The organism is Streptomyces ipomoeae 91-03 (assembly GCF_000317595.1).
GTDB lineage: Bacteria > Actinomycetota > Actinomycetes > Streptomycetales > Streptomycetaceae > Streptomyces > Streptomyces ipomoeae.
On record NZ_AEJC01000665.1, the window covers coordinates 57,672 to 115,342 of the forward strand.

Below are 57,671 nucleotides of genomic sequence, written 5' to 3' on the forward strand. Positions count from 1 at the left end.
TGCGTGGGGCCTTTGGCCGCAGGATGGTGATCAGTTGACGGCGTCCGGCCTTGCGGATTGCCTTGGGCGAGCCGAAGCGCTCGAGCAGCCAGAGCACGGCCGGGTGTTGGATGCGCGGGCCCGGGACCCGCTCCAGCGAGGGATGGATTTGGGTGAGCAGCCCCCGCAGCCGGTTGGCGACGCGGGTGACCTCGCCTGCGAGGTCGTCGTCGAAGCCCACGATCATGTGCAGTTCGGCGACGGTCTCGTCGTCCAGTTCGATGGAGCGGAGCGTGTGCGGCATGGTGCGGGCGGCGTCGGCGATGATCGCCGCGTCGCGGGTGTCGGTCTTGCCCTCGCCGGGGTAGAGGTCGGCGATTCGCCGCATCGTCAGGCCGGGCAGGTAGGCGACTTTGCGGCCCGCATCCCGGGCGACGGCGAGCGGCAGGGCGCCGATCGAGGCGGGCTGGTCGACGACGACGAGCACGGTGCCGTACTTCGCGGCGAGCTTGTCCAGCATGGCCCGCAGCTTCGGTTCACTGTTGGGCAGCGGCTTGTCGACTACGGTCTTGCCGTCCGGTCGCAGGCCGTGGGCGTGGTGTTCGCCCTTGCCGACGTCCAGCCCGAGGTAGACGCCGATGTCGCTGATGTCGATCACGTGCTTCCTCCAGGGAAGGTCTTGCCGCCCCGGCCTCGACGTGGCACCAGTTGCCGGCAACCACGTTACGCAGAGCCTTGCCGGACAGGCCGGCGCTCGTGCCCCTATCAGCGGTCGACCGGTGCCTCCCGGCCCGGTGACACCACCCCCCGGGTCATGGTCGACAGGGGGCAAAAGTCATGCCGGGCCCGGAGGCCGGGAGCCCCAGGCCCGGGGCCACGAAGAAGGTAACGGGGGAAACGGTTTTCAGTGCCGCTCACGGGATAATCGGTGCATCCTGGTCGCGTACCGAGCGCTCCAGCAGCGTCAGTTGGCGTTGCAGCAGGCCTTCGACGGTGTGCGCGTCGAACAGGTCGGCGGAGTACTCGACGCGGACCGTGAGGCCGGCGGCCTCTCCTCGGCGGTCGCGGTGTTCGTCCCAGTTGAACATCAGGTCGAAGCGCGCGGTGCCGAGGTCGGGAGGAGGGAAGCGGTCGATGGTGAGGGATTCAGCGGCGAAGGAGCCATCCGCGGGAGTGTCATGGACGACGAGCGCGGTCTGGTAGAGGGGGTGCCGGGCAGCGTGGCGCGGCGGGTTGAGGTGCGCCACGACCTGGTCGAAGGGGACGTCCTGGTGCGCGAAAGCGGCGAGGTCTACCGCACGGGTGCGGGCGAGGAGCTCACGGAAGGTGGGGTCGCCGGAGGTGTCCACGCGCAGGACGACGCTGTTCGCGAAGAGGCCTACAAGCTGGTCCAGCGCGGGATCGGCGCGCGCTGCGGCGGCGGTGCCGATCAGGATGTCTGTCCCGGCTCCCTCCTGCGTCATGAGCGCTGCGAGCGCGGCATGCAGGAGCATGAAGAGGGTGGCGCCGTTCTCGCGCGCGAGGTTGCGCAGTTCCTGGTGCAGGGCGGGCTCCAGCCGGGCGGTGACCACACCACCCCGGTGGCTGGTCACGGCGGGCCGGGGACGGGACGACGCTGTGCACTCGGCGGGGGCGCCGGACAGCGTCGTCCGCCAGAAGTCCAGCTGACGTCCGAACGCGGAGCCGATGTCGGTGGATTCGGCGGCGAGGCGGTTGTGCCAGTCGCTGTAGTCCCGGTAGTGGAGTTCCAGGGGGGCCCAGTCGGGGGTGTCGCCCTTGGCGCGGGCGCGGTAGGCGGTGGCGAGGTCGGCTGTGAGGGGAGTGAGGGACCAGCCGTCGACGGCGACGTGGTGCAGGAGCAGGAGCAGGGTGGCCTGGCCGGGGCCGTGGCAGAAAAGGATCGCGCGCAGCGGCGGGTCCGTGCGCAAATCGAACGGTCCGCTGGCGATTCGTGTCAACGCCTCTGTCACCTGGTCGACCGGGATGTCGATGATCTGCCAGTCCACCGGCGCGCTTGCCGCGTCCAGGACCCGCTGGCGGGGTCCGTCCATGCCGTCCGGCAGCAGGGTGCGCAGCGGTTCGTGCCGGTCCACGACGTCCTGGACGGCGGCATGCAGTGCGCCGGTATCCAGGGGTCCGGTGAGGCGCAGGCAGAACGGCACGTTGTAAAGCTGCGCGGACTTGCCCCCGATCCGGTTGATGATCCACATGCCGGACTGGCTGTGCGAGAGCGGCACGTCGGTGTGGTGTGCGGGTCGGCAGACCGGAGGGTTCTCCGGGTGCGCCTCCGGCACCGCGAGGGGAGCCAACGCGGCGACCGTCGGGTGCTCGAAGATCGCGGCGATTGGAACGGTGGCACTCAAGTGGCGGCGGATGCGGCCGACCAGGCGGGTCGCGAGCAGGGAGTTCCCGCCGAGCGCGAAGAAGTCGTCCTCGCGGGCCACCGCCGGGACGCCGAGGACGTCGGCCACCAGTCCGGCGAGGATCTCCTCCCGTGCGTCGCGCGCGTCGCGTGGCACAGGTCCGTCCGGCCGTGCGGCGGGGGCGGGAGCGGGCAGGGCCGCGCGGTCCAGCTTGCCGTTGGGGTTCAGCGGGAGCGCCGCGATCCTGACGAAGATGCTGGGCCGGAGGTAAGCGGGCAGACGCGCGGCCAGGTAGCCGGGGAGGCGGGCCAACAGGTCGTGTCCCTGGCGGTGCGCCTGCGGCTGGTTGGCGAGGTCTTGCGGACGGGCCGGGACGGTTTCGGCGGGGTCGGGCGGCAGGGTGGCGGCGGTGCGTTCTCCCTGGCCGCTGACGTAGACGTCCATGGCCGCGTGGTCGTCATGGCCGTGTGAGAAGACAACTCTGGCGGCACGGCCGGCGTCCGCCGCCAGTGCGTACAGCTGCTCGGCCGTCAGTCCGGGTGACGAGGGGGGTTCAGTGCCGTCCCGGAGGGAGCGGTAGGCGGAAACCTCGCGCTGGAGCGCGGAGTTGGGGACACCTCGGCACAAGAGCGCGTCGGGGTGGCGCTTGAGCAGTTCGATGAACTCGGTGTCGGGGCTCCAGGTGAACTCGGGCAACGGCTCCTGAACCGTTTCCAGCTGCCGGCCGAGGACAACGTCGTAGCGGTAACGATTGAGTTCGTTGTCGTATGCGCCGCGCTTCAACGAGGTGCGGGCCGTCCGGAGTTCGGGGATCCATTGGTGGAGGGAGGCGAAGAACTCTGGGTTCAGAAGGAGTTCAGTCTCGTCCGCGACGTCTTGCTCGATCCTCGAGAGAAGCCCTTCCTCCGGTGCGCCAAGGCGGATTCCTGTGCGCAGGACGGGAAGCAGACCGAGGTGGCGCACGTCTCCCAGGAAGATCTGGCCGGTCGGAGTGAGCAGGCGGACGGCACCGCGCAGGACGTCCAGGAGGTACTCGACGTCGGGGAAGTACTGCACGACGGAATTGAGGACGACGGTGTCGAAGTGTCCCTGCGGCAGTCCGGCGAAGTCGTGCGCGGGCTGGTGGCGCAGGGTGACGTGGCTTGCGGGCTGCTGTGAGGCGAGGCGGGTGATCACCTCGCCGGAGAAGTCCGTCGCCCAGTACTCCTCGCAGTCGGGTGCCAGGCGGGACATCAGCAGGCCCGAACCGACGCCGATCTCCAGCAGCCGGCGTGGACGCAGTTCCCTGATCGCCGTCACCGTCGCGTCGCGCCAGGCGCGCATCTGCGGGAGCGGGATGGGTGCGCCGTCGTAGCTGCTGTGCCAGCCGGCAAAATCCTCCCCCGGCGCCGCGCCATCGTCTCCTCGGCCGTACGTCTCGTCATACAGCCTGCGCCACTCCTCCACGTGCTCCGCCGTACTGGCCTTTGTACGGGGGACGACGTACCCCACCAGGCGAGGGTCGCCGTCGCGATCCGTGCGGACGACGACGGCGGCCGAGGCGATGTCCGGGTGCTCCCTGAGGACCGCCTCCACCTCTCCCGGCTCCACGCGGAAGCCGCGGAGTTTGACCTGGAAGTCGGCTCGGCCCGCGAACTCCAGGGAGCTGTCCTCCCTTACTCGGGCTAGGTCTCCCGTGCGGTACATGCGGGTGCCGGGTGGGCCGAAGGGGTTCGCCACGAACCGTTCCGCCGTGAGGGCGGGGCGGCCAAGGTAGCCGCGGGCTAGGCCCTCTCCCGCCAGATGGATCTCACCGGTGCCTCCTGGGGGGACCGGGGTCAGGTCATCATCCAGGACGTATACGCGGGTGCCTGTCAGGGGGGCGCCGAGGGGCGGGGTCCCCCTGCCGTCCAGGGGGGTGGTGATCGTCGCCGAGACCGTCGACTCTGTCGGGCCGTACGCGTTGAACATCGTTCGTCCCTGCGACCAGCGTCTCGCCGTTTCCGCGTCGCATGCCTCGCCGACGTTCACGATCGTCGCCGTCGGGGGGAGGGCGTCCGGATCGAGCGCCGCCAAGGTGGAAGCGGGGAGGGTGAAGTGGGTAATCCGCTCTTTTGCCGCCGTTGCGGTGAGGTCGGGGCCGGGGTGAAGGTTCTCCCCCGGGGCCACCACCAGGGTCGCGCCGGTCAGCAGCGCCATTGTCAGGTCCCAGAAGGCTCCGTCGAAGCTCGGGGAGGAGAACAGCAGGAGTCTGGAGTCTGGGGTTACCTTCAGCGCCCTCGTGTGGCTCTGGACGAGGGGGGCAATCCCTCTGTGCGTGACGACGACTCCCTTGGGGGTGCCTGTCGAGCCTGAGGTGTAGATGACGTAGGCCGGGTGCGTTGTCCGTAGAGGCGTCTGTCTGTCCTTGTCCCCCACGTCGTCCGGCCGTTGGCGGGTCAAGGCTGCCTGTACCGCCGGGTCGTCCAGCCTGATCACCCGGTGGGTTGTCGGGATCCAGTCGTCTTCCGCTTGGGTTGTTTCAGTTGTCAGGAGAAGGTCTGCTCGGGAGTCTTCGAGCATGAACTTCAGGCGCGTCGGGGGGTATGCGGGGTCCAGGGGGCAGTAGGCGGCCCCGGCTTTGAGGACTGCGGTCACGGCCACGACGAAATCGACGGACCTGGGGAGTGCCAGTGCCACAAGGCGTTCGGGGCCGGCTCCGCAGGCTATGAGGAGGCGGGCCAGGCGGTTGGCTCTGTGGTTGAGGTCGGCGTAAGAAAGGGTCTGGTGGGGAGAGTCGATAGCTGTGGAGTGGGGGGCTCGGTGGGCTTGGGCGGTGAAGAGGGCCGGCCAAGTGGCGGGAACTGGGGTGAGCGGTTGGTCGGGGGTGGTGGGACGCCCCGGCGTCGGGGTGGGCATGGCGGACCTCATTCGGGGTGGATGGGGCGTCGTTGTGGGTGCGCGGGTGGGGTCAGGGACGAGATGTCAGAGTTGACAGGGTTTCGTTGAACTGGGTTAGAAGGGCTGCTGCTTTGGGGGGCGTGATGGTGTCTGCGCGGTACTGGAGGCGGGCTCGGAGTGGCGCGTTGGGGTCTGTGGAGCGTTCGATCGTCCACTGGACCGGGAAGCGGCTCGTGGTTGCCGGCGGTGGGACGAGCGGGGTGAGGGTCAGGCAGTGGTCCACCTCTACGGGGGTGGGGGCGTCCCGGAAGATCAGCACTATTTCCGGCTCAAGGGGAGTCGTCAGTGCTCCCACCGGTAGGGCCTGGTGGGCGAAGGCATCAAGGTCTGTGGTTCGTACGCGGTGGAAGAGGCCTGTGACGTCGAGGGGGTCACAGAGGTCTGTGCGGAGGATGAGGGTGTCCGCGAAGAGGCCGACCAAGGAGTTGGTGTTGATGTCCGTCCGGCCGGCGACCGCCGTGCCGATGCTGATGTCGCCTCGGGCTCCCAGGGCGTGCAGCTGGGCCAGCAGCGCGGCGTGCAAGACCATGAAGGGGGTTACGCCGTGGGCCAGGGCCATCTCTGTGAGATGGGCGGAAGTCAGGGTCAGAGGATGTTCGAGGGAGTGGCCTGCGTAGTCGAGGTGCGTGGGTTTCGGGGGCGGCGGGCCGTCCCCAGCTGAGACCAGCAGAGGGAGGAGGGGGTCCGTGGGGTGGGACAGCTTTTGCTGCCAGTACGTTCGCAGGCGTGTCGCCTCCGAGGTCGCGAAGAGGCCGTGCTGAGAGCGAGCGAACTCCGCGTACGTCAGGGGGAGTTTCGTCCATTGGGGTTCGACACCCTGTCGGCGTGCCCGGAGGGCGTGGGCCAGGTCCGTGAGGAAGGGGCCCAAGGACCAGCCGTCCAGAGCCAGGTGGTGGAAGGTAAGGAGAAGGGTCGGCGAGCAGGACGAGACGTGGAAGTAGGTTGCTCGGAGCGGGATCTCACGGGTCAGGTCGAAGCTTTGGCGGGCTGCTGCGGCAAGGTCCGACGGGAGGCTGTCGGAGGTGGTGTGCCGGGTCGTCCAAGGGACATGGAGCGTGGATTCCACCGGGTGGGGGACAGCCCCGCGCAGGTGGATCAGGGTCCGCAGGGGGGTGTGGCGAAGGCAGACGTCTTCAAGGGAAGCGCGCACCGATTCGGGGTCCACGTGGCCGTCCAGGCGGATGACGAGCGGGATGACGAACAGGGCCGGCGGGGCTCCGCCTTGTACCTCGGACCACATGAGAGTCTGCTGTGCGGACAGTGGGGCGGCCGTCGGGGAAGCAGCGAACGTGGGCGTCCCTGCGATCGTCGTTGCGGGGGTTAGCCCCGCCTCCTCCAGTCTTTCTGCCAGTGCCTGCGGGGTCGGACCCTCGAAGAACCAACCCAGTGGCATCTCCACAGCCGTGCGGCGGCGGATCTCCGAGGCGATCCGGGTGGCCAGCAGGGAGTTGCCGCCGACGGCGAAGAAGTCGTCGTCCGCGGCGACGTGATGGAGGCCGAGAACATCGGCGAAGATACCGACGAGGGTTTCCTCCCAGGAAGTCTGTGGACGGCGTCCTTCCGTGGCGGACAGCAGGGGCGGCTCGGGGAGTGCCTCGCGGTCGAGTTTGCCGTGGACCGTGACCGGAAGCCGGTCGAGCGGGACGAACGTGGCGGGGACCATGTGCGCGGGGAGCCGATCGGTGGCGTACGCGCTCAACTCCGCCGGGAGGTTGCCCACGTCGGGGGCGTTGCGCGGTGTGTTGGTCAGGGGGGATGCCGGGGATGCGGAGGGCGGTGGCGGGAGGATCACCGGGTCACCCGGCGGGAAGTAGAAGAGGTCCGCGTGGGACGGGCCGCGGGACGAGTGCGTACTGACGAGTGTCCAGCCATGCTCGCCCGCCAGGGAGGTCAGGCTGCCGGGCGTCGGGGAGTCGTCCGTCGCGCGCAGGGAGAGGGCCTCCGATGTGGGTCGGCCTTCGAATAGCGCCTCCACGGCCATATGTTCAGGAGTCAAGCCCCGACGGGGCACCCCGGTGACCTTGATGGGCCGAGTTGAGCGTTCGCGGAGCAGCGCGGCGATGTCCTCCAAGGAGGTGGTGTTGTGCCACGTGACGTAGCGGGGGGTGGGGGGTTGTTGCGGGGTGGGGGATTTCGTGAGGACCACGTCGTAGCGATAAAGGCGCAGTTCGTCGTCGTACGTGTCCTGCTTGAAACGGCAGGAGTGGAGGGCGAGGGCGTCCAGGGTTGTGAACAGGGTTGGGTCCACGGCCAGCTCGGGCTCACCGGCGACTGCCTGGTCGATAGTGTCGCGCAGGCGCCGGGGGTCCGTCCCGGGGGCGGCCGTCGAGAGTTCCAGTGCTCCCCGGAACGTCCTCAGCAGGCGCAGATCGCGGACGTCACCGAGGAAGAGCCGGCCGCCGGGGGTGAGGAGGTCCGCGGCGGCGTTCAGGACTTGTACCAGGTAGTCGCGGGTGGGGAAGTACTGCGCGACGGAGTTGATGACGACGGTATCGAAGTGCTCGCGCGGCAGCCCCGTGATGTCGTGAGCGGGCTGGTGGCGCAGGGTGACGCGGTCTCCGAAGGCGGGACGGACGGCGATTTGTGTGCGGAGTCGTTCGATCACCTGGCCGGAGAGGTCGGTGGCCCAGTACTCATCGCAGGTGTCGGCCAAGCGTGAGAGGAGAAGGCCCGAGCCGCAGCCGATTTCCAGAAGGCGGGTGGGGCTCAGCTCCCTGATGGAACGCACCGTTTCGTCGCGCCAGACGCGGATGCCCTCGATGGGGCGACCGTCGCGAGTGCGGTTCCGGCCGACGAAGTCTTCGCCGAACGTGTCTTCGCGGATGGGGCGTTGACCGTAGAGGTCGTCGTAGAGGTTCTCCCAAGCGTTGATTTGTGCGTATTGATTGCCGGAGCGGCTGCTGGAGAGCGCGTCGACGTGCTTCTCCTGGTGGCTCTCGGCATAGTCGGCTGGGGAGCTCTCCGGGACGATATATGCGGTCAATACTGGATGGCTCGGTCGGTCCTCGCGAAGGAGGACGGCCGCTTGGCGGATCCGGGGGTGGCGGGTGAGGACAGCCTCGATCTCCCCCAACTCCACGCGCTGGCCTCGGATTTTTACCTGAGTGTCGACTCGCCCGCCGAACTCCAGCTCCCCTCGGTCATTCCAGTGGCCGAGGTCGCCGGTGCGGTACATGCGGCTGCCGGGTGGGCCGAAAGGGTCGGCGACGAAACGTTCGGCGGTGAGTGCGGGACGGCCGAGATAGCCGCGGGCTAGTCCCTCGCCCGCCAGGTGTATCTCGCCTGTGACGCCGGGCGGGACCGGCGTGAGGGTGTCGTCCAGGACGTAGACGCATGTGCCGGTGATCGCGCGGCCGATGGGGGGTGCGAGGTCGCCGCGGACGGGCTCGCTAATCGTCGCGCAGACCGTACTCTCGGTCGGGCCGTAGGCGTTCACCATGAGCCGTCCCGCACTCCAGCGGGCCGCGAGTGCCGACGTGCACGGTTCGCCGGCCGCGACCAGAGTGAGTCCTTGCGGGACATCGGCAGGCTCAAGCGCGCCGGCCACGGACGGTGGCAGCGTCGCGTGCGTGACGTCCCAGTCCGTCAGCAGGGCGGCGAGTTCGGCGTCCGGTAGGAGTCTGCCACGGCGGCCAACGACAAGTGCCGCGCCATGCAGCAGCGCCATGGACATCTCCCAGAAACTTGCGTCGAAGCTAGGGGAGGAGAAGGCGAGCACCCGCGAGTGCGGGGTAACCTTCAGGTGCGCGGCCTGTGCCTGGGCCATCGGCCCAATTCCCCGGTGTGTGAGCCCGACCCCCTTGGGGGTGCCGGTGGAACCGGACGTGTAGATGACGTAGGCCAGGTCACCGGCGCGCAGGGGGACTCGGCGGTCGGCGTCCGTTAGGTCGTCGTCCGGGAGCGCCTGCGGGACGCCATCGTCCAGGCGCAAGAGCGGAGCAAGGGTCTCGATCCCCTCAGGGATCCCCGCCTCCGCCTCCGCCTGCGCGTCCGTGACGATCACGACCGGGCGCGCGTCACCCGCCATCATGGCCAGACGCTTGGCGGGGTGGCTTGGGTCTAGCGGTAGGAAGGCCGCGCCGCTCTTCAGGACGGCGACGGCGGCTATGACGTAGTCCGCTGAGCGCGGCAGCAGCAGGCCGACTGGGCGGTCACGGCCTGCGCCATGGGCCAGCAGCAAGCGGGCCAGCCGGTTGGAACGGGCGTTCAACTGCGCGTAACTGAGTGCCTCGTCGGCGCCGATCAGTGCAGGAGCTTCGGGATTCCGGCGCACGTGATTCTCGAAATCGGAGACCCAAGTTGCCTCGGAAGCGTGCTCCGTGAGAGGTTCGGGAAAGGAGTGGGACATTGCGCATTTTCTCCTTTGGGCGGTCGCGCGGACTCATTCCTCCAGTGTGTCGGCGGGCCGAAAGAGTTCACGCTGATGAGACGGCCGGTGAGCATTCACCGCGCGGACAGGTCTCACCCCTGGACGGAACTGAGTTTGCCCCGTCGTTCGGTTGCCTCCCCGTCTTGCCTGTCTGTCGGGAAGCGGTTTGCGAACAGTTCTACAGGATGTGCCGGATTGGCATGAATTGGTGATCAATTCGCCCGGCTGTTCACCTGAGGGAAGCCGGCCTGAGGTCGCCCCATTCCCGCTCAATGTACGCAAGGCACTCCGTACGGACGGCAGGGCCGAAAGCGGCGCGCCACCCGTCAGGGACGGGAGTGAAGGCCGGCCAGAGGGACATCTGCTGTTCGTCGTTCAGGAGGACGAACATCGGGTGGGTCGTGGATTCGAAAGGGTTGGACATAAGCAACTCCGAGGGAGGAAGTGGAGCATGGATCGGTGACATTGAACAGGTTGCCTAGCGCTTCGTAGCGTTCCCTGCGCCTAGCGCTTGGTGGGTGAAGCGCCGCACTCGCCGACCGCACCCGGCACGCAGCTTTGCATTTCAATTGCTTGATCATGATGGAATCTTGCAGATGGATCCTCGCCGACTTCTCGCGTGAGCACGAGTTTCGGCAAGAAGCCCCGACGTAGCGCTGTCGACTGAACGTCCCGTCCATGATCTATGGGTGCCGTCACTCGTTCTTGTCTCCGTGCGCCAAGCTTCTTTGCCCTCAGCGCAAAGAAGCATCCAGCGAACGCACTTAAGCATTATTTCGACTGTGACGTAGTGCACCCTCGGGAGGTTTGCGCGCCGGGGATATCTCAAGTAGTTTAAACATTAAGTAGCGTGAGGTCGCATGGAGGGAGGCTTGCGCTTTGTATGCAGACAGGGCGATCGATTGCGAACTTTTCGTCGCGGTCGGGATCGAGGCAAGGGATCGTGAGTCCCGGTTTCCGTCGGCGCACGTTCCAGGAATGTTCTGCTACCCGTTCCCCGGCTCCCGTGTGCACGTGAAGACCCTGCGTGCGAGCCAGGTTGAGCTGGTCTCACTCGACTGCGATCCGGCAGTGATCCACTTCAATCCGGCCTACTTGGGCATCGGGGAACCGTACCGGCAGACGGACATATACCTACTCTCGGGCATGGCCCGCATTCGACATTCCGGGCGATACGCCGAAATTCATGCGGGACACATGGTAGCCACGTGCAACAGCATCGACCTCTCCATCGAAGCGCTCACGCAGTGTCGCATGCTGGTGCTGCGGACGGACGAACCAACGCACATGATGGTGAAGGACCACTACGAGGAAAGTCTAAAAGTGATAGACGTCGAACGGCATCCGGATGGACCTCTCGCGCTCTCCTTTCTGAAAACCGTGGTGAATGAAGTGAAACGAGCGAACGGTGAGTTGAGGGCATCTCTGGAAAGCATCGTCCTGACGATTTTAGGTACGCTCGATAATATTTTGGACAGTGAGATACCGAAACGCCGGGCACTCTGGCAAAAATCGCTACTGATGCAGCTGAAGGAATCCATAGACAGGCAGTTAAGGGTAAGCGATTTAAGGCCGGCCACCCTCGCTGCCGAGCATCATATTTCGACCCGACAGGTGCACAGGGTTTTCAGCCAGACTGGCGAGACGCTTATGCAGTACGTAAAACGCCGACGTCTTGAAGGTTTCGCAAGTGACCTCCGCGATCCGGAACTCGCGCACTTGAAGATAAGCGAGATCGCCTCGAACTGGGGAATGCCAGACGCGGCCATGCTCAGCAAGCAGTTCCGGGTAGCTTACCAGATGTCACCGCGCGAGTACCGGAAGCTGCATTCCTTACCGTAGTACCCAATTCTGGAACCGGTCAAGTTTAGTTTCGACTCTGCTGCGCCGAGAAGCGCGGAACTGGCGCGCAGCTGCCGGTGAGTGGTCGCCGATCGACAAGACTTCGTCGGGGATACCTCTCCATGATGAAGAGGTATCGGCCACTCGGCGTCCGCCAAGAGGCTCCGACGCCAACGCACTCACCGCAACGGGCAATCCGGGTGAGTACGTAGCATCTCGGCGAAATTATCTCCCCATAATTCCTGCACGAAGCCTGCTTCGCGCAGTTCCCCTTTGCGCAGAACCATTTCACGCAGATAGCGACGGCGCGCCGCGGTCCCCCGATGGCCAGGACCGGACGTCAGTGAAGACGTTGCCTGTCACAGCTTCCGGATGCGACATCCCTCACATCTCTGCCGCGCCGTTGTCTTCCCCCCAGAGAACCCGCAGGACGTCAGAGGAGTACCCATGACCTTTCAGTCACCGCTCGCGGACCCGTCGATCGTGTCCAACCCCTACCCCGTGTACACCGAGCTGGCACAGCGCGAACCCGTTCACTGGGTCGAGCGCCTGAACGCTTGGGCGGTCCTGACGTACGCGGACTGCGCCGCCGGCCTGAAAGACTCGCGCTTCACGGCGGACCGGGGCACGGAGGTGCTGGAGGCGAAGTTCCCGGGCCAGCCGTTGCCGCCGGACAGCATCTTCCACCGCTGGACCAAGAACGTCGTGATGTACACGGACCCGCCGCTGCACGACGCGCTGCGACGTTCCGTGCATGCCGGTTTCACGCGTGCCGCGCACGGCCACTACAACGTTGTCCTGCAGAAGGTCGCGGCCGATCTGATCGCGTCGATCCCGGCCGGCGCCACGGAGATCGACGTCGTTCCGGCGCTGGCCGCGCAGCTGCCTGTGCGCTCCGCCGTGCACGCGTTCGGTGTGCCGGAGGAGGACCTGGACTTCCTGATCTCGCGGGTGGAAACGATCATGACGTACCACTCCGGTCCCAAGGACCAGCCGCTGTCGCAGGAGCCGATCCTCGACAGCCTCACCGACCTGCACACCTACGCACGCGAACTCCTCCAGGGACAGCGCGGGAAGGTGCTGCCGGACACAGTGCTCGCACGGCTGGCGGGCGCGCAGGACAGCTTGACCGAGACCACTCCCGAGCAGACGGTCCATCAGCTGGCCCTGGTGTTCGTTGCGTTGTTCGCGCCGACGACCCCGGGGTCGCTCAGCAGCGGCACGCTGGCCTTCGCCCACAACCCCGGCCAGATCGAGCGGTTCCTGACGAGCCGGGCATGCGTCGACAACGCGGCGAACGAAGTGGTCCGCTACAACGCCTCGAACCAGTTCACCTGGCGGGTCGCGGCGCAGGACGTCGAGATGGGAGGTGTGACCATCAAGGCCGGGGACACCGTCGCGCTGTTCCTCGGCGCAGCCAACCGGGATGCGGAGATGTTCGAGCAGCCGAACGACTTCGATCTCGACCGGCGCAACAGCCGGCGGCACCTGTCGTTCGGCACAGGAGTGCACGCCTGCCTGGCGGCTCAGCTCGTCTCCCTCCAGCTGAAGTGGTACTTCGTCTCGCTGCTGAACCGCTTCCCCGGGATCCGGCCGGCCGGTGAACCACTCTGGAACGACAACCTCGAATTCCGCTCCCTGCGTTCCCTGCCGCTCAGCCTCCGCTGACCTCCCTAGCGAGGATTCGTGACCTCAGAAGTCTCCCTGGTTTCCTCCGGGTCCGTACCCCCGGCGACGTGTCCCGCACGCTCGCCGGGGACGGCCGCACCGCGCTCACCCCGCTCCGTCGACCTCGACGAGGCCGAGGAATTCCTGCGCCAGTTCCACGCGGAGCGACCGAATCAGCCGGTGGCGCTCGGGAAGCGCCTGCAGCAGGTCCGCGCCGCCGTCGACACCACCGGCACCTACTGGCACACCAGCGCCGAACTGACGTACGGCGCACGGGTCTCATGGCGCAACTCCAGCCGCTGCATCGGCCGCCTTTACTGGAACAGCCTGCGGGTCCTGGATCGGCGGGACGCCACCACACCCGCCGAGATCCATCGGCACCTGTGCGAGCACCTGCGGCAGGCGACCAACGGCGGCCGCATCCGGCCGGTCATCTCAGTGTTCGCGCCGGACGCTCCTGACCGCCCCGGCCCCCGAGTGTGGAACGAGCAGCTCATCCGGTACGCCGGACACCGCCAAGACGACGGCAGCGTCATCGGTGATCCGCGCAATGCCGAGCTCACCGCACTCATCCGCGATCTCGGTTGGTCGGCCCCTACCGAGGGCCGGTTCGACGTCCTGCCGCTGGTCATCGAGATGGCCGACGAAAAACCCCAGCTGTTCGAGCTGCCGCAGGAAGTGGTTCTGGAGGTCCCGATCAGCCACCCCGACGAGCCGAGGGTAGCCGGACTCGGTTTACGGTGGCACGCCGTCCCCGCCATCTCGCAGATGCGGCTGCGGATCGGCGGGGTGGACTACCCGCTCGCGCCCTTCAACGGCTGGTACATGGGGACGGAGATCGGTGCGCGCAACCTGGTCGACGAGAACCGGTACGACCTGTTGCCAGCTGTCGCCGCCTGCCTCGGTCTCGACACGTCCGACGAGTCTTCCCTGTGGCGCGACCGCGCGCTCGTCGAGCTCAACGTTGCAGTCCTGCACTCCTTCCGGCTCGCCGGTGTCCGCATCAGCAACCACCACGAGGAGTCCCGGCACTTCCTGACCCACCTCGTGAAGGAGCAACATCAGGGGCGCACAGTCCCCGCCGACTGGAGCTGGATTGTCCCCCCGCTATCCGGTGGCATCACCCCCGTCTTCCACCGCTACTACGACACGGCCGAACTGCGGCCGAACTTCTACCTACCACACGAGTAAGGAGTGTTTGAGGCGGTCGCCTGCCCAAGGAAGATCCACTGAACCGCCCCGGTTCGAATGGAGACTCGATTCCGTGAAGGGCCAGAGTCATGGCACGTCCCTCCTCCTGCCCGCCTGAGCTGCGCAAGCGCGCGGTGCGCATGGGCGCCGAGGTCCGCGGTGACTACCTGACCGAGTCCGCCGCGATCAACGCGGTCATGGTCGAGCTGGGCATCGGCTCGCGCGAGACGCTGCGCATGTGGGTGCGGCAGGACCAGGTCGGCTCCGGACAGCGTCCGGGGACGACGACGGAGGAGTCCGGGCAGATCAAGGCGATGAAGAAGGAGATCGCCGAACTCAAGCGGGCCAACGAGATCCTGGAGGCCGCGGCGAGTTCCTTCGTGGCCGAGCCTGACCGGCCACATCTGCGCTCGTAGCGTTCGTCGACGAGCACCGGGACCGCTTCGGCGGCGTCGAGCCGATCTGCCGCGTGCTGCCCCGGCACGGCTGCAAGATCGCCCCCTCCACCTACTACGCCTGCAGGAAACGCCGCGAGGCTCCCTCGCCCAGGGCCATGCGGGACGGGGAACTCAAAGAACTGCTTTTAGGAGGCATACCAGGCCAACCACCGCGTCTACGGGGCGAGAGAGATCTGGCGGCACCTCAGCCGCCAGGGCCACGAGGTGGCCCGCCGCACTGTCGAGCGCCTGATGCGCGAGATCGGCATCGCCGGCGCCGTGCGTGGCGAGAGGTGATCACTACCCTCCCTGACCGGCCGCCGCCAGGGCCCCGGACCGCATCGACCGTGACTTCGTCGCCCCGACCCCCAAACCGCACCTGGGTCGGCGTCGTCCACGTCGCCTTCGTTGTGGACACCTTCCCCGGCCGCATCGTCGGCTGGTCCGCCTCGATGCCGAAGGAGACCCAACTTGTCCTGGACGCCCTGGACACGGGCCCGTGGCAACGCGACCGCGACGGCCGCCCGCCGCTGCCCGGCGAACTGGTGCACCACTTTGACGCGGGGGTCGCAATACACGTCATTCCGCCTGGCCGAACACCCCGACGCGGCCCACACCGCGGCCTCGACCGGCTCGGTCGGCGACACGTACGACAACGCGCTCATGGAGTCGACGACAGGCCTGTTCAAGACCGAGGTCATCAAGCCGCGGCGGCCGTGGAAGACGCTCTCGCACGTCGAGCTCGCCACCGCCGAGTGGGTCGACCGGTACGGCCACCGCCGACTCTACTGTGAGATAGGGCATATCCCGCCCGCCGAATACGAAGCCAACTACTACCGAGCAACCACGAAACCCCAGCTCACAGCCACCGACTGAGATCTCCAACGAAACCGGGGCGGTTCACCGGGGGGGGCGAGAACCGGAAAAATATTCCGGAAAGTACAAATGCCATTGCCTACTCGTGATCGCACTCACCGACGACAAGGGCCGTCTGCTCTGGGTCTCCGCGGCCCGACCCGGACGCGCCTCGGAGATCACCGCCTGCCGTCACGACAAGCTCACGCAGAAGCTACAGGTGGCCGGGCTCGGCGCGATCGCTGAGCTGGGCTTCGTCGGCCTCGACGACAGTGGCCCGGACGCCGACCCGGCGGTGATCACCGGCTACAGGGCCGCCCGCACCGGCCCCTGACCCGCAGTCAGAAACTTTCCAACAAGGCACTGGCCGCCGTCCGGGCACCGGTCGAGCACGGCTTCCCCCACCTGAAGAACTGGCGCGTGCTCGGCCAGGTCCGCACCGACCCGAAGTGGGCAACCACACTGGTGAGGGCCCTGCTGGTGCTGACGAAACGGGAAGTTGCCCGCTGACCGATGACCTTGCCGGGAGTCATCCGCCCCCGACCAGAACGAGCACCCCGAAGCCCAGGCACACGAGCCCCGTGATCGGCAACTTCACGATGCGCACAACTCACTCTGGCGAGATAGCGCAACTTCATCGGTTTCCTTGCTCTTGCCGTTCCAGGTTGTCAGACAACTCGCTGCGTATCAGCCGACAGCATGAGGCCAACCAGCGCCATCTCTCGAAGCAAATTCCCTATAATTCCACATCCCCGATATATCGCCCATCAGCACCCCTTCGTATTCCCAGGGAATCTCCCCCACCGGTCTCGGTATGCATTTCATGTCGGATTCATGACAAAACCTGAGTGGATGATCAACGCTCCTGGTCAACTGCGGGAATCTGACTGTCCAGCCGGGATTTTTTACTGACGTTTCACCCGACGAGGAACACCGAACCGCGATCCGGGCGACAGCCTGCACCGCTAGCTCGAACTCGCCCCCACTCCCGAGTGCTGCAACTTCAAAAGGTATTGTTCCGGTGAGTCACTCTCGGATCTCCCCCCATAGAAACCACGAGAGGTCGGCCATACTCATGTCGATTTTTCGCAACAAAGTCACGCAAGGAAATCCGTGAACAGTGTTGCTCAGTGCTTACAAAATACCATCGCCGATCCTAGGCACGCTGCCCTGCACATCGAGGTCGCGAGCACCGGACCATTCATCATTGCCATGCGGGACGACACTTCGTACTGCGTCAAGAAATTGGCCCGGACACTCGGCAGGGGCAGGAGCAGCGGGGTTCAAGTTCCGCGGGAGGTCGCCGACGTCGTCTCGGAGAATTATCGACTGTTTCAGGCCGACATACGCAAAGCATTGAGCAAGACGATCTGTCACCCCGGCGGCATCACCTTCCATGTGCTCGATGCCCAATTACTGGAACAGGGCGTCCGCCATCGCGCCGGCGCCGGGCCGCTGCTCAGCCTCGATCCTCTGGTCGAGGAGGCTGACCATCACTTGCGGGCCTCGCGAGGGTTTCTGCTCGGCGGAGTGAAACACGTGGGTCTCGTACCAAGCCCAGGGGCACAGTCGTTTCTCCGACAAATGGCCACGCTGTCGGTCGATACCGAGTACACGCTGATCGAGGACGACATCTTCACCGGCGGCACCATAAAAGAGGTGCTCCGTATGCTGCAACGCCTGGGAGTGCGGATAGGGCGCGTGGTGACCGGTATCCGGCTGTCCGATGAGGCCGATGATCCCATTCCGGGTGTCGTGGTCGATCCCGTGCTGCAGTATCGTATCCTGGGCAGTTCTGAGAAAACGCATCCTCTGGAGATCGCCGACCCGAGGAATTTTCTGCTCGGGCTTTCGGGACTGGTGGTCCGGCTGCCCGACGGGAGCTGGACACGGGCGCCTTACTGGCTGCCGTTTGTGAGAGCCTCGGTACGCATCGGAATATCGGCCGAATGCGAAGAAGAGTTCGCGCTGCTGGCAATGCAGGCCAACCTCGATTTCTACAGCCGGATTCAACGGTCCCTGGGCAGGATCGTACGGATATCCGACTTCCCTTCTCCGGTGCGCGATCTGCTGTCAACGCTGGGATTCGCTCAAATGTCGACCCCTGCCTGCATAGCATTGGAGCATATGATGACGCATCTGGACCAGCACATCGAAACCGTGATCGGCGGGGGCAGAACGACCACAGAGATCAGGAACAGCGTTCCTTCGGGTGCGAAGTCCCTGCGATGACAGCGCCAGACATCCTGCCCAGGACGATATTCCTCGACCTCAACGGGACGCTCATTCCGTCTTCACCCGGAGCACCTCTGGACATGGCTGCCCTCCGGAAGGTGGGACAATTAGCCCAGAGGCTGCGAGCGGCCGGGGCAGCGGTGGGCCTGTGCTCGGACTCGCCGCTGGAACAGCTGCGGGACTTCGGCCGGCACATCAGACTCGGTGAACCGGCGGAATTCCCCGTGGTGGCCGAGAACGGGAACGTCGCAGACATCGACGGGCAGGTGAGGGTGCTGACACCCTTCGCCGCGCTGACTGAGGTCCGTTCGGCGGTTGCCGCGCTCGCCTCGGCGTACGGACTTCAGCAGGCAGACGAAACGCTGGCACCGGAATTCGGTGGCATCCGCCCCGGACCCGACCGGTGGGCGTTCGGCGCCAACCGCAGAGCGTCCGTGAGCGTCTTCGGGCCGCGCGATTTCCTGACCGCCGTACGGAAGAGCTTGCAGGACTGGGCGGAAGAGCACAGCACCGAGATTTCGCTGGAAAGCAGCCCGGACGGCCTGTACCTCGGAATTCACCCGTATCGCCAGGTGGGTTCGGGGAAGCGGCGGACTCTGGCCATGCTGGCGAGCAGCCAGAGCAGTAAGAACGAGCTGCTGATGATCGGAAATTCGCTCGCGGACTGGGTCCCTGTCCGACACGGAGTCCGATGCGCGTTCGTCACCGATTCGACCATTCCGGACGATGTCCGTGCCGAAGCCTGGTACGTCTCGGCACAGCCGGATGTGTACGGGGTCATCGACACCCTGACCCGATTGACCGATCTCGCCGCCGGTCGGGCCACCAAGCTTTAGGAACCGCCGATTCCGGATTTCCCCGACCCGATTGTCAGAAACTCAATCGATATCCATAGGAGTGATCAGTGTCTCGTCTTCGTCTTGGTATACTCGGGTGCGGACAGATCGCACAGCTGATGCATTTGCCGTACGTCGCAGAACTGCATGACCGGTTCGAGTTAATAGCCCTGTGCGACCGGGCAGCCGACCTTGCTGGACGGGTCGCGGCTTGTTATGGCATCGGCAGGACCTACGCGTCCTTGGACGAGATGCTCAAGAACTCGCCGGAGATCGATGCCGTTCTCGTACTGAATCTCGACCACTCCGATTCCGTCAGCGCCGCGCTCCGTGCGGGAAAGCACGTATTTACCGAGAAGCCTCTGGGATACACGGTGGCAGAGTCAGAGCAGGCGGTTCGGATCTCCGAAGAGACCGGAAAGGTTCTCATGGTCGGCTATATGAAGCGCTATGACAGTGGTGTCCAGCGCGGCCTTGAGGAGATCAAGAAGATGGCGCGCCCGATCATGGCGCGCGTTCATCTGGTGGTCGGCCCGCAATACGGAAACTGGATTATCCCGGAACTTCTTGAGATCGACCGGTCGAGTAGCCAGAACGCGGAACGCGATACACGACGTGACCGAGTTCTCGACGAGTCGAAGGACATGGACCAGGCGGCACTGAACGCCTACATGGAGATGTTCGGTGTTTGGAGCCACGACATCAACATCTACCGCAGCGCCTTTCCTGACGAACCGGTCTCGGTGAAGGCCAATACCAATCCGGGCGGAAGTGCGCTGACCGCTCTCCTCCAGTACGCGGACGGGTTCCAATGCATCTTTCAGGGAGCGAGCACATCGGTGCACAGATTTGAGGAGAGCCTCACCGTCTGGGGTGACGACCGTACCGTCTCCCTGGATATCTCGAATCCGTTTCTCCGTCACGCTCCCTCGACGGTCAGGATCTGGCGGAACGAGACCGAGCCCCTGCCGGGCCACACGCGTCCGGCAGAGATCGAAGAAGTCGTCACGGGTTCGTACGAAGAGGCGTTCAAATCGCAACTGCGCCATTTCCACGAGTGTGTCACCTCCGTAACTACCGACCCCTTGACCAGCGGACGGGAGGCCCTGAAGGACACCCGTCTGATGGCCAGGATCGTGAAGGCAACGATGGCCGAAGGTCAGTGAAGAAAAGCGACGAAAGACAGCTCACCAATGGAATCGAGGAGAATTGATGCCCAGATCTGACAAGGTTCTGGAGACGCTACAGCGTCACGTTCTGGTGGACGGCCTCGACCTGGTCGTCGACCTGGAGCGAAGTCACGGATCGACGCTTGTCGACGCCCGTTCCGGAATCGAATACCTCGACCTGGTCACCTTCTTCGGTTCGCTGCCGCTCGGCATGAATCACCCGGCTATGGTCCAGGACACGAACTTCATGACGGACCTGGCCCGGGCGGCTCTGCACAAAGTGGCCAACACCGGTTTCTACACCGTTGAGTACGCACACTTCATCGAGACCTTCACCCGAGTCCTCGGAGACCCAGACCTGCCGCGCATGTTCTTCATCGACGGCGGCGCCTTGGCCGTGGAGAACGCTTTGAAAGTCGCCTTCGACTGGAAAGCGCAACGAGTCGGCGCGGGCGATGGCCAGGAACTGAAGGTCATGCACGTGACCGGAGCATTCCACGGCTGTTCAGGCTACACCATGAGCCTGACGAACATAGGCGACTCGAAGGTCACGGATCTGTACCCCAAGTGGGAGTGGCCGCGTATCTCCTTGCCCGATCCGGATTCAGCCGCAGAGGTACTGCGGGCAGCCCGGGACATATTCGAACGACAGGGCAGCGAAATCGCCTGCTTCATCGCCGAACCAATCCTAGGATCAGGCGGCGACGTTCACCTGAGCGGCGAATTCCTCACCGGTATGCAGCGGCTCTGCCAGGAGCACGACGCCCTGTTCGTGCTGGACGAAGTACAGACTGGGTGCGGCTCCTCCGGCACACCCTGGGTCTATCAGCAACTCGGCCTGGAACCGGACATCGTGGCTTTCGGGAAGCGGACCCAGGTGTGCGGCATCATGGCCGGCCGACGGGTCGGCCTGGTGCCTGACAACGCCCTTGTAGTTTCCGCGCGGCTCGGCTCCACCTGGGGCGGGAACCTGGCCGACATGGTCAGGACTACCCGAGTTCTGGAGATCATGGAAAACGAGTTCCTAATCCAGGGAGCGGGAGAAAAAGGAAAGCACCTCCTGACCCAACTCCAAGCACTTTCCGAGCGATTCCCGGAACTGCTGACGAACGCGCGCGGGCGAGGTCTGATCTGTGCGTTCGACCTCCCGTCCGGCGAAGTCCGGGAAAAATTCCTGGAGCGGCTGTACACGGAAGAACACACCCTGCTCCGGGCAAGTGGCGCCCAAAGCATCCGACTCCGCCCCTCATTGGCAGTGACGAAAAGTGAACTCGACCGCGGGGTCCAGGCCATCAGCCGTGTGCTCAAAAGCATGTAGAAAACCTATTGGTGCGGAGGACGAATGAACTACGCGGTTCGCAAGGTGCTGGGTTCGGAAATACCTGTTCCCGCGCGCTGGCCGTTGACCGCGATCGCCACGAACTTCGCCGCACTGTCCGTTTTCATGACGTTCTTCGGTACCTGGCTCGTCGGTCCCCTCAAGGCCACGGCCGGGCAGGCCTCCGCCGCGTTCATGCTGGCGGGCGCCGCGGGGATGGCCGGAGGCTACCTCGGCGGCCGTCTGACGGACCGGATCGGTTCCCGGCCCGTGGCGGTCATCGGCTCGGCCCTTCAAGTCGCCTGTGCCGCCGCGCTGTTGCTGCCTGCGCTCCAGGTCTGGTGCGCCTGCGCGGTCCTGGTGATCATGACCTTCCTCCAGCCGCTGCGCAACGTCGCCCAGCGCATCGCCCTCGTGGAATCTGTATCGGGCGAAGAGCGGGACGGCGTCTTCGCCGCGTACCGGCTCGTCGTCAGCGTGGGGACCCTGGCCGGCCCGCTCCTGGGCTCCGGCCTCGTGGGCGTCGGCTGGTGGGCACTGCACCTGGAAGTCGTGGTGATCTGCCTGATCTCGCTGAGCTGCGTCATGCATCTGTCAACATCGACAATGATACCTACTGAGGGTTTTCAGGGTGGCCCCCGAATGAGTGACAGCGGGACCGGAGGCAACGGACAGGGCTCCCATGCCGTTGAGAGAGGTGTCTAGGTCTTAGGTCTCAACTCTCCAGCTCAGGAGCCCTGTTGGTCCCATATCCTGCCGCACTCGACCTGCCGCACGCACTCGTGGAGTGGGTGACGATGCTGATCGTCACCCACGAGGGTGACCGACGCTGCAAACTCCGGCCGTCCGAGCGTGCGGTGATCGCTCTGGCATACCTGCGCCGACACGACCCCCTGGCGCAACTGGCCGCGGGTTTCCGTATTTCCGTCGGCACCGCCCACGCGTACGTCACCGCCGTCGTCGAGTACCTCGCGGACAAGGCGCCGGGCCTGCTGAAGGTCCTGCGCGAGGCAGACTCCGACTACGTTCTCGTGGACGGCACGCTCGCCGAGTGCGACCGGGTCGGCGACGGACGCGCGGACTACTCGACCAAGCGCAAGCGGCACGGTGTGAACGTGCAGGTCGTCACGGACCCGGACGGCCGGACGCTGTGGCTCTCGCCTGCCCTGCCCGGACGCACACACGACCTGACCGCCGCCCGCACACACAAGATCATCAGGATCTGTGAGCGCCAGGGCGTCCCCGTCCTTGCCGACATGGCCTACATCGGCGCGGGCGAGTGGGTCACCACCCCCAAGCGCCGGCCGCCCCATGGCGAACTCACCACAACCGAGCAGACGGTCAACCGGGCCCTGGCCGCCACTCGCGCACCCGTCGAACGAGGCATCGCCCGCCTGAAGTGCTGGCGAATCTTCCGTCACGCCCGGTGCAGCCCGAACCGCATGCCGTCAATCGCCAAGGCCGTCCTCACCCTGGAGCGGCACCACTGAAAAGGCTCACTGAGTTTGAATGCGTGATGTCGTCATGGTGGGGCGGGGATGAGTCCGGTGCCGACGAGGCAGCCGTCGAGGACGTCGTGGCGGTACTGAAGCTGCCGTAAGCCTCGCCGGACGGCGGCGATCAGGTCCTGCGGGGCGGCGAATGCGCGGTTGGCCAGGGTGGTGCGAAGCAGGATGGACCAGATGCCCTCGACCGGATTGAGGTCCGGCGCGTAGGGCGGGAGTTGGTAGACGGTGAGCCAGTCGCGTTCGGCGATGTAGCGGCGCATACCGGTCGTCAGGTGCGTGTTGAGGTTGTCCCAAACGAGCACGATCGGGCCGCCGAGCTGCTGGTGGGCGGTCTGGATGAGGTCGCGGTAGTCCGTCCAGGCGAAACTCTTGCGCCCGTCCGGCCGGGCGTCGGGGCTCGGCCGGTAGATCAGCCGGGAGGAGCGGCCGGGTTTGTAGCAGAGCAGGGCTGCGACCGATAAGCGGCGTCGGGAGCGGCCCCGCACCCGCACGGTCGGTGTGCGACCGCGGCGGGACCACGTGCGCGTGGTGGGCGGCGTCATCGAGAAGCCGGCTTCGTCTTCGAAGACGAGCCAGGCACCGAGCGCCGCCGCTGTCCTTCCACCTGCGGCCAGGTCTCCTTCACCCACCCGGCCACCGCCGCCTCGTCACGCTCCACCGCCCGCCGGGCGGGGACCTGGCAGGACCAGCCGTGCCGCTTGAGCAGGGCAGCGACGCCCTGGATCGTGTAGCTCTTGTGGAACCGGCGGCCGATCAGGGTCTTGATCCGTGACAGGGTCCAAGTCTGGTCCGGCCAGCCATGCGCGACCGGGCCCTTGTCCAGCTCACGTTCCAGGACCGCGAACAACTCGTCGCTCAGCAGCGGCAGCGAGGCCGGCCCCTTCGAGGCCAACGCCTTCAGACCGCCTTCGGACCAGTCTTTATGCCACCGCTGCACCGAACGGATGCTCACCCGCAGGTCGCGGGCAATGACCGCATTGTCGTCCCCGCACGCGAACCGCTCGGCCGCATCCATCCGCAACCGCTCACGAAACGCCCGCCGTTCGGCCGTCAGCCCACCACCCTGCGCGTACCTCATACAGACGGCATACCGCCGGGATCACGAACCGCCAGCCCCCGACGACACCACGCTTTCAAGGTCAGTAAGACACTCAGGGCGACCAGGACAGTCGTTCAGATAACCAAGAACAAACAGGCGGGAACCCGCCCCATCTCCGCAGTCTTCGGCGACATCCGCCTCTACGGCCTGAGAAGCCGTATCTCAACCGAATGTGATCCCTTGATTTCTGCTGGTCAGGCATGGTCTCACTTGGGGTGAGGGAGGCATGCGGCGTCTTGTGTCCGCTTGATGGCCGAGGGGTGCGCGGTGGCGTCGGTGCTGGGAATGCTGGAGGAGCGGGAGACGGCTGCCCGTGTGCGGGTGGAGGGCCTGCGGGTGGAGGGCCTGCGGGAGGATGCCGCGCGGCTGGCTGAGGCATTGGAGGCCGCGGAGATCGAGCTGGACCGGCGGGTGATCGCGCGGGAGGAGCTGGTCGAGGCGTTGGCCGCCTCCGCGGCCGAGACGACTGCGGTGACCGAACCCCGGACCGAGGCCGAGCAGGCAACAGTGCCCTCGCCTGCACCGGTGCCGGGCTCGACGGTGCCGCCGTGGCGAGACGGGCTCCCGGTGACGGTGCTGACCTCGGACTACCAGCGGATTCTGGGTGTGGTGGAGGAGCGGTGCCCGGCGGGCCAGGGGCCGCTCAAGGCCAAGGAGATCGCGGTGGGGCTGGGCCTTCAGACGACGCCGGCCAAGGTCGAGGGGGTGCGCTCGAAGGCCAGGCGCCTGGCGGAGCGCGGGTGGCTGGTGCAGGAGACGTCGGGCATGTTCAGCGCCGGCCGACGGTCCGTGGCCGTGCCAGACGCCGGCCCATCCGCGTGACCATCGACCACCGGATCATCGCCTCGCTGGTAGCGGGCAGTGTTTCGTAATCCCTCGCCAGTCGGCGGGAGTTCATCAGCCACGCGAACGTGCGCTCTGCCACCCAGCGTCTGGGCAGCACCACGAACCCCTGCATGTCGTCGGTGCGTTTGACGATCTCCAAGGTCAGGGCGAGTTTCTGACGGCACCAGTCGACGATGGAGCCGGTGTAGCCGCCGTCGGCCCAGACGAGGGTGATGTCGCGGTGCAGGCTGCGCAGCCGGGCCAACAGGCCCACGGCGGCGTCGCGGTCGCCGATGTTCGCGGCGGTGACCGCGACGACCAGGAGCAAGCCGAGGCAGTCGGTCACGATGTGCCGCTTACGCCCGGGCACTTTCTTCCCGCCGTCGTAACCGCGTGAGGAGGCCGGCACCGTCGCGGCGGCCCGCACCGACTGCGCGTCGATGATCCCGGCCGTGGGCTCGGCCTCTCGGCCTTCGCGCTCCCTTACCCGTCCGCGCAGCCGGTCGTGGAACTCGGCGATCAGCCCGTGCTCGCGCCAGCGGCGGAAGAAGGCGTAAACCCGGCCCCAATCGGGGAAGTCCGCGGGCATCGCCCGCCACGAGATCCCGCCCGCGACCAGATAGCGGATCGCGTCCAACATCTGCCGGTGGCAGTAGCCCTCGGGCTGTCCGCCCCGCCCCTGGAGCCAGGCCGGCACCGGCAGCAGCGGCCGGATGGCCGCCCACTCCGTGTCCGTCATGTCCGACGGATACCGGCGCACCCGTTCGGGACGGTCGGCCGCGTTGCCGTACACGTGCGCGAGGCAATCACACGACACGGCGGGCGAGTTGAAGTCAACGGGCTCGGGCGCGTACAACAACGACAACAGGGCCTCCGGGAACCGCTCGGAATGGGGTCGCACCCCCGAGCTACCAGGAGGCCCTGCCTTCATGCGCATACACCGGGAAGATCACCCCGGCGGGAAACCTGTTCGACCTGCACGTTCCATGATCGGTTGAGATACGGCTTCTGATGTTGGCCACAATCTCCGCCTGGACCGTGATCTACACCTACGAGACGGTCCTCCCGATCGTCCTCTCCCAGTCCCACGGCCTGTCTCCGTCGGACTGGGGCCGGGTCTACGCACTCGGCCCGGCTCTGGTCATCCTCTTCCAACTACGCATCGCGCGATGGATCGTCGGATTCTCCCCCACGTTCTGCCTCGCGGCAGGCACCATCCTCATGGGGGCAGCGTTCCTGACCCTCATGATCCAAGCGACACTGGGCGCCGTTCTGGTCCTTACCCTGGCCTTCATCGTCGGCAACATGATCTGGGGCCCGGCAAGCGAACAGGCAGCACTCCGCTTGGCACCCGAGGGCCACCAGGGCGCCTACCTGGGCGTGATGTCCTCGTCCATCTGGCTCGGCAGCGCACTGGTCCCGGGACTGGGCCTGCCCCTACGGGAACACTTCGGCGACACCGGCCTATGGATCGCCGTACTGTCGATCGCCCTACTGTCTGCGGCGAGCTACCTCCTGACGAACAGAATGGCCCACACTCCAGGGAGCTACCGGAAGGTAACTCCTCCGTTTGGTAAGGGTGTTGGCCGGTAGGGTACTGGTGTGTGGGAGGGGACCGAGGCTGCGCTGGCGGACGTGTTCGCTTTACTGTTGCCGCAGGTGGATGAGCGACAGCGGCGTCTTGTGCTCGGTGCGGCGGCCCGTGTGCTGGGGCTTGGCGGCATCCGGGTGGCGGCCGGTTGCGGTAGGAGTTGCGAAGTCCACGGTGTCCCGTGGTGTCCGCGAGCTGATGGTCGGCGGGGAGCCGACTGGCCGGGTCCGGGCGGAGGACGCAAGCGACTGCGGGATGCCGATCCGGTTCTGGTCCCTACTTGTTGGCACTGGTCGGGCCGGACCAGCGAGGTGATCCGGAGTCGCCGTTGCGGGTGGACGGTGAAGGCCACCCGCACGAACTGCTGGGCGACATCGGCGGTGGATCCGCTCTGCGCTCCGCGCAGCTGGAGCAGCTGTTCCTCGGCGCTCTCGATCGTCCGGGTGATCAGCGTGCGCTGTTCGGCCGGCACGGCCGCTCGCCACATCCTTCCCGAACCGGGCGCCTTCTTCTCCTTGCCCAGCACCCGCAGCTGTGCGGCCATGATCGCGCTCTGGTGTTCCTTGCGCAGCCACCAGGGGTCGTTGTCGTATCCAGGAGGCCCGTCGGCCCCTCGGCGCAGACGGATGACGTTGCCCATCCAGGAGGTCAGCGGGCCGCCGTAGTCGGCCCCAGCCACGCCAGCCGACCCGCTCACCGAGCCGGGGCGGCAGAACATCCCGTCGGCCGGCAGTGCCCGCGGCCTTCCGGCACCGCTGTCCATCCACACCAGCGCCTGATGTTCACGTCCTGTACACGCGACTACGCGTCTCCCACCTCACGATCTTCTTGTGCAATGGCACGTGCTTGTCATCGAGAAGCTTGGGGACCGATCACCACTCCTTGGGAACCGGAGTGGTCCGCAGGAGTGGTCGTCCTGCTGCTGTCCCGTCGAGAGCGCGATGGGCCGGGCAAGCAAGCAACGACCGTTACCGCTCTTTCAACCACGCCCTCAGATACCGGCCTTCACACCCGACAGCCGCTCCGACGCCTCCCACAACGCTTTCGCCCGACGCGCGTCACGGGCCCACGGCGCGCGCCGCGCGGATACGGGCAGAGTGTGGGTGAGGGAGCCGGGGCCGATGTAGACACCCTGACCGACCGCTGGGCACGTCGCAGCGTAGAGCGTGGGCAGAGCGCCGGCCTCCGGTGGCCGGGCGACGAACCGGTTGCCCAGCACGAGCAGCCTGTCGAGGAGACGGGGGCCGTTCTGCCCGACGGCGTTGCGCTGAAGGCCGGTGGCCGCGTATCCCGGATGCGCGGCGGCGGCGACGGTGGTCGCTCCTGCCGCTGATAGCCGACGCGACAGTTCATGGGTGAACAACAGGTTCGCGGTCTTGGAGCGCCCGTAGGCCAGCCAGCGCTGGTAGAAGCGGCGTTGGCCCTGGAGGTCATCCGGTTCGCACCGGGCCGCGAAGTGCATGACGCTGGAGACCGTGATCACGCGAGACCCGGGTGTGGCAAGAAGGCGCGGCAGCAGCAGCCCGGTCAGTGCGAAGTGGCCCACATGGTTGGTGCCCAGATGGGTCTCGAACCCTTCCGCCGTCCTGCCGAACGGTACTCCGCCGATCCCGGCGTTGTTGATCAGAAGATCGAGACGGTCCATGTCCAGTTCCGCGGCGAACGCCCGTACGGACGCCAGATCGGCCAGATCCAACGGCCGGTACTCGACGTCGATGTCCGGCTCCCGCGCGCGCAGCCGACGGACTGCCTCCATCCCGCGCTCCGGGCTACGGCAGGCGAGCAGCACCTTGGCTCCGCGCACGGCCAGTTCCTGGGCCGTGCAGTAGCCGAGGCCGCTGTTGGCCCCGGTAACCACTGCGACACGACCTTTCTGCCACGGGATGTCGTCCGCTGTCCAACCTGCCATACTCCGGCTGCTCCTCGTGCTCGGCCGTGGGTAATGTGCCCAGGCGTCCGATCGGTCAGGATACTGTTGGCGCAAGGCTGGCCCTTCGGGGAACATCCGGCTGTCATCGGACCTCTAGTGCCGCGTCAGCACTAGACCCGCGAAGTGCGGGTCTAGGAGTAATAACAGTGATTTAGGTGGTTTTCCCGCGGGTCGGCCTGGGCTTCGTCGGCCCGACCAGGGCTGCGCGGGGTGCATCCGGCCGGGATGGGTTGCGGTGCTCGCTCCTCTTGAGTTTCCCGTTGGACATCTTGCGTTTGATGACGCGGGGGTTGTTGCGTAACTGGCGGGGAGGCAGAGGACGTTCGCGGATCTCACGTAGTGCCGTGGCCAGGGCCCTGGTCGGCCGGGAGGGGGAAAACGCCGCCTGGTCGGTGACCTGGCGGCGGACGATGCGCAGGGTGCGGGTGAACGAGATGTGGTCAGGATCGTGCTCCGCCTGCTGCGCGGCTTTGTGCATCAGGTCCCGCAGGGCGTGGTGCACCAGGAGGAAACCGAAGATCTCCTGTTCGACGCCGGCCGGGTGTTGGGAGCGTAGGACCATGCGGGGTCCGCCCTGATGGGTCTTGATCTCGTCCAGTGAGGGTTTTCAGGGTGGCCCCCGAATGAGTGACAGCGGGACCGGAGGCAACGGACAGGGCTCCCATGCCGTTGAGAGAGGTGTCTAAGGGCTGTCCCGTAAATGATCTACGGCATGCTGGTTGACCTGCTCGTTTCCCGTCACTCGGCGAGGGTGAGGTTGTGCAGGCGGGCGATACCGAGCATGGCGTGGTGGACGCCGTCGCCTTTCAGGCGGCAGTCGCGCAGGATCTTCCAGCTCTTCATCCGGGCGAATACGTGCTCGACGCGGGCGCGGACCTTGCGGTGGGAGGCGTTGTGCTCTTCCTGCCAGGCCGGGAGTTCGGCCTGGCCGCGTTCGCGGCGGTGCGGGATGACCAGGCCGGTGCCCCGGTAGCCGCCGTCCGCGATCACGGTCGTCTTTCCGACGGCGTCCTTTGCGCCGGACAGTTCCCACGCCTTGCAATCGTTGCGGTTGCCCGGCAGTGGCCGGCCGACGGCGACGACGAGCCGGGTGTCGGCGTCGATGACGACCTGGTGGTTGGTGGAGTACCGGTAGTTCTTCGACTGCTCGGCGATGCTGTGGTCGCGGGTCGGCACCAGGGTTCCGTCCGCGATCAGCACGGTGTCCTTGCGGAACCGTTTGCGCTGCTGGAGCGCGAGCGACGGCCCGAGGTGGTCGACGATGCGGTCGGCCGCCGACTTCGATACCCCGAACAACAGGGCGAGCTGGCGCAGGGTGAGGTTCGTGCGCCAGTACGCGGCGACCAGCAGGACCCGGTCCTCCAGCGGCAGGCTCCAGGGCCGGCCCTTACGGACCGGATCCGCGCCCTCCCGCCGCAAGGCGGTGATCAGCTTGCTGAACTGACGCGGACTCAGCCCGGTGAACGGGGCTATCCAAGACGGCTCCGACGCCGTGATCACACCAGCCACACCAAGATCATCTCACCCGTGACCAGCAGTTACGGGACAACCCTTAGCCGGACCCGGGCCGTCTGGCAGTACCAACCCGTCCCGGCGTTGTCGGGGCTGCTTACCGCTCGGCTCGGCATCCCCCGGAACCGAACTGCCCCCAGCTTCAACCGGATTGCTACGACAACCCGGTGGTGAAGGTCTCTCACCTCACTCGATTCCATGGCGCCTCGTGGCGCACCCACCCGCTACGACAAGACCCCAGACAGCTACCTCGCCGGCCTCCACCTACGAGCCTCAATGGTCTGGATCAAGGACCTCACCCGGAACGCACATTGATCACGACTCGATACGCGCCCTAGGGTGCGTTTCATATGTGGATCTTGATGTGTCAAGATCCCACTTCGTGGGGCGGCATGATCTGACGAATACACAGTGGGCGAAGCTGGAGCCCCTGCTCCCGGTCGGCAAGAAGCCTGGACGGCCACCGGTGCACACCAAGCGGCAACTGATAGACGGCATACGGTGGCGCACCCGCGCCGGTGCTCCCTGGCGGGACGTGCCCGAGCGCTATGGCCCGTGGGAGACGGTCTACGGCCTGTTCCGCCGCTGGCAGCGGGACGGCACCTGGCACCGCATCTTCGAACAGCTGCAGGCCCAGGCCGACGCCGAGGGACTGATCACCTGGGACGTCTCGGTGGACTCGACCATCGCCCGCGCCCACCAGCATGCGGCCGGCGCCCGCAAAAAGGGGATCTGCAGATCGAGCCGCCAGGCGGTGTGTTCATCGAGCCCGACGACCACGGGCTCGGACGCTCCCGGGGCGGGCTGACAACCAAGCTCCACCTGGCGGTCGAGCAGGCCCAGAAACCGATGTCGCTGGTCATCACGGCAGGACAGCGCGGTGATTCCCCGCAGTTCCAGGTGGTCTTGGGCCGCATCCGGGTGCCCCGGCTCGGGTCGGGCCGCCCGCGCACCCGGCCGGACAAGGTGCGTGCCGACAAGGCGTACGGCTCCCGCGCGAACCGTGCCTACCTGCGCAAGCGCGGTATCCGCTGCACGATCCCGGAGAAGCGCGACCAGATCGCCAACCGCAAGAACCGCGGCTCCCACGGCGGCCGGCCACCTAAGTTCGACAAGGCCGACTACAAGGAGCGCCACGCGGTCGAGTGCGGAATCAATCGCCTCAAGCGGCACCGCGCTGTCGCCACGAGATACGACAAGTTGGCAGTTCGCTACGAGGCGACCGTGCTGGTCGCAGCCATCAACGAGTGGCTGTGACCAGCACTTTCAAAACGCACCCTAGTACTCCAGCAGTACTTTGACGTTTTCCCTGTTCAGGGGCGGTTTGGGTGAGTGTAGTGGGCTGATCGCGGGTCCGTTTTCTCTTTCCTTGGCCGCCCCTCGATCGTGTGCAGCCGACGCTCATAGTGGCAACGGTCTGGGCAGCCTCCGGGCGTGATCGACGAGCGTGCAGTTGAGATCTGGAACGACGAGCTCGAGGAACTGTTCCTGCGTACCGGCCACCGCTTCGGGCGCGTCGAGCCGCGTCGCAGGATGCGTGACTACGTTCGCGGGCTGCTGGGGCCGGTCGGCCGCAAAAACAGCTGGCAGCTGGCCGAACACGCCGGACACCACACGCCCGACCGCCTCCAAAGGCTCCTCAACGGTGCCCACTGGGACGCCGATGAACTCCGCGACGACCTCCAGCAGTACGTAGCCGAACGGCTCGGCGAGCCCGACGGCATTCTCATCCTCGACGACACCGGCTTCCTCAAGAAAGGCACCACGTCGGCCGGCGTGCAGCGCCAGTACTCCGGCACCGCCGGCCGCACTGAGAACTGCCAGATCGGCGGTGCGACGCGAGGTCGCACGCTGTGAGTGGTTACGCAGGGAGGAGGTCGGCATGACGCCGATGACGTAACCCGGGCCAGTGTCCAAGGCCCGTCCCCTCCCCGACGTGCGTCGCTGGTAACGGCGGGGTGCGAAGCTCGGGGAAGAAGCCCAAGAGCCCCCGTTCCACTTCAGTTCAAGAGGTCGTTGCAACCCCCCGTTTGTAGGGAGTTGCAGTGGACTTCGAGATCCGGGAGGACCGGAGGCCGCAGGGGCCCAGGAAGCTCCTGAAGGAGCGTGAGCTCTACCTTTCCCTTGTGGATCAAGGAATGAGCAACGCGCAGGCCAGCAGGATCGTGGGGGTCCACGAGCGGACTGGCCGGGAGTGGCGTTACGGACGGCCGGAGGGCCGGGTCAAGAGGCCGCGGCCGAGGGCGAAGGATGCGCCCGCGGTCGCGGTCCGTGCCGTCAGGACGGCCGGGACGCGGTTGATCGAGGTCCGGGGCGACTCCCGTTATCTCGGCGGGGACGAGCGGATACACATCGCCGACCGGCTGCGGGAGAAGGCCACCGTCCGGACCATCGCGGCCGAGCTGGGCCGCAGCCCGTCTACCGTCAGCCGGGAGATCCGCCGCAACCGGCACCCCGTGAACGGCCAGTACCGGCCGCATGCCGCGCACGCCCGGGCACGGGCCCGGCGGCCCCGCCCCAAGGGCGGGAAGATCGCGGCGTGTGTGCTGCTGCGTGACACCATCCAGTCGTGGCTGGGGCTGAAGTGGAGTCCCGAGCAGATCAGCCGGAGCCTGCGCCTGCACTTCCCCGACCAGCCGGAGATGCACGTGTCGCACGAGACGATCTACCAGGCACTCTACGTCCAGGGCCGGGGCGAACTCCGCCGCGAACTCACCAGGGCGCTGCGGACCGGCCGCACCCTCCGCAAGCCTCAACGCCGTCCCGACCAGCGCGTTCCGCGCTATCCGGCACCGATGGTGATGATCAGCGACCGGCCGGCCGAGGCCGAGGACCGGGCCGTGCCCGGCCACTGGGAGGGAGACCTGATCATCGGCAAGAACAACGGCTCCGCGATCGGCACCCTGGTCGAGCGGACCACCCGCTACGTGATGCTGGTCCATCTGCCCGGCAACCGCGACACCATCACCGTCCGCGACGCACTGATCGACACCGTCAGCACCCTCCCGGCCCACCTTCGGCGCTCCCTGACCTGGGACCAGGGCGCAGAGATGGGCCTGCACCACCAGTTCTCCATGGCCACGGGCATGCCGGTCTACTTCTGCGACCCCTCCAGCCCCTGGCAGCGCGGCTCGAACGAGAACACGAACGGGCTGCTTCGGCAGTACTTCCCCAAGGGCACCGACCTGTCCCGGCACAGCCGCGAACACCTCGACGCCGTCGCCGCCGAACTCAACGGCCGCCCACGCAATGCCGCGAAGTTAGGCGTTATCAGTGCACGTCAAGAGTGTGGCCGGGATCGTTGATTCCTCCTTCGCAGACGGTTCCCTCGGGTTAGTCAGGGACGGTTCGTGATGGCCTGCCCGAGTCCGAGGTCGTGTTGCGCAGTCGCTCTGTCTCCAGCGTTGTTGTACCCGCTGTCCCTGCCGCTGGCGAGGTGTTCGCCCCGGGACATCTGGGCGAGTTGACACGGTACGTTCCCGTCGAGTTGGTGGATGCGGTGCTGGAGGAGACAGGGACGGTCCAGCAGCGATTACGGTGCCTTCCATCGCGGGTGGGGATTTACTTCGTGCTCGCGCTGGGGCTGTTCCCGCACCTGGGCTATGCCAGGGTCTGGGACAAGCTGGTCGCGGGTCTGGCCGGGCTCCGCGTTCCGGTCCCGTCGGAGAAGGCGCTGCGTGACCTGCGTCGCCGCCTGGGGCCCGCGCCGTTGAAGGCGTTGTTCGAGGTGGTCGCCGGGCCGCTGGCCCAGCCACGGACCCCAGGGGTGTGCTACCGGCGCTGGCGCACCGTCGCGTTCGACGGCTGCAACTCGCTCAAAGTGCCTGACGCAGACCGCAACCGGGGCTGGCTGGGCCGGGCCAAGCTCCATCTGGGCTGGGCCAGCTACCCCACGCTGCGGTTGATGACCTTGGTGGAGACCGGAAGCCGGGGTGTGCTCGGCGCCTGCTTCGGGCCCAAGCGGCACGGGGAGAACCACTACGCCCGCCGCCTGCTGCACCTGCTGGGCCCCGACCAGCTGGTGCTGGCCGACCGCGGCTTCGACGACGGCAGGTTCCTGGCCCAGATCGCCGGGACAGGCGCGCAGTTCTTGGTGCGCCTGACCTCGCTGTGGCGCCTGCCGACTGGAGACCGCCTGCCGGACGGCTCCTACCTGGCGCGCATCCGCGGTGTCCAGGTCCGCATCATTGAGGCCGATGTCACCGCGACCGGCACTGACGGCACCGCGGCGCGCGACGGCTACCGCCTGGTCACCACCCTGCTTGACCCGGTCGCCGACCCGGCCGAGATCCTGGTGCGGCTCTACCACGAACGCTGGGAGATCGAATCCGCCTACTACGCCCTGCGTCACACCCTGATGCGCGGACGCGTTCTGCGTTCGGCCGATCCGGCAGGCGTCCAGCAGGAGATGTGGGCGCTGCTGACGCTCTACCAGCTCCTGCGCACGGCGATGGTCGACGCCGTCGAGACCGCCCTGGGCACTAACCCGGACCGGGCCAGTTTCACCGTCGCTCTGGAAGCAGCCCGCGACCAGTTGGTCGCCGCGGGGGTCCCCGAAGACGCCGGCGACCAGGTAGTGGGCCGGATAGGCCGGGCGGTGCTGGCGAATCTGTTGCCCGCCCGCCGCGCACGCTTCAGCGCCCGCCGCGTCAAATGCCCCCTGTCCCGCTATACCTACCCCCGCCCCGAGGAGACCCGGCCCGCACGAAGCACCGCCATCGACTCGATCACCGTCAGCATCCATGCCGTCCAGCCCGCAACACCCGCATTCGTCTCGCGCCGACACCCTTTCCCGACCGTCACGCCACCGTCGACCTCACGTCCGCCCTCGTTGATCGACCAAGCTCACGCCGTCCTGCGCGCTCATCCCGGCCGCCGCTGGGGCGCCACCGAGCTGGCCACCGCTACAGGTGCACAGAACGTGAGCAGCTTCTGCGTCCTGCTGGCCCGGTGGGCACGCCAAGGGCAGATCACCAAGGTCTCGCAGGGGGTATACATGCTCCTCGAAGGGCCGGACGCACCGCCCCCAGCGCCCCCGACCCCGCCACCGGTGGATCCCACGTTGTCCCGACTGGACGGCACCCTCACCATCCTGCAGTCCGCACCCGAACACGCCTGGCGACCCGACGAGATCGCGCCCGCGCTCGGCATAACCAACGTGCACAGCCTCAACGTGCAGATGGCCGCCTGGGCCCGCAAGGGACTGATCGACAGGCCCCGCAAAGGCGCCTGCAGACATCGCACCAAACCGGAACCACCGGACACCTCCACCCACTTGACCAGCACTGATAACGCCTAACTTCGCGGCATTGGCCGCCCACGCAAAACGCTGGACTGGGAAACCCCAGCCCAGCGCCTCGCTAAACTCCTCGCCTGAGGGGCCTCGCGTTTTCCGGACAGGCTTCTGACCGTTTATTTCACGCGGCGATTCGCAACTTCTCATACTCGGCGTGGACTTCGCGCGGAGGGCGGTAACCCACCGCCGAGTGGAGGCGTTTGCGATTGTACCAGAATTCGATGTAGCGAGTGATGTCCTGCCGGGCGGCCTCGCGGGTCAGGTAAGTCACCCTTGATACGCGCTCGTTCTTCAGGGCATCGAAGAATGATTCGGCCATGGCGTTGTCGAAACAGATCCCGGTGCGGCCGGCAGATCTGCGGAGCCCGAACCGGTCCAGCGTCCTCCCGAACTCGGCTGACATGTAGTTACTTCCGCGATCCGAGTGAAATATCGCGTCGGCCGAGAGGTTCCTGTTCCGTGCCGCGTTACGGATCGCCCTGGATATCAGTGAGGTTTGGTAGTGGTCGTCCATGGCGTAACCGATGACTTCCTTCGTGCAGCAGTCGATGACCGTTGCGAGGTACAGCCAGCCTTCCCCGGTCGCGATATAGGTAATGTCACCGACGAGCTTCTCGCCGGGCGCATCCGCGGTGAAGTCGCGGCCGACGAGGTCCAGCACCTGGCCGGCCGCAGCCTGAGTGAGGTTGAACCTCTTCGGTCGTGGCAGGCAGGGCATCAGGCCCAGTTCGCGCATGAGGCGGCGGACCAGCTCCACGCCCGCGGCGACGTCCCAGCGGTGCAGCTGGGCCTGGATGCGCCTGTGCCCGTAGGTGCTGTCGGACATGTCGAAGGCTTTCTCGATGAGCAATTTCAGTTCTTCGCGCCGCTGGGCGGTCGCGGATTTTGGGCGGGATCGCCAGTCGTAGTAGCCGGATCTGGAGACGCCGAGTCGGCCGCACATGAACTCGACGCTGTATGCGTACTTCTCGGTGTCGAGCCGCATCTCGTCGATGAACTCGTACTTGCTTGCTACCGGGGATCCTTCGCGAAGTACGCTGCGGCTTTTTTCAGGAAGGTAACTTCCATCTCCAGCTCGCGGTTGCGTCGTTCGAGTTCCTTCAGGCGTGCTCGCTCGTTCACCGTCAGTTCCGCCTCGGGGGCCGGTTCCTGCTGCTTCTGGTACTTCTTCACCCAGCCGCGTAGCGTCTCCGAGTTCAGCTCAAGCTCCCGGGCGACTTCGGAGATCGTCTTGCTTGACCTCAACGCGATCTGGACGGCTTCCTCGCGGAACTCCGGCGAGTACTTACTGGGTGGCGCCACTTCTTCCTCGTTTCCTTGTTCAGGACAACCCTATTGGGTGCCTGTCCGGAAACTTCGTGGCCCCTCATCCAGATCTTCAAGACCTGGCGCATCCTCGTGCATTACATGCTGGACGAGGATGTCCCACTCCCTCCCAACATCGTGGCCCGGATCGAACTCCCGGACGTCACACCACGCGTCAAGGTCACTCTGTCACCCGGACAGGTCGCGGCAGTCGCAAAGGCCATGCGGAGGGTAGCGCCGCGCTATGAGGTCCTGATCTGGCTCGGAGCCTGCGCCGGACTGCGCCAAGGCGAGGCCTTCGGACTGAAACGAACCCAGGTGGCCTGGATGCACGACCTGCTTCACATCGAAGAACAACGCCAACGCGGCAAGGCCGTACGCCTCAAGACCAAGGCCAGCTACGCCACCTTGCCCGTGGATCACTTCCTGATCGAGCGACTGACACACCACGTGTCACGCTTCTCGGAGCCAGAGCCCGTCTCGCCAGCCGCCGAGCGCCGCCGCCAGGCACGCGGCTACGTCGAGCCGCCGGACGAGGGGCTGATCGTCACCAACCGTTTCGGCCGGCCCGTACTCAACACCGATTTCTATCAGAAATGGCGAAGGGCAGTGAAGCAAGCAGGACTTCCGGAAAGAACCCGCTTCCACGACCTCAAGCACTTCTACACCACCACCCTCGGCGGCTCCGGCAAGCACGACCCGAAGACCGTCCAAGCGCTCTCCCGGCACGCCAAATTCTCCGAAACCTGGGACACCTACGCCCACCCACCCCTCGCCGTGGAGGAAGTCACGGTCATCGTGTTCGGAACCGCGTTCTCACACATCGATGAACCGGCGGGCGCACTACGGAGTGGTCAACCTTTGCTGCTCGGGCATCGGACGTGTCCTGACACCAAGCGTCTCCCAGCCGATTGGCCTCCGTAGCGCGACAACTTCGGTCACCAACGATCAGCCAGTGCCGTGGGGCTGGCCTCGTTCGGCGTCACGGGTCGGATGCCGCGTTGCCAGAGCAGGCGCCGGTACTTGTCGTGCGATTGCTGCCCTTGCGCGCGGTCGATCGGGCTGGGACCGCTTGAGGGCCCCGCCGAGCAGCTCACGCGCGCGAAGAGTCGATCACCCGACGCGGGCACGCGGCGATCGGCCGACTCATCCTGTGGGACAGCCGCCGACCGTAGACGGCTGATCGTACGCCGCCAGGGCGGCGCCGGCGTGGCCCGCGCTGCCCTGGGGATCGTCGGGGAAGTGGTAGTGCCTCCGTTTCCTGCTGAAGTGGGGCGCGTCAGCTTCCCAGGTGCTTGGCGAAGAAGTCGTCGAGCTTCTGCATGGAGACCGCCATGTACTGCGGCTGGTCGTACAGGTCCACGTGTCCGGCACCGGGCACGACGAACAGCTCCTTGGGTTCGGCCGCCTTCTCGAACGCCTCGTCGGTGTAGTACCGGGACTCGGCGTTCTCGCCCACGATCATCAGAAGCGGGCGCGGGGAGATCGTCTCGATCTGCGCGAGCGGGAAGAAGTTGATCAGTCGCGCCGCGCTCGCCACCGTGTAGCGGCCCGTGTTCCTCGGGTGCTGCCCACGCGGGCTGTCGTAGTAGTCGACGAAGGTCTTGAACAGGTGCGGGGTGTTCTCGTCGACCTCGGTCGGCAGCGGCCTGAGGTATTCCACCTCGCCGCCGTTCGCCACACTGGTCCGGTTCGCACCAACCGCGGCGAGAAGCTCCTTGGGGTCCCCCATCTCCTGGCGGTGGACACGTCCCATGTTGAACATGCTGACGGTGGCGATCGCCTTGATGCGTGCTTCTTGCTGGGTGGCCGCGATGGAGTACCCGCCGCTGGCGCAGACGCCGACGACGCCGATGCGCTCGGGGTCCACGTAGTCCAGCGTCGTCAGGAAGTCGATGGCTGCGCTGAAGTCCTCCACGCGGTCGGACGGGACCTCTTCCTCGCGCGGCTGGCCGCCGCTCTCGCCATAGTGCGTGGCGTCGTACGCGAGGGCGACGTAACCCAGCTCGGCAAGGAGCGCCGCGTGCAAGCCCGAGGTCTGCTCCTTGATGCCGAGGAACGGGTGCCCGACGACGATGGCGGAGTACTTCTTGCCCGCCGGCCGCTCCTTCGGGGTGTACAGGTGACCTGCGACCTGCATGTCGCGATTGGGGAAGGTGACGTTCTCGACGGTCACGTTCGGGGCCGGGGTCGGGGGGACGGCAAAGGTGGTCTGGAATTCGAGGCTCATGAGCTCTTCTTTCAGGTGTTGGTGCGGTTCTGGTTCGTGACTGCCGATGGGAGCGTCGGCTGAGGTTCTGTCGGTGTCGTTCCTTGCGTTGGGCAGGCTGTTCTCAGCGGCGGGAGTAGTCCCCGTCCAGCCGCTGCAGGTCGTCGCGGACCCGCTGCGGTTCTTCCTCCAGCGGCATGTTGGCGGCGTCGCCGACGCCGTCGAGGGCTCCGTCGGGATCCGCAGGCAGAGCCGTGAACAGCGGCTCCAGGTCTCTCGTAGCCGGGCCGGGCTCAGCCACGAGCTCGAACGTCTTGCCGACGGCGGTTGGGGAGGCCAGAGCGGCGACGAGGACCTGCGCGATCTGCTGCCGCGCGACGGCACCGTCGCTGGGGCTGCCGGCGTGATGCCGGTCGCCCTGCCGCATGACCAGCTGCTGCTCGTCGGGGCCGTTCGCGTCGAACCAGCCCGGCCGCAGGATCGTGTACGGCTGCCCGCTGGCGCGCACGATGCGTTCGGCGCGGCGCTTCCAGTCGGCCAGGTGCGAGGCGTTGTACATCCCCGTGCGAGCCGTGACCCCCACCGCGGACATCAGGACGATCCGCACCTGACTGCCGGTCAGCAGGGCGAGGATGTCACGCACCCCGCCGTAGCTGACCTGTTCGATGGTTTGTTCACTGCCGTCGGCACCGTGGGTGAAGATCACCGCATCGACGCCGTCGACGGCGGTGTGCAGGGACTCGGGCCGGGTCAGATCGCCGGCGACGATCTCCACGCCGCCATCGAGCTGGGCCGCACGTGACGGATCGCGTGCGAGTGCGCGGGTGCGGTAGTCCTGACGGATGGCCTCGGCGGTCACCAGGCGACCGATGTTGCCGGTGGCCCCGACGACGAGCACGGTTGAGATGCTCATGGGCGGTCTCCTTCAGTCGTGGAATGGGCGGCGGCGTATGCGTCGTCGATGGCGTGCACGGTGTGGCCGAGAGCGTGCCGGGGCCCGGGAGGTGCGTGCGCACGGGGTGAATCGCACGGTGGTCGCGGTGAGCCTCGGCGGCGGGATGGCGGCGGTGATGCCGTCGGCCCTGACATCTCCGGTGAACCGCTCGGACAGCGCCTTCGTGGTGGGGGTTCCGTATGAGGTTCCATGCGGGCCCTCCTGCCCGTCTGGGCGTAAGGGCCTCGACGAGTTCGTCCTGGGTGCGCTCGTCGTCCAAGCCCAGGCGCAGGTGGCTGAGCGTCTGGTCGGGCCCGATGTGCCGGCCAGGATCGCGATGGTGATCAGGCTGCGGTCCCGCGGGCAGACGCCCTCGCGTTTCCACACGTCGCCGAAGAGGACGTCGTCGTCGGTCAACTGGACCGGCTTCGGGTGCAAGGTCGTCGGGCGGCCTGGAGAACCGAGCGCCTCGGGCATCGGGGGGCGATGCCCTGGTCGTGCGATGGGTCAGAGTGTCTGGTCGGCGGGGCGGAGGAGGATCTCGTTGATGGCGAGGTGCCGGGGGCGCTGGAGGGCGAAGGTGATCACTTCGGCGATGTCCTGGGCGCTGACCGTGGCGATGTCGTAGGCCTGCTGGACGCCCTGGCGGGTCTGCTTCGGCAGCCTCGTAGACGAATTCGAGGTCGCCGACGTCGGGATGGCGAATCTGCAGCGTACTGGTCATCGGCGGCGGCTTCCTGGGCATGGAGATCGCCTCCGTCGCCGTCGAACTCGGCCTCGAGGTCACGGTCGTCGACGTACAAGCCCCGTTCGTGACGACGCTCGGCCCCTTCCTTGCCGGACTGTTCGAGCGGGCGACGCGCGAACACGGCGTACGGACCGTCGTGTGCCCGGACGGCGTGACCCCGATGCCGTACGGCGCCCGCCTCGCCGACGGCAGCCGCCTGGAGGCCGACCTCGTCGTCACCGCCGTCGGCTGCCGCCCCAACACCGAGTGGCTTCAGGGTGCGGGCCTCGCCCTGCTGGGCGGGGTCGTCGTCGACGAGCGCTGCCGGGCCGGCGCACGGGACATCGTCGCCGTCGGGGACGTCGCCGCCCTCCCCACCGGCGACGGCCGCTTCCGCCGCACCCCGCACTGGGACGCGGCGATCAGCCAGGCACGGGCCGGTGTCGCAGCCCTGCTGCACGGCGACGCGGCGCCGCCGTACACGCCACAGCCCTACTTCTGGACGGAGGCGTTCGGCCTGGCCGTCAAGCTGGCCGGAAACCTGCCCGCCGCCGGGGAACCGACCGTACTCAAGGGCTCACTGGCCGACCGCTCCGCCCTGCTGCGCTGGGACCACCCGAACCACCCCGTGGTCGCCGCCCTCAACCACCGCATCCCGGTGAGCCGTCTGCGCGCGCTGGCGGCGTAACGACGTCGGACATCCGCCGAACCCCCGATCAGCCACCACCCAGCCCGGATCAAAGGAGATCGCCATGACCACCACGACGCCCCTCACTTCCGATCTCGACCTCTTCAGCGACGAAGCGCTCACCGATCCCTACCCCCGGTACAAGGCACTGCGCGACCTTGGACCGGCCGTCTACCTCAGCCGCCACAACCTGTGGTTCATCTCCCGCTATGAGCAAGTACGTTCTGCCCTCGCTGACTGGGAGACCTTCTCCTCCGGTCAGGGCATCGGCCTCAACGACGGTTTCAACGACGCCTGGGCCAGCGCCCTGATCAACATGGACCCGCCCGCGCAGACCGAGCAGCGCAAACTGTTCACCGACCGCCTGTCGCCCCGCGCCCTGCGGCCAGTTGCCGAGAGCATCGACCGCCGAGCCGAGCAACTGGCCGACGACCTGGTGACGCGGGGTTCCTTCGACGCCGTCTCGGGCCTGGCGCAGGACCTCCCCGTCCACGTGATCATGGACCTGATCGGCTGGCCCGAGCAGGGCCGCGACCGGCTGCTCGACATGGCCGCGGGCTGGTTCGACTCCGCCGGACCGGTCTGCCCGCGCACGGCTGCCTCGGTACCGCAGGTCGAGGCCCTCATGGGCTACCTGGCCGAGGTCGTGGCGAAGGAGAACCTGGTCCCCGGCGGCTTCGGCTGGACCCTGCTGGAGGCCCACAAAGCGGGCCAGATCCCCGTCGAGGGTGCGATCGGCCTGCTCGCGGGCTATGTGGTGGCTGCCTTCGACACCACCATCAGCGCGATCTCCAGCGGCATGTGGTTGTTCGCCCGCCACCCCGAGCAGTGGGAGCTGCTGCGCTCCGACACGGCCATGGTCCCCTCCGCCTTCAACGAGATCGTCCGCATCGAGAGCCCCATCCAGGTCTTCTCCCGCGTCAGCACCCGCGAAGTCGACCTCGGGGAAGGCGTCCTGATCCCCTCCGGCACCCGCGTCCTGCACAGCTACGGCGCCGCCAACCGCGACGAACGCCACTTCCCCGACCCTGACCACTTCGACATCCATCGCAACCCCGTCGACCACCTCGGCTTCGGCTACGGCAACCACGCCTGCGCGAGCCAGGGCCTCGCCCGCCTCGAAGTCCACGCCGTACTCAAGGCCCTGGCCGCCCGCGTGGAACGAATCGAACTGGCCGGCGAACCGGTGCGCGCCCTCAACAACATCACCCGCGGCTTCCGCAGCCTGCCCGTACGCGTCAGCTGACGCGCTTCCCGACCGAGGTGAGCCCGCAGCGGCAGCGGCTGTTCGCGCGCCGCGTGCGCGGTATTCCGGCTCTCAGGACCCTGATCCCGACCACGGCACGCGGGGCGACGGCGTCCCGCCGGCAGGGACGGGAACCTCATGCCTCACACGACCGCCTTCGCCAGGAACCAGTGGTTCCTGGCAATAGCAGTCAACGAGGTCTCGTCAACGTCGATCACTTTCACAGCCTCTTGAGGGCGGCCGCGCGGACTCCGGCACGATCCAGCCCCGGGCCCTGGGGCCACCGCGCCACGCCGAGCGTCACCGGCGTGCAGGATTCCAACCCGACTCTCCCGGCCGACATCCGTTCGCTTCGCCGGGGAGACGCCGGACGATACTGTCGATCCGTCCGAGGCTTCCCGACACACCGCTGGCCAGCTCCCGGCCAAATCCCCGCGCCGAGAGGGCACTCGGTATATCCCGTCTATCCACTCACGGATTAGACAGGGCAGACAATGCGCGGGCCGAATTCGACCCGAACAGTGCTCTGAATCGCGGAAAATTCAGAGCGGCAGACGAGTCAGGCTGTACGCCGGATTTTGTCACCCGGTCGCCTCGCGGCGGCCGGGGAGACGGCCATCCATCTAGGACCAACGTTGCCGCTGGCCTCGTGCGGTCTACCCGCGGACTCGGGCGGGCAGCCCTCGAACGTCCGCGCAGAACACCTCTTACAGCGCTCCTTTTGACCTTGCTCCAGGTGGGGTTTACCTAGCTGCCCAGGTCACCCTGGGCACTGGTGGTCTCTTACACCACCGTTTCACCCTTACCGAGGATCGAGATCCCCGGCGGTCTGTTTTCTGTGGCACTGTCCCGCGGGTCACCCCGGGTGGCCGTTAGCCACCACCCTGCCCTGTGGAGTCCGGACGTTCCTCGGGGAAGCCCCTGAGGGCTCCACGCGGCCGTCCGCCCGGCTCGTCTGCCGTGTCGACCATGGTAGCCGACCAGGCGCGGCTCCCGAGCTCTTCCGATCAGCGACCGACAGCCGGATTCGGGGTCTCCTTGATCGGTGTCCCAGCCGTGAGCTTCTCCGTGGAGTAGTCAAGCCACAGATCTCCAGTCACCCTGCCCCTCGCACCCAGCCGCCGTCCTGCGCGTACCGCCCACTCGCGAACCCCTGCCTCGTCGAGCTGCCCATCCGGGCCGAGCAAGTCTTCGCGCCCGGCTTGGTCGAGCCGGTAGGCAGCGGTCACCCGGTCTGCAACCCGGCCGCTGCCACCGATGACTATCCCCCGTTGCTCAGCCCAGGCTCGGACAGCACGGGTCTCGGTCCCAGAGACAGCTGGTCGCCGACGCTGCCTGGCCTGCATGGCCAGACATCCGCAGCTACGGGTGTTTCCGTAAGTCACCTGGGACTGGACAGCGGTGAAGATCGCTGCATTTCGGCATGCGCACTGGTAGTCGCGGATGATCTCATCTGGGTTTTCCGGGTTCCGGTAGGGCTCGGAGACGGGTGACAGCAGGCTGTCTGCGTGCGGGGCCGTTGGTGACAGGCGGCGCGGTGTCGGCGAGCCCGCCTTCTTTGGCCTTCGGCGCGGAGGACGCAGTGCGCCCCATACCGCGGTGATGTAGGCATCGGCAGCGGCCTGGTGCCGGGCCGTGCCGCCGTTGAGGTACGCCTCCAGGCCCGGCGCAGCCTCGGGGAAGCGCGCCGAGAGGGCCGAGGCCACCGCACTGGCCTGCTGGTAGGCCGCAGCCCGTTCAGGCACGGCCACGACCAGAGCGTGTGGAGCCGCCATTTCCGGCAGATCACCGATTCTCACGTGAACGAGCAGGTCCAGGAGCCCTGCTTCGATCAGCACGCGGCTCTTGTCGTTCTCATACTGGCGGCGGTCCCGCTGCCCGGCCGAGTGATGGAACACGCCGTCGTACTCGAGCCCTACCCGGACACCGTGAGGCAGATGGAAGACCGCGTCGACCTCGACGTCCTTGTAGCGCCAATGGGCCGGCTTGTACTCGGGTGAAACGGTGAGCTGGTGCGAGGCGAAGTCGGGCACGCCGTCCGGCAACCGTGGATCCCGGCTCACTGGCGACACGAGGTCGATGAGTCCCGCGAGTTCAGCAACCAGCCGGACCTGCTCCTTCGATATCCCAGAGGTCGAGCACTTGCCGCAACCGGTGCCCTGGACGCGGTTGAGGATGGTGGCCTCCCAGCCGTGGCCGTGACGGCACCTCCAAGGCAGGGTCGCGTACATGCCCTTGCTGTCGGCTTCAGCGGCCTGCTTCCGACGGATGTTGTGCTGGCTGGTAGGAAGCCGGCGCGGGTCAAGGGCAGGAGCATCCAGCTCGTCGGCGATTTCCGGGAACCAGGTGAACAACGAGTTCGTGTCGTCGATCACGTACCCCGCACAGACCAGGCAGCCGTCACCCTGAAGAGCCCGCTCTTTGACGACCGCTTCGAAGTGGTGCTCAACTGGCTGCCACGACCCGGTACTTGGATCGACGGCCCATGTCCGGCACGTCCATGGCACGCTCTCGTGTGCTGCGTGGGTGATGCCGCTAGCCGGTCTCTGTGCTCGGTACTGGGAGGCCAGGGTCGGAAGGTCTACGAGCCGGATCAAACGGCGGCACTCGGGGCACCCTGCACCCTTCTGGATGCGGTCCTTGGGCCAGGCCAGCCACGGTTCATGGCCGAGGTCAAGGGGACATTGCCACAGGTACGGGCTGACCTCGCCGCCTCGCTGAGCCATCGCCGAGACGTTCTCGGATAGGGCGAGGTTGTCCCGGTGCCACTGCGCTGCGACCTCCGGGATGTCCGCGACGGTGGTTTCTCCCCGGCCACCGATACGGCTGTCCCACCGGTCCTTGACCGTGACCTTGTGCCGATTCCAGTAGGCGGTGACTTCGGCCTGCCGGGCCTGGGCCGCTGCGAGTTCCTTCTTGATCAGCTCACGGCGGGCAGCGTTGACGTCGTTCCAGACCGAGCGCATCTGGCGAAGCATCCGTAGGCGGTCCTCGCGCCCGCTGCTCCCGGTATCGAGCGGCACTGGCTGAAGTGGCCATGCGGCCAGCGCTGCCGCGTCGCTCCCGGACGCGTCTGAACCTTGAGATGCGATCACGGCGTGAGGATACGAGCGAGGTCTGACAGAGCCGCGCCGATGTCCAGATCATTCACATTTCGCCAGGCCAGACACCTCGGACAATACTTTTTGTATAGTCCATGCTGTCCCACTGTCAGGTGCAACGCTGCTGGTCACAGCCTTTTCATCGAATGGTGCTTCAGGCAGCGGACGTCGCACTGCACGCACACGGCGAAATTCGACCCGGATTCGACCCTGCCGCCGATTTTCACCGCACCACAGCCCTCTGACCTGGGAAAATACAGGGCGGGAGCAATACTCGGATGTTACGCCGGGTTCTGTTCCGAGGGGTCCTCGCGGGCCCCTCGGCGACGGCCATCCATCTAAAGGGTGTTGCAGAAGGTTCTCCTCGGGCAGGTCGAAGTGGTGCTTGACCTGGTGTTTCACCCGGCGAGGGCGAGGTTGTGCATGGTGGCGACGGCCTGGACGGCGTGGTGAAGGCCGTCGCCTTTCTGACGGCAGTCGCGGAGGATCTTCCAGTTCTTCATGCGGGCGAAGGTGTGCTCGACGCGGGCCCTGACGCGTCGGTGTTCGGCGTTGTCCTCCTGCTGCCCGCGCAGCAGGGGGCGTCCGGCTCTTCTGCGGTGCGGGACGATGAGGCCGGTGCCGAGGTAGGCGCCGTCCGCGAGCACCGTGGTTCCGGTCGCCACGGCCGGCAGGTCGGACTCCCGCCAGACGTGAGCGTCGGCCTTGTTGCCCGGGGCCGGCCGGGCCGAGGCGATGACCAGGCGGGTGTCGGCATCAATGATGACCTGCACGTTCGCCGAGAACCGGTAGTTGCGGCTCGAGGCACCCACGCTGCGGTCGCGGACCGGGATCAGGGTGCCGTCCACGATCCACAGCCGGTCCGCCTCGGCGACCGGCCGTGGGGCGGGCTCCAGCGCGAGCAGCGGTCGCAGGCGCTGGATGACCCGGCAGACAGTCGCCGGGGAGATGCCGAAGAGCGGGGCGAGCTGCCGCATGGTGAGGTTGGTGCGGTAGTAGACGGCCACCAGCAGGACCCGGTCCGCCAGCGGCAGGCACCACGGACGGCCTCCACCGGGCCCGTCACCGCCCTGCTCCCGCACCACCTTCACCAGCTTCACGAACCGATCCATCCGCAAGCCCGTGAACGTCTCCACCCACACCGACTCAGCCCGCAACACCCCACCCATACAGGCAAAATGCCCTGAACCGAGCCTTCTGCAACACCCTTTAGGGTGCGTTTTGAAAGTGCTGGTCACAGCCACTCGTTGATGGCTGCGACCAGCACGGTCGCCTCGTAGCGAACTGCCAACTTGTCGTATCTCGTGGCGACAGCGCGGTGCCGCTTGAGGCGATTGATTCCGCACTCGACCGCGTGGCGCTCCTTGTAGTCGGCCTTGTCGAACTTAGGTGGCCGGCCGCCGTGGGAGCCGCGGTTCTTGCGGTTGGCGATCTGGTCGCGCTTCTCCGGGATCGTGCAGCGGATACCGCGCTTGCGCAGGTAGGCACGGTTCGCGCGGGAGCCGTACGCCTTGTCGGCACGCACCTTGTCCGGCCGGGTGCGCGGGCGGCCCGACCCGAGCCGGGGCACCCGGATGCGGCCCAAGACCACCTGGAACTGCGGGGAATCACCGCGCTGTCCTGCCGTGATGACCAGCGACATCGGTTTCTGGGCCTGCTCGACCGCCAGGTGGAGCTTGGTTGTCAGCCCGCCCCGGGAGCGTCCGAGCCCGTGGTCGTCGGGCTCGATGAACACACCGCCTGGCGGCTCGGTCTGCAGATCCCCTTTTTGCGGGCGCCGGCCGCATGCTGGTGGGCGCGGGCGATGGTCGAGTCCACCGAGACGTCCCAGGTGATCAGTCCCTCGGCGTCGGCCTGGGCCTGCAGCTGTTCGAAGATGCGGTGCCAGGTGCCGTCCCGCTGCCAGCGGCGGAACAGGCCGTAGACCGTCTCCCACGGGCCATAGATAGCGCTCGGGCACGTCCCGCCAGGGAGCACCGGCGCGGGTGCGCCACCGTATGCCGTCTATCAGTTGCCGCTTGGTGTGCACCGGTGGCCGTCCAGGCTTCTTGCCGACCGGGAGCAGGGGCTCCAGCTTCGCCCACTGTGTATTCGTCAGATCATGCCGCCCCACGAAGTGGGATCTTGACACATCAAGATCCACATATGAAACGCACCCTAGGGGGAATCCACGCGGCCGTCCGCCCGGCTCGTCTGCCGTGGCGACCATGTTACCGGGCGGGCGGAGGGCTTCGGTCCCGCCGCCGTCGCCAGGAACGAGCCCGCGAGGATCAACGCGAAGGCCGCCAAAATTCCCGGTGTGAGGGGTTCGCCCAGGAAGAGGGCGCCCGCTGCCACCGCCACCGCCGGGTTGACGTACGTGAAGACCGTCGCCCGGGTGGGGCCCACCTCTCGGATCAGTTCCAGGAAGGCGACGAAAGCCAGCGCCGTGCAGATCACGCCCAGGCCCGCCAGGGAGGCCAGGACCGGACCGGAGGGCATCGTGCTCGGCCAGGTCAGGGCCGCCGCGGGGGCGTACACGATCGCCGTCAGGAGCAGGACCGGGGCTATCAGCTGCAGCGTGGAGACCTGCTTCAGGTGGCGGGCCATGATCAGGGGGGCGGTGGCGTAGCCGACCACCGTGATCGCCACCTCTGCCAGCGAGCGGGCGTCGCCTCCCGTGAGGTGCGGGACCATGAGGACCGCGACCCCGGCGAGGCCCAGGCCCAGGCCCACCACGCGCCGGGCGCCGAGACGTTCCGTGTCGCCGAAGGTGGGGGTCCCCCCGCTCGAGCGGAGCCGAGAGTGGGGGAGGGCCAGGACCACGCCCACGATCGGTACGCCCGCGATCAGCAGGCCGGCCGTGGAGCTGGAGAGGTGGCGTTCGGCGTCGGTCAGCGTCCACCAGGGGCCGATGACCTCGATCACGGCGAAGGCCAGCATGGGGCGCCAGTGTGTCCGTACGGTCGCGGCCAGTCCGCCCTGGCGGATCGCGAAGGGAAGCAGCAGGGCCGCGCCCAGGGCGCAGCGTACGAAGACCACCATCGACGGGGAGACGCCGTCCACCGCCACTTTGATCATCAGATAGGGGATGCCCCAGAGGACTCCCATCAGGGAGAAGAGGAACCAGCCGCGTGCAGTCATGAGGGGAGTTTCGGCCGGGGCGGTGGCGTACGTCTTGAACGCTGTTGCGCGTTGAACGCTGTTGCGCCCCGATCACGACTTCGGGTCCGCTACGGCCGCCTCACACCCGCCCGGTACGCCGCCGGTGTCACTCCCAGTACCCGTCTGAACCAGCGCGTCATGTGGGCCTGGTCCGCGAATCCCACCTGACCGGCCACGTCCGCCGGGCGGGCGCCGGACTCCAGCAGCCCACGGGCCCTGCTCACCCTGTGCTGTGCCAGCCACGCGTACGGGGGCATGCCCATGGTCGTGCGGAAGGCTCGCAGGAGCTGGTAGCGGGAGAGGCCCAGGTCGGTGGCCAGGTCGGCGAGGGAGGGGGGAGTCATGAGCTCGTCTGCGAGGCGGTCTCGTACGGCGTGGGCGATGGTGCTCGCGCCCGGGACGGTGTCGGCGGTCGGGCGGGACGTGGAGTGGCGGCGGGCCAGGGCCGTGAGCAGCCAGGGGAGGCGGGACTCGGCCTCCAGGGGGTCGGGGCAGGTGCTCAGCTCGGTGTGGGCGATGCGCAGGGCGGCGGCCAGTTCGGGGTCGTGGAGCAGGGGCTCGCGGAAGTGGGGGATGCCGCCGAGGATGCCGTCGGTGAGAAGGGCGGGGGCCGGATAGAGGGCGCGGTAGGCGTACGTTCCGTATGCCGACTCGCCGGTGTGCGGTTCGCCGGGGGCCAGGACGACGATCGAGCCCTCCCCCACCGTGAGGGCGCCGCCCCGGTAGTCGATGCACGAGGCGCCCATGACGCAGATGCCCACGCTGAACTCCTCGTGCGTGTGCGGGGCGTAGCGGTGGCGGTCGAAGCGGGCGGTGAGGAGGTCGAGGGGGCGGTCGGGACGGCCGAGGGTGGCTCGGGTCCAGCGGGTTTCGCCGCTTCCGTTCACCTCGACCTCGTCTCCCCCGTCCGGTCCACCAGGCTACGCCCGGCGGGATCAGAGAAAGTCCGAGGTCTCCAGGTCGAAGGCGAAGGGCTCGGGGAGGGTGAGGGGCTTACCGAAGGAGAGAGTGCAGAGCTGACTGTAGTCATCCCTCTCCGGGTCGCTGAACAGCGTGACGGAAGAGGCACCACGGTCGACGAGCAGGTAGAGGGGGATGCCGCCACGGGCGTAGCAGCGGCGCTTGACCTCGCGGTCGATCTTGGGCCTGGAAGAGGTCACCTCAACCACCATGGCGACCCCTTCGCAGGGCATCCAAGGATCGGCGCCCCGGTAGAGCCGCAGCCGTGCGGGAGCGAACGTGCCGTCCGGGATCACGTGGTCCTTCGGGCAGGCATCCGCGCTCTGCAGCTTCAGGCCCTTGTTCCCGGAAAACTGCATGTCGGTCCGGGACCGCCTGATCACCTGGTTCACGATCAGTCCGATGTAGTCCTCGTGGTCCCCGTCCGGCGGCGGCGTCACGACGATCTCCCCCTCGATCAGCTCTGCCCGGAAACCCTCCGGGGTGTCCAGGGCGAGAAAGCCCTCCAGCAGGATCTCTTCCTGCGTGAGCGGCTCATGGGCCATGGCAGTCATGTCACGCCCCTCCTTCTGTCGCTCGCCAGACTGGGACATCGGCTGATCACCTGCCCGAGAGATCGGGAACCGTTCCCTCGATCGTGGCACATGAGCACGCCCCCCGTCAGGCTTTGCCCCCGGCCGCACCCGGTGTCGCTTGACCCTGCCGCGACGTCAACGTTTCTACTGGTCGCATGCGGATCGGAGAGCTGGCCGCGGCCGTCGGGGTGACCACTCGGGCGGTGCGGCACTATCACCAGCTGGGGCTGCTGCCGGAGCCGGAGCGGCGGTCGAACGGGTATCGGGACTACACGTTGCGGCACGCGGTCGTGCTCGCGCGGATCCGGCGGCTGACGGAGCTGGGGCTCGGGCTCGCCGAGGTGCGGGATGTGCTCGCGGACGACGCGGGGCGTGAACTGGCCGAGGTGCTTGAGGAGTTGGACGAGGATCTGGCCCGGCAGGAGGCGGCGATCCGGGAACGTCGGGCCCGGTTGCGGGTCCTGATGGAGGACGCGCGGCACGGGCGGCTGCCGGCCGAGGGGCCCGTCTCACCCGAACTCGCCGCGCTTTTCGGCAAGTTCGGCCCCGCGCCGCAGTCGCCGATGGCCGTCAAGGACCGGGAGATGTTCGCCCTCCTGGAGACGGCCGCGACGCCGGAGGCACGGGCGGAACTGCTGGCCGGGCTGGAGAGCATGGTGTCGGCCCCCGGCGCGGTGGAGCGGGCGCACGAGGCCTATGCCCTGCTCGACGCCCTCGCCGACGCCGACCCCGACGACCCCCGGGTGACCGAGGCCGCCCGGCTGCTGGCCGACCTGATCCCCCCGGAGATGGTCCCGCCGGACACCGCCATCGACGACGACGGCCCGGGCGGCGGCAACGGCAACGGCAACCCCGGCGACGGCGACGGCAGCGACAACCCCGGCAAGGGCGACGGCAACAGCTTCCTGCGGGCCTTCTACGCCGACCTCGCCCCGGCCCAGGCGGAGGCCATCCGCCGCACGCTACGGATACTGACGGAGGACCGCCGATGAGACCGATAAGGCCGAAGAGGCAGATAAGGCCGATAAGGCCGATAAGGCCGATGAACTCGTACCCAAGCAGCGCCTTCCGGATCGCCCACGCCCTCGTACGCCACGAACTCCTCCTCATGACCAGCCTCCTGCGCTGGCTCGTCCGCCGTCCGCACGGTGTCGGGGAGGGGCGGGCGTTCGGGTACGCGCGGGGGCAGGGGGCGGTGATGTTCGGCTTCGGGTTCGTGTGTGTCGTCGAGACGGTGACCATGTCCGTCCTGCTGCGCGACTTCCCGACGGCGCACCACGTCTTCCTCGTCCTCGACCTCTACACGGTCCTGATCGTCGCCGGGCTCCACGCGGCCTCGGTGACCCGGCCCCACGTCCTCACCGACACCTCTCTGCGCCTGCGTCGCTTCGTCGCCGGGGACGTGCGCGTCCCGCTCGCCTCCGTCGCGTCCGTCCGCCGTGAGCTGCGTACGACGCACAAGAAACGGGACGGCGAGCTCGACATGGAGATCGGCTCGCAGACCACGATCACCCTCGAACTCGTCGAGCCCGTCGATTACTTGACCTTCCTCGGTCGGCGCCGGACGGTACGGCTGGTGCGCTTCCACGCGGACGACGCCGATCAACTCGTACACGCGGTACGGGAGTTCACGCCGATACGAAACGAACCTTCGCCACTCCCGGCTCGGCCCGGGTGAGCCGTACCCGCAGCCGCTCCCCCAGCGGCAGCGGTTCGTCGGGGGAGCCGACGAGTCGGCCGATGACCGCCGGGGACTCCAACTGGACGATTCCGACGGAGGGTTCGCCCTCTCGTACGCGCTCCTCCTCCACGTCCACCACGAACCCGTCGAACACCTCTCCGACCCGGTCCCTGAGCAGTGCCGCCTCGACGATGTCCACGCACTCGCGCTCCACGCGCCCCGCCCGCCGGCCGCCTTCGGCCATCTCGTCCGGGAGGGTGTCGAGGGCGGCCAGGACCCAGTCGGGAGTCGGGGCGTCGGACGCCGCCGCGAGGCAGATCTCCGAGGTGTAGCGGTCGACGAGGCGGCGGAGCGGGGCCGTGCAGTGGGCGTAGGGGGCGGCTACGGCGGAGTGGGTGGTGATGTCGGGCAGGTGGCCGTCCCGGAAGACCGTGTAGTGCGCGCCGCGCAGAAGGGTCGTGCACTCCAGGAGGAAGGCCGCGTGGCGGGGTTCGTGCGGGTCCAGGGAGCGGATGAGTCGGGCGTACGAGACGTGGTGCGGCCAGTCGATGCGCAGGGCCTCGGCGGTACGGCGCAGACGGCCGACCGCGCCGTCCGGGGCGGCGGGGAGGGTGCGCAGTACACCGGTGCCGTGGGCGAGCATCAGCTCCGCCGCGGCCATACCGGTGAGCAGGGAGATCTGGGCGTTCCAGCCGTCGACGGGGAGGGGGGCGCGGTAGGCGAGTTCGTAGGTCTCGTCGGCGGCGCCGGTGCCGGTGTCGCTGGTGGCGCCGCCTTCGGCCACGTCCTCGCCCTCGACCGCGCTCCCTTTCTCGGCCCTGCCGCCGTGCTCGATGATCTCCTGCTCCGGGACGTTGAGGGAGATGCCGCCGCGTTCGACTTCGAGGTGTTCGCGCAGGAGGCCGATCTCCTTGAGCAGGGCGAGGGGCTCCTCGGCGGTTCCGGCGTCGATCTCCTTCTGTACGGCCTCGTAGTTCAGCTTGGCGCGGCTGCGTACGAGGGCGCGGCGGACGTCGACGGATTCGGTACGGCCGTCCGCGTCGAGGTTCAGCGTCCACAGCACCGCCGGGCGGGTGTGGTCCGGGAGGAGGCCGGCGGCGCCCTCGGAGAGACAGGCGGGGTGCAGGGGGACCTTGCCGTCGGGGAAGTAGAGGGTCGTGACCCGGTGGTGGGCCTCGGCGTCGAGCGCGGTGCCGGGGGTGACGAAGGCGGCGACGTCGGCGATGGCGTACCGGACGCGGTAGCCGCCGGGGCCCGGCCGGCTTCCCGATCGCCGTGACAGGTGCATCGCCTGGTCGAGGTCGTTGGCGGTGGGAGGGTCGATCGTGAAGAGCGGGATGTCCGTGGCGTCGTACGACGGCAGGCGGGGCGAGTTGGCGGCGTGCTCCGCCTCGACGAGGACCTGGAGCGGGAAGACGTCGGGCACCCCGAGTTCACCGCGCAACGCGCGCAGGGCCGCTCTCAGGGGGGCCTCGGCGGCGCCCACGACGTGGAGATGGCGGCGGGGCATGGATCGAGCGTAGGTCGGGGCGGACGGGACGGCACCCCGACCGGGTCCGCGGCACCCCGACCGGGTCTGTGGGAACCCGACCGGGTCTGCGGGAGCCCGGCTCCGCCCTCGTACGCCGCCGAGGGCCCGTCCGACAGATGCCGTTGCTCCCCGTACGCCGCCGAGGGGTCCGTCCAGTGGATGCCGTTGCTCCCCGTACGTCGCCGAGGGCCCGTCCAATCGATGCCGTCGCTCCCCGTACGCTGTCGCGGAGCCCTACAGAAGGAGTACCCGTGCTCGTCCTGCTGCCCCCGTCCGAAGGAAAGGCCCCCTCTTCGGGCGGTACCCCGCTGAAGCTGGAGGACCTTTCGCTGCCGGCGCTCACCGGGGCGCGGGAGGCCGTGCTCGGCGAGTTGGTCGAGTTGTGCGCGGGTGACGAGGACAAGGCCCGCGAGGTGCTCGGCCTCAGCGAGGGGCTGCGCGGTGAGGTCGCCAAGAACGCGGAGTTGCTGACGGCCGGGGCGCGCCCGGCCGGGCAGATCTACACGGGGGTGCTGTACGACGCCCTCGACCTGGCCTCCCTGGACGCCGCCGCGAAGAGGCGGGCGGGGCGCTCGCTGCTGGTCTTCTCGGGGTTGTGGGGCGCGGTCCGGGTGACGGACCGGATCCCCTCGTACCGCTGCTCGATGGGTGTGAAGCTGCCCGGCATCGGCGCGCTGAGCACGCACTGGCGTACGCCGATGGCGTCCGCGCTCCCCGAGGCGGCCGGCGACGGCCTCGTCCTCGACCTCCGCTCCTCGGCGTACACCGCCGCGTGGAAGCCGAAGGGCGAGGTGGCCGGGCGGACGGCGACCGTACGGGTGCTGCACGCGCCCACGCGGAAGGTGGTCAGCCACTTCAACAAGGCGACCAAGGGCCGGATCGTACGGAGTCTGCTCTCGGCCGGCATCGCGCCCAAGGGCCCGGCGGAGCTGGTGGAGGCGCTGCGGGACCTCGGATACGTGGTGGAGGTGGAGCCGCCGGTGGGTGCCGGGAAGGCGTGGACGTTGGACGTGCTGGTGACCGAGGTGCACTGACCGCCCCGGGTCCACAACTCCGCCCATCCCTCCCGGTTGCAGCATGCGCAACGACCGTTGCCCATGCTGCTGCACAAGGGCACGCTGGGGCCATGACCTTGCCGCTGCCCGCCTCCGTACTGGACCTCGCGCCCGTCGTGCCCGTCGTCGTGATCGAGGATGCCGCCGATGCCGTACCGCTGGCGCGGGCGCTGGTCGCGGGTGGGCTGCCGGCGGTCGAGGTGACGCTTCGGACGTCGGCCGCGCTCGACGCCGTGCGGGCGATCACGGCGGAGGTGCCGACCGCGGTCGTCGGAGTGGGAACCGTCATCTCTCCCGAACACGTGACGGAGTCCAGCGCGGCGGGCGCCCGCTTCCTGGTCAGCCCCGGCTGGACGGACGTACTGCTGGAGGCGATGCGGGCGTCCGGGGTGCCGTTCCTGCCGGGGGTGTCCACGGTGTCGGAGGTCGTGGCGCTGTTGGAGCGCGGGGTGCGGGAGATGAAGTTCTTCCCGGCCGAGGCGGCGGGCGGTACGGCGTATCTGAAGTCGATCGCGGGACCGTTGCCGCAGGCCCGGTTCTGCCCGACCGGGGGGATCGGTCCGGCAGGCGCGCCGGAGTATCTGGCGCTCCCCAACGTCGGCTGTGTGGGCGGGACCTGGATGCTGCCGGCGGACGCGGTGGCCGCGCGGGACTGGGGGCGGGTCGAGGCTCTGGCGCGGGAGGCGGCGGCGCTCGGTGGCCGCCGGTCGCCGGGCTCTGCCGGGGAATCGGAGGGAACCGGGGCCTCAGCGCAGGTGTGAGGTGTCGTTGAGGAGGCGGAGGGTGGCGTTGCCGTCGGCGTAGTATGCCAGTGCCGACAGGGAGGCCGCCGACAGCTCCATGCGGAACAGGGACTCCGGGGGTGCGCCGAGGGCCAGCCGTACCAGGGTCTTGATCGGCGTGACATGGGTGACGAGCAGGACGGTACGGCCCCGGTACGCCGCGACGAGTTCGTCCCGGGTGGCGGCGACCCGGGCGGCCACGGCCGCGAAGCTCTCGCCGCCGCCGGTGGGTGCGGCGTCGGGTGAGGCCAGCCAGGCGTTCATGTCCTCCGGGTACCGCTCGCGCACCTCGCCGAAGGTCAGGCCCTCCCAGGCCCCGAAGTCGGTCTCCCGCAGCCCGTCCTCGACCTTCACCGACAGCCCGAGCCGCGCCGCGACGATCCCCGCGGTCTCGCGGCAGCGGGTCAGCGGCGACGAAAGGATCTCCTGAATCGTCCCGCGCGCGGCCAACGCCACCGCGACCCGTTCCGCCTGATACCGGCCCCCCTCGGAGAGGGAGGGGTCGGAACCGCCGCTTCCCGAGAACCGCTTCTGGGGGGTGAGCGGCGTTTCACCGTGCCTGAGCAGCACGAAGGTGGCGGGCGTACCGAGGTCGGGGGCGGTGGACGCGATGTTCCTGGCGGCACGGATGTCGGCGGCGGCTTTGGCTGAGCCCGCGGCCGACGCGGAAGACGAAGTCGCGCCGCGCGAGGCGACCGGCGCGGGGACGGAGACCGTGTCCCGGGCCGCGACGACCGGGGCGGCAGGGGTACGTACCGGGGAGGGCGGTTTCGCTCCCGTCCGACTCCCGGCCCCGGACTCCCCGGGGGCTGCGTCCGGGGCAGCAGGGCTACCCACCGAACCCGAAGACGCTACTCCCACAGGGCCCCCGGACTCCCCCGGAGCTGCGGCCGAGGCCGCAGGACTACTCCCTGAGATCGGCGAATTCGCTCCGGCAGGCCTCCCAGCCCCCGGCTCCCCCGGAACTGCAGCCGAAACGGCAGTGCCCGCCGAACCCGAAGACGTCACTCCCACAGGGCCCCCGGACTCCCCCGGAACTGCAGCCGAGGCCGCAGGACTACTCCCCGAGATCGGCGAATTCGCTCCGGCAGGCCTCCCAGCCCCCGGCTCCCCCGGAACTGCAGCCGAAACGGCAGTGCCCGCCGAACCCGAAGACGTCACTCCCACGGGCCCCCCGGACTCCCCTGGAGCTGCAGCCGGGACGGCAGGGGCACCCGCCGAACCCGAAGACGCCACTCCCGCAGGGCCCCCGGTCGCCGCCTCGTCGCGTGCCTTCGCCAAAGCCGCCCGAATCTTCGCCGCGCCCGCCGCCGCGTCGCCGGGCGGGCCGGACGCCTCCGGGGCCGGGGACGCGGCAGCGGGCGCCCGCGTGTCCAGGTCCGCCGTAGACGTCGACTGTGACCATCGTTCGCCCCGCTTGCCCGCGTCCATCGCCTCGTTGGCGAGGCGGTCGGCGTGTTTGTTCTGGTCGCGGGGGATCCACTCGTAGGTGACGTGGTCGGGTGGGAGGATGCGGGCGGCCTCGGCGGCCAGGGGCTTCATGTCGGGGTGTTTGATCTTCCAGCGGCCCGACATCTGCTCGACGACGAGCTTGGAGTCCATGCGGACCCGGACGGTGGCCGTCGGGTCCAGTGCGCGAGCCGCCTTCAGCCCGGCGATGAGCCCCCGGTACTCGGCGACGTTGTTCGTGGCGACGCCGATGTACTCGGCGGCCTCGGCCAGCGTCTCGCCCGTCGCCGCGTCGCGGACGACGGAACCGTAGCCCGCGGGCCCCGGGTTGCCCCGGGACCCGCCGTCGGCCTCGACGATGAACTCCCGCACGCCGTACGCCCTTCGCCCTCCCGCCGCGCCGCGCCGCCTACAGGCCCGACTCGGCCGTGCGCACCAGGATGCGGCGGCAGTTCTCGCAGCGGACGACCGTGTCGGACGGGGCCTTGCGGATCTCGTTCAGCTCGGTGATGGCCAGCTCCTGGCGGCAGCCCTGGCAGGTGCGCTGGTACAGCTTGGCCGCGCCGATGCCGCCCTGCTGCTCGCGCAGCTTGTCGTAGAGCTTGAGCAGGTCGGCGGGGACGGAGCCGGCGATGACCTCGCGCTCCTTCGTCACCGTCGCCACCTCGCCGTCGATCTCCTCGAACGCGGCCTCCCGGCGCGCGGTCGCGTCGTCGATCTTCCCCTGGACGGCACCGACCCGCTCGGTCAGCTCGGCGACCCGCTCCTGCGCGGACTCCCGGCGCTCCATGACCTCCAGGACGATGTCCTCCAGGTCGCCCTGCCGCTTGGCGAGGGAGGCGATCTCGCGCTGGAGGTTCTCCAGGTCCTTCGGGGAGGTGACGGCACCCGAGTCCAGGCGCTGCTGGTCGCGGGCGGCGCGCTGGCGCACCTGGTCCACGTCCTGCTCGGCCTTGGTCTGCTCGCGGGCGGTGTCGCTCTCCTCCGTCTGCGCGGCCACGAGCAGATCGCGCAGCTGGGTGTGGTCCTTCGTCAGCGACTCGATCTCGGCGTGCTCGGGCAGCGACCTCCGCTTGTGCGCCAGCTGCTGCAGGCGTACGTCGAGGGCCTGGACCTCGAGGAGGCGGATCTGGTCGGCGGGCGCGGCGTTCAGTTGGGGGCTCCTGCGGTCGAGTAGGGGGAGGCCGCGTGGGCCGTCCAGGGGTCGGTGACCGTCTTCGAGACGTGGACGCGCAGTCCCCATCCGTTGCGGTCGGAGATCTCGTCGAGCTGGGCGGCGGCCAGCTCGCACCAGGGCCACTCGGTGGCCCAGTGCGCCGCGTCGAGCAGCGCGAGAGGCGTA

Annotated in this window: 43 protein-coding genes, 1 other RNA gene and 5 pseudogenes (2 of these 49 cut by a window edge); 26 read left to right on the forward strand and 23 right to left on the reverse strand. The window is 67.7% G+C overall.

Annotated elements, in window-relative coordinates:
* From STRIP9103_RS43655 to STRIP9103_RS43670, 4 genes are all read right to left on the reverse strand, one after another.
* On the reverse strand, window positions 1–637 hold the 5' portion of the coding sequence (locus STRIP9103_RS43655) for an IS110 family RNA-guided transposase (protein WP_009342146.1). Its footprint begins 569 nt before the window's first position; 637 of the gene's 1,206 nt are visible here — the first part of the coding sequence; the start codon lies at window positions 635–637; its stop codon lies beyond the left edge, outside the window.
* Window positions 638–893: 256 nt separating this feature from the next.
* The gene (locus tag STRIP9103_RS43660) at window positions 894–5,231 is read right to left on the reverse strand and encodes a non-ribosomal peptide synthetase (RefSeq protein ID WP_009342074.1); all 4,338 of its coding nucleotides are present in this window, start codon (window positions 5,229–5,231) and stop codon (window positions 894–896) included.
* A gap of 40 nt (window positions 5,232–5,271) precedes the next feature.
* Window positions 5,272–9,534, reverse strand: coding sequence for a non-ribosomal peptide synthetase (locus tag STRIP9103_RS43665; RefSeq protein WP_158696966.1), 4,263 nt, complete (start codon window positions 9,532–9,534; stop codon window positions 5,272–5,274).
* 325 nt (window positions 9,535–9,859) lie between these two features.
* Window positions 9,860–10,096, reverse strand: coding sequence for an MbtH family protein (locus tag STRIP9103_RS43670; RefSeq protein ID WP_309474645.1), 237 nt, complete (start codon window positions 10,094–10,096; stop codon window positions 9,860–9,862).
* Window positions 10,097–10,644: 548 nt separating this feature from the next.
* Between STRIP9103_RS43670 and STRIP9103_RS45405 the strand changes: the two genes are divergently transcribed.
* From STRIP9103_RS45405 to STRIP9103_RS43730, 12 genes and pseudogenes are all read left to right on the forward strand, one after another.
* Complete coding sequence (locus tag STRIP9103_RS45405) at window positions 10,645–11,472, forward strand: helix-turn-helix domain-containing protein (protein WP_234022452.1); 828 nt, start codon at window positions 10,645–10,647, stop codon at window positions 11,470–11,472.
* Window positions 11,473–11,919: 447 nt separating this feature from the next.
* A complete protein-coding gene (gene txtE / locus STRIP9103_RS43680; RefSeq protein WP_009342107.1) occupies window positions 11,920–13,140 on the forward strand; it encodes a 4-nitrotryptophan synthase in 1,221 nt (406 codons plus the stop codon).
* Window positions 13,141–13,158: 18 nt separating this feature from the next.
* Window positions 13,159–14,331 carry a nitric oxide synthase oxygenase gene (locus STRIP9103_RS43685; protein ID WP_009342103.1) on the forward strand — a complete coding sequence of 391 codons (1,173 nt, stop codon included), beginning with the start codon at window positions 13,159–13,161 and terminating at the stop codon, window positions 14,329–14,331.
* A gap of 89 nt (window positions 14,332–14,420) precedes the next feature.
* Window positions 14,421–15,644: pseudogene (locus STRIP9103_RS43695) on the forward strand (IS3 family transposase).
* 85 nt (window positions 15,645–15,729) lie between these two features.
* A complete protein-coding gene (locus STRIP9103_RS52635; RefSeq protein WP_009342068.1) occupies window positions 15,730–15,957 on the forward strand; it encodes a hypothetical protein in 228 nt (75 codons plus the stop codon).
* A gap of 29 nt (window positions 15,958–15,986) precedes the next feature.
* Entirely contained in the window at window positions 15,987–16,133 is a 147-nt protein-coding gene (locus STRIP9103_RS52980; protein WP_258539838.1) for a hypothetical protein, read from the forward strand.
* Window positions 16,134–16,736: 603 nt separating this feature from the next.
* Window positions 16,737–17,855, forward strand: coding sequence for a hypothetical protein (locus STRIP9103_RS50475; protein ID WP_141584470.1), 1,119 nt, complete (start codon window positions 16,737–16,739; stop codon window positions 17,853–17,855).
* Window positions 17,852–18,694 carry an HAD family hydrolase gene (locus STRIP9103_RS43710; RefSeq protein WP_158696967.1) on the forward strand — a complete coding sequence of 281 codons (843 nt, stop codon included), beginning with the start codon at window positions 17,852–17,854 and terminating at the stop codon, window positions 18,692–18,694. Before STRIP9103_RS50475 ends, STRIP9103_RS43710 begins: the two co-directional genes overlap by 4 nt.
* Window positions 18,695–18,762: 68 nt before the next feature.
* Entirely contained in the window at window positions 18,763–19,860 is a 1,098-nt protein-coding gene (locus STRIP9103_RS43715) for a Gfo/Idh/MocA family protein (RefSeq protein WP_009342131.1), read from the forward strand.
* A 46-nt stretch (window positions 19,861–19,906) separates the two neighbouring features.
* Entirely contained in the window at window positions 19,907–21,181 is a 1,275-nt protein-coding gene (gene lat, locus STRIP9103_RS43720) for an L-lysine 6-transaminase (protein WP_009342119.1), read from the forward strand.
* Window positions 21,182–21,205: 24 nt separating this feature from the next.
* A complete protein-coding gene (locus tag STRIP9103_RS43725) occupies window positions 21,206–21,886 on the forward strand; it encodes an MFS transporter (RefSeq protein WP_009342122.1) in 681 nt (226 codons plus the stop codon).
* Between the two features lie 35 nt (window positions 21,887–21,921).
* Entirely contained in the window at window positions 21,922–22,671 is a 750-nt protein-coding gene (locus STRIP9103_RS43730) for an IS5/IS1182 family transposase (RefSeq protein ID WP_048822195.1), read from the forward strand.
* 32 nt (window positions 22,672–22,703) lie between these two features.
* Here STRIP9103_RS43730 and STRIP9103_RS53820 read toward each other — a convergent pair.
* A protein-coding gene (locus tag STRIP9103_RS53820; RefSeq protein WP_445081948.1) for an IS630 family transposase occupies window positions 22,704–23,767 on the reverse strand; the annotation gives its coding sequence in 2 pieces (ribosomal slippage) (window positions 22,704–23,321 and window positions 23,324–23,767; 1,062 coding nt in all).
* Between the two features lie 270 nt (window positions 23,768–24,037).
* Between STRIP9103_RS53820 and STRIP9103_RS43745 the strand changes: the two genes are divergently transcribed.
* Window positions 24,038–24,610 carry a hypothetical protein gene (locus tag STRIP9103_RS43745; protein ID WP_048820324.1) on the forward strand — a complete coding sequence of 191 codons (573 nt, stop codon included), beginning with the start codon at window positions 24,038–24,040 and terminating at the stop codon, window positions 24,608–24,610.
* Here STRIP9103_RS43745 and STRIP9103_RS43750 read toward each other — a convergent pair.
* Window positions 24,558–25,514, reverse strand: coding sequence for an IS5 family transposase (locus STRIP9103_RS43750; protein ID WP_009311895.1), 957 nt, complete (start codon window positions 25,512–25,514; stop codon window positions 24,558–24,560). The two genes, STRIP9103_RS43745 and STRIP9103_RS43750, sit on opposite strands and share 53 nt — an antisense overlap.
* Before the next feature lie 110 nt (window positions 25,515–25,624).
* Here STRIP9103_RS43750 and STRIP9103_RS43755 point away from each other — a divergent pair, with 110 nt between their 5' ends.
* Together STRIP9103_RS43755 and STRIP9103_RS48065 are read left to right on the forward strand one after the other, a co-directional pair.
* Window positions 25,625–26,206, forward strand: coding sequence for an MFS transporter (locus tag STRIP9103_RS43755; RefSeq protein ID WP_048822197.1), 582 nt, complete (start codon window positions 25,625–25,627; stop codon window positions 26,204–26,206).
* Window positions 26,207–26,215: 9 nt separating this feature from the next.
* Window positions 26,216–26,560 (forward strand): annotated as a pseudogene (locus STRIP9103_RS48065) (ISAzo13 family transposase); the annotation flags it as partial.
* Window positions 26,561–27,195: 635 nt separating this feature from the next.
* On the opposite strand, the gene STRIP9103_RS43760 reads toward STRIP9103_RS48065, so the two are convergent.
* The 3 genes and pseudogenes from STRIP9103_RS43760 to STRIP9103_RS43770 form a co-directional block, all read right to left on the reverse strand.
* On the reverse strand, window positions 27,196–28,113 hold the full coding sequence (locus STRIP9103_RS43760; RefSeq protein ID WP_009342175.1) for an oxidoreductase: 918 nt from the start codon (window positions 28,111–28,113) through the stop codon (window positions 27,196–27,198).
* A 391-nt stretch (window positions 28,114–28,504) separates the two neighbouring features.
* Window positions 28,505–28,735: pseudogene (locus STRIP9103_RS52640) on the reverse strand (IS4 family transposase); the annotation flags it as partial.
* Between the two features lie 137 nt (window positions 28,736–28,872).
* Window positions 28,873–29,643 carry an IS5/IS1182 family transposase gene (locus STRIP9103_RS43770; RefSeq protein ID WP_009322201.1) on the reverse strand — a complete coding sequence of 257 codons (771 nt, stop codon included), beginning with the start codon at window positions 29,641–29,643 and terminating at the stop codon, window positions 28,873–28,875.
* Between the two features lie 385 nt (window positions 29,644–30,028).
* Between STRIP9103_RS43770 and STRIP9103_RS48080 the strand changes: the two genes are divergently transcribed.
* From STRIP9103_RS48080 to STRIP9103_RS43795, 4 genes and pseudogenes are all read left to right on the forward strand, one after another.
* Window positions 30,029–30,903, forward strand: a protein-coding gene (locus STRIP9103_RS48080; protein ID WP_374005668.1) for an IS5 family transposase whose coding sequence is annotated in 2 segments (ribosomal slippage) — window positions 30,029–30,418 and window positions 30,421–30,903 — 873 coding nt in all. Because the reading frame shifts where the segments join, the coding sequence is not laid out codon by codon here.
* Between the two features lie 180 nt (window positions 30,904–31,083).
* Window positions 31,084–31,476: pseudogene (locus STRIP9103_RS43785) on the forward strand (IS701 family transposase); the annotation flags it as partial.
* Between the two features lie 308 nt (window positions 31,477–31,784).
* Window positions 31,785–32,951, forward strand: coding sequence for an IS30 family transposase (locus STRIP9103_RS43790; RefSeq protein ID WP_199790626.1), 1,167 nt, complete (start codon window positions 31,785–31,787; stop codon window positions 32,949–32,951).
* Between the two features lie 71 nt (window positions 32,952–33,022).
* Window positions 33,023–34,945, forward strand: coding sequence for an IS4 family transposase (locus STRIP9103_RS43795; RefSeq protein WP_009342208.1), 1,923 nt, complete (start codon window positions 33,023–33,025; stop codon window positions 34,943–34,945).
* A gap of 118 nt (window positions 34,946–35,063) precedes the next feature.
* On the opposite strand, the gene STRIP9103_RS43800 is transcribed toward STRIP9103_RS43795, so the two are convergent.
* Window positions 35,064–36,244 (reverse strand): IS3 family transposase gene (locus STRIP9103_RS43800; protein WP_086019403.1). Its coding sequence is split into 2 segments (ribosomal slippage): window positions 35,064–35,980 and window positions 35,980–36,244, totalling 1,182 coding nucleotides; the frame shifts between segments, so codons are not numbered across the junction.
* A 15-nt stretch (window positions 36,245–36,259) separates the two neighbouring features.
* On the opposite strand from STRIP9103_RS43800, the gene STRIP9103_RS43810 reads away from it, so the two are divergent.
* The gene (locus STRIP9103_RS43810; RefSeq protein ID WP_009342173.1) at window positions 36,260–37,171 is read left to right on the forward strand and encodes a tyrosine-type recombinase/integrase; all 912 of its coding nucleotides are present in this window, start codon (window positions 36,260–36,262) and stop codon (window positions 37,169–37,171) included.
* A gap of 355 nt (window positions 37,172–37,526) precedes the next feature.
* On the opposite strand, the gene STRIP9103_RS43815 is transcribed toward STRIP9103_RS43810, so the two are convergent.
* Window positions 37,527–38,477, reverse strand: a complete 951-nt coding sequence (locus STRIP9103_RS43815) for an alpha/beta hydrolase (RefSeq protein WP_009342204.1) — start codon at window positions 38,475–38,477, stop codon at window positions 37,527–37,529.
* 103 nt (window positions 38,478–38,580) lie between these two features.
* Window positions 38,581–39,369 carry an SDR family oxidoreductase gene (locus STRIP9103_RS43820; protein WP_009342134.1) on the reverse strand — a complete coding sequence of 263 codons (789 nt, stop codon included), beginning with the start codon at window positions 39,367–39,369 and terminating at the stop codon, window positions 38,581–38,583.
* A 725-nt stretch (window positions 39,370–40,094) separates the two neighbouring features.
* Here STRIP9103_RS43820 and STRIP9103_RS43830 point away from each other — a divergent pair.
* Window positions 40,095–40,805 (forward strand): FAD-dependent oxidoreductase, encoded by a 711-nt coding sequence (locus STRIP9103_RS43830; protein WP_319663100.1) that lies wholly within the window; start codon window positions 40,095–40,097, stop codon window positions 40,803–40,805.
* A 64-nt stretch (window positions 40,806–40,869) separates the two neighbouring features.
* Complete coding sequence (locus tag STRIP9103_RS43835; protein ID WP_009342063.1) at window positions 40,870–42,051, forward strand: cytochrome P450; 1,182 nt, start codon at window positions 40,870–40,872, stop codon at window positions 42,049–42,051.
* Between the two features lie 551 nt (window positions 42,052–42,602).
* On the opposite strand, the gene rnpB is transcribed toward STRIP9103_RS43835, so the two are convergent.
* The 7 genes and pseudogenes from rnpB to STRIP9103_RS43870 form a co-directional block, all read right to left on the reverse strand.
* An RNA gene (gene rnpB, locus STRIP9103_RS45410) (RNase P RNA component class A) lies at window positions 42,603–43,005 on the reverse strand.
* Between the two features lie 53 nt (window positions 43,006–43,058).
* A complete protein-coding gene (locus STRIP9103_RS43840) occupies window positions 43,059–45,017 on the reverse strand; it encodes a zinc-ribbon domain-containing protein (RefSeq protein WP_158696968.1) in 1,959 nt (652 codons plus the stop codon).
* A gap of 533 nt (window positions 45,018–45,550) precedes the next feature.
* Window positions 45,551–46,321 (reverse strand): IS5/IS1182 family transposase, encoded by a 771-nt coding sequence (locus STRIP9103_RS43845; RefSeq protein WP_048820106.1) that lies wholly within the window; start codon window positions 46,319–46,321, stop codon window positions 45,551–45,553.
* Between the two features lie 65 nt (window positions 46,322–46,386).
* Window positions 46,387–47,265 (reverse strand): annotated as a pseudogene (locus STRIP9103_RS48090) (IS5 family transposase).
* Window positions 47,266–47,309: 44 nt separating this feature from the next.
* Window positions 47,310–48,275, reverse strand: coding sequence for a DMT family transporter (locus STRIP9103_RS43860; protein WP_009342180.1), 966 nt, complete (start codon window positions 48,273–48,275; stop codon window positions 47,310–47,312).
* Window positions 48,276–48,364: 89 nt separating this feature from the next.
* On the reverse strand, window positions 48,365–49,183 hold the full coding sequence (locus tag STRIP9103_RS43865) for a helix-turn-helix domain-containing protein (RefSeq protein ID WP_009342219.1): 819 nt from the start codon (window positions 49,181–49,183) through the stop codon (window positions 48,365–48,367).
* A 48-nt stretch (window positions 49,184–49,231) separates the two neighbouring features.
* Window positions 49,232–49,810: a Uma2 family endonuclease gene (locus STRIP9103_RS43870; RefSeq protein WP_009342062.1), complete on the reverse strand. Its 579-nt coding sequence runs from the start codon at window positions 49,808–49,810 to the stop codon at window positions 49,232–49,234.
* A gap of 176 nt (window positions 49,811–49,986) precedes the next feature.
* Between STRIP9103_RS43870 and STRIP9103_RS43875 the strand changes: the two genes are divergently transcribed.
* Together STRIP9103_RS43875 and STRIP9103_RS43880 are read left to right on the forward strand one after the other, a co-directional pair.
* Window positions 49,987–50,823, forward strand: a complete 837-nt coding sequence (locus STRIP9103_RS43875) for a MerR family transcriptional regulator (RefSeq protein WP_009342125.1) — start codon at window positions 49,987–49,989, stop codon at window positions 50,821–50,823.
* 50 nt (window positions 50,824–50,873) lie between these two features.
* Window positions 50,874–51,509 carry a hypothetical protein gene (locus STRIP9103_RS43880; protein WP_009342086.1) on the forward strand — a complete coding sequence of 212 codons (636 nt, stop codon included), beginning with the start codon at window positions 50,874–50,876 and terminating at the stop codon, window positions 51,507–51,509.
* Here STRIP9103_RS43880 and STRIP9103_RS43885 read toward each other — a convergent pair.
* Entirely contained in the window at window positions 51,460–53,022 is a 1,563-nt protein-coding gene (locus STRIP9103_RS43885) for an RNB domain-containing ribonuclease (protein ID WP_048822204.1), read from the reverse strand. The two genes, STRIP9103_RS43880 and STRIP9103_RS43885, sit on opposite strands and share 50 nt — an antisense overlap.
* Window positions 53,023–53,294: 272 nt before the next feature.
* Between STRIP9103_RS43885 and yaaA the strand changes: the two genes are divergently transcribed.
* Window positions 53,295–54,077 (forward strand): peroxide stress protein YaaA, encoded by a 783-nt coding sequence (gene yaaA / locus STRIP9103_RS43890; RefSeq protein WP_009342136.1) that lies wholly within the window; start codon window positions 53,295–53,297, stop codon window positions 54,075–54,077.
* Between the two features lie 92 nt (window positions 54,078–54,169).
* The gene (eda, locus tag STRIP9103_RS43895) at window positions 54,170–54,859 is read left to right on the forward strand and encodes a bifunctional 4-hydroxy-2-oxoglutarate aldolase/2-dehydro-3-deoxy-phosphogluconate aldolase (protein ID WP_009342077.1); all 690 of its coding nucleotides are present in this window, start codon (window positions 54,170–54,172) and stop codon (window positions 54,857–54,859) included.
* Here the strand turns inward: eda and STRIP9103_RS48095 are convergent.
* The 3 genes in view from STRIP9103_RS48095 to STRIP9103_RS43910 are tightly spaced (at most 37 nt apart) and all read right to left on the reverse strand, a layout consistent with a single transcriptional unit that may run on beyond the window.
* Window positions 54,845–56,701 carry a histidine phosphatase family protein gene (locus STRIP9103_RS48095; RefSeq protein WP_009342193.1) on the reverse strand — a complete coding sequence of 619 codons (1,857 nt, stop codon included), beginning with the start codon at window positions 56,699–56,701 and terminating at the stop codon, window positions 54,845–54,847. The genes eda and STRIP9103_RS48095 overlap by 15 nt on opposite strands.
* 37 nt (window positions 56,702–56,738) lie before the next feature.
* A complete protein-coding gene (locus STRIP9103_RS43905) occupies window positions 56,739–57,482 on the reverse strand; it encodes a zinc ribbon domain-containing protein (protein ID WP_078614267.1) in 744 nt (247 codons plus the stop codon).
* On the reverse strand, window positions 57,479–57,671 hold the end of the coding sequence (locus STRIP9103_RS43910) for a Nif3-like dinuclear metal center hexameric protein (protein ID WP_048822208.1). The gene runs 677 nt beyond the window's last position; only the last 193 of its 870 coding nucleotides appear in the window; its start codon lies beyond the right edge, outside the window; the stop codon is at window positions 57,479–57,481. Before STRIP9103_RS43910 ends, STRIP9103_RS43905 begins: the two co-directional genes overlap by 4 nt.

Coding starts and splice junctions, on each gene's coding strand:
- STRIP9103_RS43745 (WP_048820324.1), top strand. CDS start 24,038: ATGGCCGAGGGGTGCGCGGTGGCGTCGGTGCTGGGAATGCTGGAGGAG.
- STRIP9103_RS43835 (WP_009342063.1), top strand. CDS start 40,870: ATGACCACCACGACGCCCCTCACTTCCGATCTCGACCTCTTCAGCGAC.
- STRIP9103_RS43670 (WP_309474645.1), bottom strand. CDS start 10,096: ATGTCACCGATCCATGCTCCACTTCCTCCCTCGGAGTTGCTTATGTCC.
- STRIP9103_RS43755 (WP_048822197.1), top strand. CDS start 25,625: ATGTTGGCCACAATCTCCGCCTGGACCGTGATCTACACCTACGAGACG.
- STRIP9103_RS43875 (WP_009342125.1), top strand. CDS start 49,987: ATGCGGATCGGAGAGCTGGCCGCGGCCGTCGGGGTGACCACTCGGGCG.
- STRIP9103_RS43885 (WP_048822204.1), bottom strand. CDS start 53,022: ATGCCCCGCCGCCATCTCCACGTCGTGGGCGCCGCCGAGGCCCCCCTG.
- STRIP9103_RS43790 (WP_199790626.1), top strand. CDS start 31,785: ATGAGCAACGCGCAGGCCAGCAGGATCGTGGGGGTCCACGAGCGGACT.
- STRIP9103_RS43820 (WP_009342134.1), bottom strand. CDS start 39,369: ATGAGCATCTCAACCGTGCTCGTCGTCGGGGCCACCGGCAACATCGGT.
- STRIP9103_RS43840 (WP_158696968.1), bottom strand. CDS start 45,017: ATGCGCTCGGTCTGGAACGACGTCAACGCTGCCCGCCGTGAGCTGATC.
- STRIP9103_RS43725 (WP_009342122.1), top strand. CDS start 21,206: ATGAACTACGCGGTTCGCAAGGTGCTGGGTTCGGAAATACCTGTTCCC.
- STRIP9103_RS43760 (WP_009342175.1), bottom strand. CDS start 28,113: ATGGCAGGTTGGACAGCGGACGACATCCCGTGGCAGAAAGGTCGTGTC.
- STRIP9103_RS43860 (WP_009342180.1), bottom strand. CDS start 48,275: ATGACTGCACGCGGCTGGTTCCTCTTCTCCCTGATGGGAGTCCTCTGG.
- STRIP9103_RS43815 (WP_009342204.1), bottom strand. CDS start 38,477: ATGAGCCTCGAATTCCAGACCACCTTTGCCGTCCCCCCGACCCCGGCC.
- eda (WP_009342077.1), top strand. CDS start 54,170: ATGACCTTGCCGCTGCCCGCCTCCGTACTGGACCTCGCGCCCGTCGTG.
- STRIP9103_RS43845 (WP_048820106.1), bottom strand. CDS start 46,321: ATGGGTGGGGTGTTGCGGGCTGAGTCGGTGTGGGTGGAGACGTTCACG.
- STRIP9103_RS43880 (WP_009342086.1), top strand. CDS start 50,874: ATGAACTCGTACCCAAGCAGCGCCTTCCGGATCGCCCACGCCCTCGTA.
- txtE (WP_009342107.1), top strand. CDS start 11,920: ATGACCTTTCAGTCACCGCTCGCGGACCCGTCGATCGTGTCCAACCCC.
- STRIP9103_RS43660 (WP_009342074.1), bottom strand. CDS start 5,231: ATGAGGTCCGCCATGCCCACCCCGACGCCGGGGCGTCCCACCACCCCC.
- STRIP9103_RS43710 (WP_158696967.1), top strand. CDS start 17,852: ATGACAGCGCCAGACATCCTGCCCAGGACGATATTCCTCGACCTCAAC.
- lat (WP_009342119.1), top strand. CDS start 19,907: ATGCCCAGATCTGACAAGGTTCTGGAGACGCTACAGCGTCACGTTCTG.
- STRIP9103_RS43870 (WP_009342062.1), bottom strand. CDS start 49,810: ATGACTGCCATGGCCCATGAGCCGCTCACGCAGGAAGAGATCCTGCTG.